Origin of the sequence: Streptomyces sp. NPDC059009 (genome assembly GCF_042740175.1) — a bacterium.
Taxonomy (GTDB): Bacteria; Actinomycetota; Actinomycetes; order Streptomycetales; family Streptomycetaceae; genus Streptomyces.
The window spans coordinates 74,423-130,323 of record NZ_JBHYJB010000008.1; the positions used below are offsets into that span (position 1 = coordinate 74,423).

51 protein-coding genes (1 of these 51 cut by a window edge) are annotated in these 55,901 nt (G+C 70.7%); 27 read left to right on the forward strand and 24 right to left on the reverse strand.

Features of this window, described 5'->3' with window-relative positions:
• The 3 genes from ACFWYM_RS10045 to ACFWYM_RS10055 form a co-directional block, all read right to left on the reverse strand.
• Positions 1–548: the 5' end (the start) of a DUF1266 domain-containing protein gene (locus ACFWYM_RS10045; protein ID WP_384832903.1), read on the reverse strand. 631 nt of this gene lie to the left of the window's left edge; 548 of the gene's 1,179 nt are visible here — the first part of the coding sequence; the start codon lies at positions 546–548; its stop codon lies beyond the left edge, outside the window.
• A gap of 467 nt (positions 549–1,015) precedes the next feature.
• Positions 1,016–3,970, reverse strand: coding sequence for an FAD-binding and (Fe-S)-binding domain-containing protein (locus tag ACFWYM_RS10050; protein ID WP_384832906.1), 2,955 nt, complete (start codon positions 3,968–3,970; stop codon positions 1,016–1,018).
• Positions 3,963–5,135, reverse strand: coding sequence for a pyridoxal-phosphate-dependent aminotransferase family protein (locus ACFWYM_RS10055; protein WP_384832909.1), 1,173 nt, complete (start codon positions 5,133–5,135; stop codon positions 3,963–3,965). The genes ACFWYM_RS10050 and ACFWYM_RS10055 overlap by 8 nt, the downstream gene beginning before the upstream one ends.
• 97 nt (positions 5,136–5,232) lie before the next feature.
• On the opposite strand from ACFWYM_RS10055, the gene ACFWYM_RS10060 reads away from it, so the two are divergent.
• A complete protein-coding gene (locus ACFWYM_RS10060) occupies positions 5,233–6,000 on the forward strand; it encodes an IclR family transcriptional regulator (protein ID WP_384832912.1) in 768 nt (255 codons plus the stop codon).
• Between the two features lie 428 nt (positions 6,001–6,428).
• On the forward strand, positions 6,429–7,883 hold the full coding sequence (locus ACFWYM_RS10065) for an SLC13 family permease (RefSeq protein ID WP_384832916.1): 1,455 nt from the start codon (positions 6,429–6,431) through the stop codon (positions 7,881–7,883).
• 68 nt (positions 7,884–7,951) lie between these two features.
• Here ACFWYM_RS10065 and ACFWYM_RS10070 read toward each other — a convergent pair whose 3' ends face one another.
• Positions 7,952–8,527: a CGNR zinc finger domain-containing protein gene (locus ACFWYM_RS10070; protein WP_384832919.1), complete on the reverse strand. Its 576-nt coding sequence runs from the start codon at positions 8,525–8,527 to the stop codon at positions 7,952–7,954.
• Between the two features lie 103 nt (positions 8,528–8,630).
• On the opposite strand from ACFWYM_RS10070, the gene ACFWYM_RS10075 reads away from it, so the two are divergent.
• Positions 8,631–9,806, forward strand: coding sequence for an epoxide hydrolase (locus ACFWYM_RS10075; RefSeq protein WP_384832922.1), 1,176 nt, complete (start codon positions 8,631–8,633; stop codon positions 9,804–9,806).
• 196 nt (positions 9,807–10,002) lie between these two features.
• Here the strand turns inward: ACFWYM_RS10075 and ACFWYM_RS10080 are convergent, their stop codons facing one another.
• Positions 10,003–10,458 carry a hypothetical protein gene (locus ACFWYM_RS10080; protein WP_384832924.1) on the reverse strand — a complete coding sequence of 152 codons (456 nt, stop codon included), beginning with the start codon at positions 10,456–10,458 and terminating at the stop codon, positions 10,003–10,005.
• 125 nt (positions 10,459–10,583) lie between these two features.
• A complete protein-coding gene (locus ACFWYM_RS10085) occupies positions 10,584–11,006 on the reverse strand; it encodes a VOC family protein (RefSeq protein WP_384832927.1) in 423 nt (140 codons plus the stop codon).
• A gap of 457 nt (positions 11,007–11,463) precedes the next feature.
• Here ACFWYM_RS10085 and ACFWYM_RS10090 point away from each other — a divergent pair, with 457 nt between their 5' ends.
• Positions 11,464–12,411: a trypsin-like serine protease gene (locus tag ACFWYM_RS10090; protein WP_384832930.1), complete on the forward strand. Its 948-nt coding sequence runs from the start codon at positions 11,464–11,466 to the stop codon at positions 12,409–12,411.
• Between the two features lie 125 nt (positions 12,412–12,536).
• Here the strand turns inward: ACFWYM_RS10090 and ACFWYM_RS10095 are convergent, their stop codons facing one another.
• Positions 12,537–15,218 carry a beta-N-acetylglucosaminidase domain-containing protein gene (locus tag ACFWYM_RS10095; protein ID WP_384832933.1) on the reverse strand — a complete coding sequence of 894 codons (2,682 nt, stop codon included), beginning with the start codon at positions 15,216–15,218 and terminating at the stop codon, positions 12,537–12,539.
• A gap of 159 nt (positions 15,219–15,377) precedes the next feature.
• Between ACFWYM_RS10095 and ACFWYM_RS10100 the strand changes: the two genes are divergently transcribed.
• Positions 15,378–15,917 carry a hypothetical protein gene (locus ACFWYM_RS10100; RefSeq protein ID WP_384832936.1) on the forward strand — a complete coding sequence of 180 codons (540 nt, stop codon included), beginning with the start codon at positions 15,378–15,380 and terminating at the stop codon, positions 15,915–15,917.
• A 142-nt stretch (positions 15,918–16,059) separates the two neighbouring features.
• Here ACFWYM_RS10100 and ACFWYM_RS10105 read toward each other — a convergent pair whose 3' ends face one another.
• The gene (locus ACFWYM_RS10105) at positions 16,060–17,430 is read right to left on the reverse strand and encodes a DEAD/DEAH box helicase (protein WP_384833344.1); all 1,371 of its coding nucleotides are present in this window, start codon (positions 17,428–17,430) and stop codon (positions 16,060–16,062) included.
• Between the two features lie 372 nt (positions 17,431–17,802).
• Positions 17,803–18,318, reverse strand: coding sequence for a DUF1877 family protein (locus tag ACFWYM_RS10110; protein ID WP_384832939.1), 516 nt, complete (start codon positions 18,316–18,318; stop codon positions 17,803–17,805).
• A 206-nt stretch (positions 18,319–18,524) separates the two neighbouring features.
• Between ACFWYM_RS10110 and ACFWYM_RS10115 the strand changes: the two genes are divergently transcribed.
• Positions 18,525–18,911: a hypothetical protein gene (locus ACFWYM_RS10115; RefSeq protein ID WP_384832942.1), complete on the forward strand. Its 387-nt coding sequence runs from the start codon at positions 18,525–18,527 to the stop codon at positions 18,909–18,911.
• 333 nt (positions 18,912–19,244) lie between these two features.
• Here ACFWYM_RS10115 and ACFWYM_RS10120 read toward each other — a convergent pair whose 3' ends face one another.
• Both ACFWYM_RS10120 and ACFWYM_RS10125 read right to left on the reverse strand, forming a co-directional pair.
• Positions 19,245–20,339 (reverse strand): hypothetical protein, encoded by a 1,095-nt coding sequence (locus tag ACFWYM_RS10120; protein WP_384833347.1) that lies wholly within the window; start codon positions 20,337–20,339, stop codon positions 19,245–19,247.
• Between the two features lie 324 nt (positions 20,340–20,663).
• A complete protein-coding gene (locus ACFWYM_RS10125) occupies positions 20,664–21,419 on the reverse strand; it encodes a phosphotransferase family protein (protein ID WP_384832945.1) in 756 nt (251 codons plus the stop codon).
• A gap of 324 nt (positions 21,420–21,743) precedes the next feature.
• Between ACFWYM_RS10125 and ACFWYM_RS10130 the strand changes: the two genes are divergently transcribed.
• Positions 21,744–22,706, forward strand: a complete 963-nt coding sequence (locus ACFWYM_RS10130; RefSeq protein ID WP_384832948.1) for a hypothetical protein — start codon at positions 21,744–21,746, stop codon at positions 22,704–22,706.
• 56 nt (positions 22,707–22,762) lie between these two features.
• On the opposite strand, the gene ACFWYM_RS10135 is transcribed toward ACFWYM_RS10130, so the two are convergent.
• Positions 22,763–23,302, reverse strand: coding sequence for a phospholipase A2 (locus ACFWYM_RS10135; protein WP_384832951.1), 540 nt, complete (start codon positions 23,300–23,302; stop codon positions 22,763–22,765).
• Between the two features lie 192 nt (positions 23,303–23,494).
• Between ACFWYM_RS10135 and ACFWYM_RS10140 the strand changes: the two genes are divergently transcribed.
• Entirely contained in the window at positions 23,495–23,860 is a 366-nt protein-coding gene (locus ACFWYM_RS10140) for a hypothetical protein (RefSeq protein ID WP_384832954.1), read from the forward strand.
• 139 nt (positions 23,861–23,999) lie between these two features.
• On the opposite strand, the gene ACFWYM_RS10145 is transcribed toward ACFWYM_RS10140, so the two are convergent.
• Positions 24,000–24,944, reverse strand: a complete 945-nt coding sequence (locus ACFWYM_RS10145) for an SDR family oxidoreductase (RefSeq protein ID WP_384832957.1) — start codon at positions 24,942–24,944, stop codon at positions 24,000–24,002.
• A gap of 296 nt (positions 24,945–25,240) precedes the next feature.
• On the opposite strand from ACFWYM_RS10145, the gene ACFWYM_RS10150 reads away from it, so the two are divergent.
• The 6 genes from ACFWYM_RS10150 (at position 25,241) to ACFWYM_RS10175 (ending at position 29,001) form a co-directional block, all read left to right on the forward strand.
• Complete coding sequence (locus tag ACFWYM_RS10150; protein ID WP_384832960.1) at positions 25,241–26,083, forward strand: helix-turn-helix transcriptional regulator; 843 nt, start codon at positions 25,241–25,243, stop codon at positions 26,081–26,083.
• Between the two features lie 173 nt (positions 26,084–26,256).
• Positions 26,257–26,526 carry a hypothetical protein gene (locus ACFWYM_RS10155; RefSeq protein ID WP_384832963.1) on the forward strand — a complete coding sequence of 90 codons (270 nt, stop codon included), beginning with the start codon at positions 26,257–26,259 and terminating at the stop codon, positions 26,524–26,526.
• Positions 26,527–27,044: 518 nt separating this feature from the next.
• A complete protein-coding gene (locus tag ACFWYM_RS10160) occupies positions 27,045–27,467 on the forward strand; it encodes a hypothetical protein (protein WP_384832966.1) in 423 nt (140 codons plus the stop codon).
• A 36-nt stretch (positions 27,468–27,503) separates the two neighbouring features.
• Complete coding sequence (locus ACFWYM_RS10165; RefSeq protein ID WP_384832969.1) at positions 27,504–28,013, forward strand: hypothetical protein; 510 nt, start codon at positions 27,504–27,506, stop codon at positions 28,011–28,013.
• Positions 28,010–28,258 carry a hypothetical protein gene (locus ACFWYM_RS10170; RefSeq protein ID WP_384832972.1) on the forward strand — a complete coding sequence of 83 codons (249 nt, stop codon included), beginning with the start codon at positions 28,010–28,012 and terminating at the stop codon, positions 28,256–28,258. Before ACFWYM_RS10165 ends, ACFWYM_RS10170 begins: the two co-directional genes overlap by 4 nt.
• Before the next feature lie 41 nt (positions 28,259–28,299).
• The gene (locus tag ACFWYM_RS10175; RefSeq protein WP_384832975.1) at positions 28,300–29,001 is read left to right on the forward strand and encodes a TetR/AcrR family transcriptional regulator; all 702 of its coding nucleotides are present in this window, start codon (positions 28,300–28,302) and stop codon (positions 28,999–29,001) included.
• Between the two features lie 327 nt (positions 29,002–29,328).
• On the opposite strand, the gene ACFWYM_RS10180 is transcribed toward ACFWYM_RS10175, so the two are convergent.
• The 3 genes from ACFWYM_RS10180 to ACFWYM_RS10190 form a co-directional block, all read right to left on the reverse strand.
• The gene (locus ACFWYM_RS10180) at positions 29,329–30,576 is read right to left on the reverse strand and encodes a PQQ-dependent sugar dehydrogenase (protein WP_384832978.1); all 1,248 of its coding nucleotides are present in this window, start codon (positions 30,574–30,576) and stop codon (positions 29,329–29,331) included.
• A gap of 66 nt (positions 30,577–30,642) precedes the next feature.
• Entirely contained in the window at positions 30,643–32,019 is a 1,377-nt protein-coding gene (locus ACFWYM_RS10185; RefSeq protein ID WP_384832981.1) for a PQQ-binding-like beta-propeller repeat protein, read from the reverse strand.
• 723 nt (positions 32,020–32,742) lie between these two features.
• Entirely contained in the window at positions 32,743–33,417 is a 675-nt protein-coding gene (locus ACFWYM_RS10190) for a L,D-transpeptidase family protein (RefSeq protein ID WP_384832984.1), read from the reverse strand.
• Positions 33,418–33,856: 439 nt separating this feature from the next.
• On the opposite strand from ACFWYM_RS10190, the gene ACFWYM_RS10195 reads away from it, so the two are divergent.
• Both ACFWYM_RS10195 and ACFWYM_RS10200 read left to right on the forward strand, forming a co-directional pair.
• Entirely contained in the window at positions 33,857–34,195 is a 339-nt protein-coding gene (locus ACFWYM_RS10195; protein WP_384832987.1) for a hypothetical protein, read from the forward strand.
• Positions 34,196–34,380: 185 nt separating this feature from the next.
• On the forward strand, positions 34,381–35,595 hold the full coding sequence (locus ACFWYM_RS10200; protein ID WP_384832989.1) for a beta-ketoacyl-[acyl-carrier-protein] synthase family protein: 1,215 nt from the start codon (positions 34,381–34,383) through the stop codon (positions 35,593–35,595).
• A 112-nt stretch (positions 35,596–35,707) separates the two neighbouring features.
• Here ACFWYM_RS10200 and ACFWYM_RS10205 read toward each other — a convergent pair whose 3' ends face one another.
• Positions 35,708–36,118 carry a peptidase inhibitor family I36 protein gene (locus ACFWYM_RS10205; protein ID WP_384832992.1) on the reverse strand — a complete coding sequence of 137 codons (411 nt, stop codon included), beginning with the start codon at positions 36,116–36,118 and terminating at the stop codon, positions 35,708–35,710.
• Between the two features lie 177 nt (positions 36,119–36,295).
• On the opposite strand from ACFWYM_RS10205, the gene ACFWYM_RS10210 reads away from it, so the two are divergent.
• Complete coding sequence (locus tag ACFWYM_RS10210) at positions 36,296–37,294, forward strand: NAD(P)H-dependent flavin oxidoreductase (RefSeq protein WP_384832995.1); 999 nt, start codon at positions 36,296–36,298, stop codon at positions 37,292–37,294.
• Between the two features lie 29 nt (positions 37,295–37,323).
• On the opposite strand, the gene ACFWYM_RS10215 is transcribed toward ACFWYM_RS10210, so the two are convergent.
• Positions 37,324–37,962: a DUF2867 domain-containing protein gene (locus tag ACFWYM_RS10215; protein ID WP_384832998.1), complete on the reverse strand. Its 639-nt coding sequence runs from the start codon at positions 37,960–37,962 to the stop codon at positions 37,324–37,326.
• Between the two features lie 56 nt (positions 37,963–38,018).
• Positions 38,019–38,429 carry a DUF6463 family protein gene (locus ACFWYM_RS10220; RefSeq protein ID WP_384833001.1) on the reverse strand — a complete coding sequence of 137 codons (411 nt, stop codon included), beginning with the start codon at positions 38,427–38,429 and terminating at the stop codon, positions 38,019–38,021.
• A 124-nt stretch (positions 38,430–38,553) separates the two neighbouring features.
• Here ACFWYM_RS10220 and ACFWYM_RS10225 point away from each other — a divergent pair, with 124 nt between their 5' ends.
• The 3 genes from ACFWYM_RS10225 to ACFWYM_RS10235 all read left to right on the forward strand — a co-directional run bounded on the left by ACFWYM_RS10225 (position 38,554) and on the right by ACFWYM_RS10235 (position 41,382).
• Positions 38,554–39,129: a TetR/AcrR family transcriptional regulator gene (locus ACFWYM_RS10225; protein WP_384833004.1), complete on the forward strand. Its 576-nt coding sequence runs from the start codon at positions 38,554–38,556 to the stop codon at positions 39,127–39,129.
• 100 nt (positions 39,130–39,229) lie between these two features.
• Positions 39,230–40,615 (forward strand): enterochelin esterase, encoded by a 1,386-nt coding sequence (fes, locus tag ACFWYM_RS10230; RefSeq protein WP_384833007.1) that lies wholly within the window; start codon positions 39,230–39,232, stop codon positions 40,613–40,615.
• 2 nt (positions 40,616–40,617) lie between these two features.
• On the forward strand, positions 40,618–41,382 hold the full coding sequence (locus ACFWYM_RS10235) for an SDR family oxidoreductase (RefSeq protein ID WP_384833010.1): 765 nt from the start codon (positions 40,618–40,620) through the stop codon (positions 41,380–41,382).
• Between the two features lie 4 nt (positions 41,383–41,386).
• On the opposite strand, the gene ACFWYM_RS10240 is transcribed toward ACFWYM_RS10235, so the two are convergent.
• The gene (locus tag ACFWYM_RS10240) at positions 41,387–42,649 is read right to left on the reverse strand and encodes a choice-of-anchor A family protein (protein WP_384833013.1); all 1,263 of its coding nucleotides are present in this window, start codon (positions 42,647–42,649) and stop codon (positions 41,387–41,389) included.
• Between the two features lie 383 nt (positions 42,650–43,032).
• On the opposite strand from ACFWYM_RS10240, the gene ACFWYM_RS10245 reads away from it, so the two are divergent.
• Positions 43,033–43,944 (forward strand): peptidoglycan-binding protein, encoded by a 912-nt coding sequence (locus ACFWYM_RS10245; RefSeq protein ID WP_384833016.1) that lies wholly within the window; start codon positions 43,033–43,035, stop codon positions 43,942–43,944.
• Between the two features lie 41 nt (positions 43,945–43,985).
• Here the strand turns inward: ACFWYM_RS10245 and ACFWYM_RS10250 are convergent, their stop codons facing one another.
• Positions 43,986–45,227, reverse strand: coding sequence for a serine hydrolase domain-containing protein (locus ACFWYM_RS10250; protein WP_384833019.1), 1,242 nt, complete (start codon positions 45,225–45,227; stop codon positions 43,986–43,988).
• Positions 45,224–46,813 (reverse strand): alpha/beta hydrolase, encoded by a 1,590-nt coding sequence (locus tag ACFWYM_RS10255; RefSeq protein ID WP_384833021.1) that lies wholly within the window; start codon positions 46,811–46,813, stop codon positions 45,224–45,226. The genes ACFWYM_RS10250 and ACFWYM_RS10255 overlap by 4 nt, the downstream gene beginning before the upstream one ends.
• Positions 46,814–47,130: 317 nt before the next feature.
• Here ACFWYM_RS10255 and ACFWYM_RS10260 point away from each other — a divergent pair, with 317 nt between their 5' ends.
• Together ACFWYM_RS10260 and ACFWYM_RS10265 are read left to right on the forward strand one after the other, a co-directional pair.
• Complete coding sequence (locus tag ACFWYM_RS10260) at positions 47,131–47,895, forward strand: polysaccharide deacetylase family protein (protein ID WP_384833024.1); 765 nt, start codon at positions 47,131–47,133, stop codon at positions 47,893–47,895.
• 44 nt (positions 47,896–47,939) lie between these two features.
• On the forward strand, positions 47,940–48,374 hold the full coding sequence (locus ACFWYM_RS10265) for a VOC family protein (protein ID WP_384833027.1): 435 nt from the start codon (positions 47,940–47,942) through the stop codon (positions 48,372–48,374).
• Between the two features lie 106 nt (positions 48,375–48,480).
• On the opposite strand, the gene ACFWYM_RS10270 is transcribed toward ACFWYM_RS10265, so the two are convergent.
• Entirely contained in the window at positions 48,481–49,713 is a 1,233-nt protein-coding gene (locus tag ACFWYM_RS10270) for an FAD-dependent monooxygenase (protein WP_384833031.1), read from the reverse strand.
• Positions 49,710–51,107, reverse strand: a complete 1,398-nt coding sequence (locus ACFWYM_RS10275; RefSeq protein ID WP_384833034.1) for an MFS transporter — start codon at positions 51,105–51,107, stop codon at positions 49,710–49,712. The genes ACFWYM_RS10270 and ACFWYM_RS10275 overlap by 4 nt, the downstream gene beginning before the upstream one ends.
• 142 nt (positions 51,108–51,249) lie before the next feature.
• Here ACFWYM_RS10275 and ACFWYM_RS10280 point away from each other — a divergent pair, with 142 nt between their 5' ends.
• The 4 genes from ACFWYM_RS10280 to secD all read left to right on the forward strand — a co-directional run bounded on the left by ACFWYM_RS10280 (position 51,250) and on the right by secD (position 55,823).
• A complete protein-coding gene (locus tag ACFWYM_RS10280; RefSeq protein ID WP_384833037.1) occupies positions 51,250–51,882 on the forward strand; it encodes a TetR/AcrR family transcriptional regulator in 633 nt (210 codons plus the stop codon).
• A 156-nt stretch (positions 51,883–52,038) separates the two neighbouring features.
• A complete protein-coding gene (locus tag ACFWYM_RS10285; protein WP_384833040.1) occupies positions 52,039–52,809 on the forward strand; it encodes a class I SAM-dependent methyltransferase in 771 nt (256 codons plus the stop codon).
• A 166-nt stretch (positions 52,810–52,975) separates the two neighbouring features.
• Positions 52,976–53,386, forward strand: coding sequence for a hypothetical protein (locus ACFWYM_RS10290; RefSeq protein WP_384833043.1), 411 nt, complete (start codon positions 52,976–52,978; stop codon positions 53,384–53,386).
• A 67-nt stretch (positions 53,387–53,453) separates the two neighbouring features.
• Positions 53,454–55,823, forward strand: a complete 2,370-nt coding sequence (gene secD / locus ACFWYM_RS10295; RefSeq protein WP_384833046.1) for a protein translocase subunit SecD — start codon at positions 53,454–53,456, stop codon at positions 55,821–55,823.
• Positions 55,824–55,901: the final 78 nt, after the last annotated feature.

Here is a 55,901-nt window from a genome sequence, read left to right on the forward strand (position 1 = left end):
TCGCCGATGTCGTTCCACAGGACCTGCCGGTGTACGGCCAGGTGCGTGCCGCAGGCCAGGCCGTGGGCGAGCGGGCCGTGCAGCGGGCCCGTGTACTTGGTGATCAGCGCATCGTCGTCGTGCCCGCGCTGCGGAACGTCCTTCTTCAGCGCCTTCCACTGGCGGCGCTTCTTGCGGGCGTCGGGAAAGCGGCCCTCGGTGGGCGTGCCCGGGTTGACGATGATGCCCTTCAACTCGTCCGTCTCGCCGCCCCACCACTCCATGGCGGGCAGCGGCACGGACACCGCGACGGCCACGATCTGGGGGCGGCGGGGCAGCAGTTCGCCGCGCGTGTAGACGGCGAAGTACGTCTGCCCGTCGTCGGCCCGGTGCGTCAGCCAGCCGCCGTCCGCCTTGTTGCGGTCGGCCTTCTCCCGCACGGCATACGCCAGGGTGTCGGCGCCGAGCAGGACGCGCAGATAACCGTCCCAGTCCCCGCGCGACTTGGCGTCGAACAAAGCCCGCTCGACGTCGGTCGGCGGGACCCACGCGGGCTGCCCCTGTCCCATCGAACCCATGATCGGTGTCCCCATGAGACGCAGAGCTTAACGATCGTGAATCCCGCCGTGACGGCGGGGGTCCGGCGCGGGCCCCCGCCGGCACGGTTGCGGGGTGCCCTCCCGGTAGGGCGTGCTCAGGAGCTTTCCGTCGTCGTGCGACATCCAGAGCAGGTCCCCGGCGTCGTTTCCGTTGAAGTGCCAGAACTGATTGACGTCGTTCGCGTCGCAGGTGCCGAGTCAGGCCAGGTCCCAACCGGCCACGTCCGCACCGCACTTGCCGGTGCGCACCCGGATACGATCTGCCAGGCAGGCTGGTTCGCCAGGTTCAGCCGCCGCCGCTGCCGGACGCGCTCCGAGCGCTGCTGCTGCAACACCGGCAACACGGCAGCACCGGCAGCACCGGCAGCTCCAAAGGTTCACCAGTAGTGCCGCGGCAACGAAAGTGCAGCTCCTCGACGTCGGCAGCGCGTCGTCGGTCAGACCCGCGGTCTCTGTTCCGCCCAGACCGCCTCGCGCAGCAGCTGGACCGGATGCCAGGCGTCGCGTGCGGTGCCGTGGAAGATCTGCTGGCGGCAGGAGACGCCCGTGGCGACCACGACCGTGTCGGTGGGCTCTGCCTTGATCGCGGGGAACAGGCGGTCCTCGCCGACCGTCATCGACATCTCGTAGTGCTCGGACTCGAAGCCGAAGGATCCCGCCATGCCGCAGCAGCCGGCGTCCAGTTCGACGACCGTGGCGCCCGGGATGCGGTTGAGCAGGGCGACGGTCGCGGCCGTGCCCACCTCCGCCTTCTGGTGGCAGTGGCCGTGGTAGAGGAGTCTGCGGCCGGTGAGCCAGGAGGTCTCGCGCAGTCGCAGGCGTCCGGCGTCGATGGCTTCCAGGAGCAGCTCCTCGACCTGGCGTACGCGGCGCGCGACGTCCGCGACCGCGGCGTCGTCGGGCAGCAGGGCCCGGTGCTCGTCGCGCAGGGTCATCAGGCAGGACGGTTCGCAGCCCACGATCGGTGAGTCGGGTGCGGTCGAGTGGTGCAGTCGGTGGGCGAGCCCTTGTGCCTTGTGCTTCGCGTCGTCGATCAGGCCCTTGGACAGGCTCGATCTGCCGCAGCAGCCCCCGCTCTCCAACTGCACGCGCCACCCGGCGCGTTCGAGGAGGTCGATGGCCGCCCGGCCGATGTCGGGCTCGGTGTAGGTGGTGAAGGAGTCGGCGAGGTAGGTGAGCGTCCCGAGAGTGGCCGGGTGCGGGGCGGGTGTGCGGTGGCGGGCCCAGCGCAGCAGGTTGCGGTGGACGAAGGCCGGCAGTGGGCGCTGGGGGGCGATGCCGAGCAGGCGGTCCATGAGGCGGCGCAGGAGGGTGAGGCGGCCGGGCAGGTTGGACAGGGGGGCGGTCGCGGAGCCGAGGCGGTTGAGGGTGCGGATCGCGCCGAAGAGGCGGCTGCGCAGCGGTATTCCGTGCAGGTCGTGGTGGTGCGAGAGGGTCTCGCTCTTGAGGGCGGCCATGTCGACGCCGAGCGGGCATTCGCTCTTGCACGCCTTGCACATCAGGCACAGGTCGAGGATCTCGTGCAGGCGCTCGTCGCCCAGTGCCGCGTGCGGGTCGGGTTCGGACAGGGCCTTGACGAGGGCGCCCGCTCGGCCGCGGGTGGAGTCCTCCTCCTTGCGGGTGGCCATGTACGAGGGGCACATGGCGCCGCTGCCGGTCTTGCGGCACAGGCCGATGTTCATGCACCGGTCGGCTGCCGCGCGCATGCCGCCGTCGCCGCCCACGACTTCGAAGGAGAGGCGGGTGCGCAGGGGTGGGGAGGGCGGCAGGGCCGCGTCGCGCAGGTTGTCCGTCATGGACTGTGCGTCCACGATCTTGCCGGGGTTGAGTACGCCGTGGGGGTCGAAGAGGTGCTTGACCTGGCGCATCGCCTCGTACAGCTGCTCTCCGAAGATCTCGCGGTTGAACTCGCTGCGGGCCAGGCCGTCGCCGTGCTCGCTTGAGTTCACGCCGCCGTACTCGGCGACCAGGTCCTTGATCTCTTCCGCGACGGCCCGCATGCGGTTGACGTCCGCCGGGTCGGCGAGGTCGAGGTAGGGGCGGATGTGCAGGCAGCCGACCGAGCAGTGGCCGTAGAAGCCCGCCGTCATGCCTTGCCGGTCCAGGACGCCCTTGAACCGGCGGGTGTAGTCGGCGAGTCGGGCCGGGTCGACCGCGGTGTCCTCGACGAAGGCGAGCGGGCGTCGGGTGCCCTCGCTCGCGGCCATGAGCAGGCCGAGGCCCGCCTTGCGGACCTTCAGCAGCGATGCCTGCTGGGCGGGGGTGACGGCCTGCAGGGTGTGGTAGCCGTGGCCGTGCCGGGACCAGAGGGCGGTCAGGCGCCGCATGCGGTCGAGGAGTTCGGCTTCCTCCTCACCGGTGAAGGAGACGAAGAGCAGGGCCTCGGGGTCGCCCTTCAGGAGGTCGCCGAGCGCCGCGTACTCGATCTTGCGGCGGGACAGGTCGAGGATCGTCTTGTCCATGAGCTCCACTGCGGCCGGGTCGCAGGCGAGGGCGTCTTCGGTCGCCGCGATGGCGTGTGCCACGGAGGTGAAGTGGCCGACGGCGATCGTGGTGCGGCTCGGCTTGCGCACCAGGTCGAGCACGGCCGTGGTCGCCACGGCCAGCGTGCCTTCCGAGCCGACGATGAACTTGGCCAGGTCGAAGGGGATGCCCTCGCGTGCGAGCCGGTCCAGGCGGTAGCCGCAGGCGCGCCGCCAGTGGGCGGGGAATCCCTCGGCGATCGCCGCCGCGTTGGCCCTGACGAGAGCGGGGAGTTCGCGGTGGAGGGCGCCTTCCAGGGTGGTCAGGCGTGCCTTGCGCGTTCGTTCGGTCTCGTCGATCGGGGCGAGGTGGGCGCGGGTCGCGTCCGAGAGCACCACGTCGAGTGCGCGGACGTGGTCGATGGTCATGCCGTAGCGCACCGAGCCGCTGCCGGCGGAGTTGTTGCCGATCATCCCGCCGATGGTGGCGCGGTTGCTGGTCGAGGTGTCCGGGCCGAACATCAGGCCCCACGGGCCCGCGGCGCGATTGAGCTGGTCCTGCACGACACCGGTCTCCACCACGGCGGTGCCGCTGCTCGGGTCGAGCTCCACGATGCGGTTCATGTGCCGCGACAGGTCGAGGACCAGACCGGGTCCGACGGTCTGGCCCGCCAGGCTCGTGCCGGCTCCGCGCGGGACCACGGGCACCTGGTGGGCGGCGGCCGCGGCGACGGCGGCGGCGACATCGCCTTCGTGCCGGGGGAAGGCCACCCCCAGGGGTGTGATCGCGTACATGCTGGCGTCGCGTGCGAACAAGTGCCGGGTGTAGTCGTCGAATTGGACCTCGCCCTCGAGGTCCTGGGCGAGTCGGTGCTGAAGGCTGCGGGACACCTCGTCCCGGCGGCCTGCGCCCGTGGCCTGTTCATCCATGGGGCTCTCGCAGGATGTCCAGCGCGGCGGCGAGCCCGCTCGGATCGATGCGTACGCCCGCCAGCTGCAGGCCCATCTGCACGCCGGCGAGCGTGCCCGCGAGCGCGAGGTCGTTGAAGTGGCCGAGGTGACCGATGCGGAAGATCCGCCCGGCGAGCTTGCCGAGACCTGCCCCGAGCGACATGTCGAAGCGTTCCAGGATGATCTCCCGCACCTTGTCGGCGTCCTGGTCGTCGGGCAGGAGGACGGCGGTGAGCGAGGACGAGTACTCGCGCTCATCGGCGCACAGCACCTCGAGTCCCCATGCCTGTACGGCGGTTCGGGTGGCCGCCGCGTGCCGGTCGTGGCGGGCGAAGACCGCGGGAAGCCCTTCCGCCTCGAGCATCCGCAGCGCCTCGGCGAGCCCGTAGAGGAGGTTGGTGGCGGGAGTGTACGGAAAGAGGCCGCGCCGGTTCGCCTCGATGATCGGCCGCCAGTCCCAGTAGGACCTGCGCAGGCGCGCGGTGCGGGAGGCGGCGAGGGCCTTGTCGCTGACCGCGTTGAAGCCGAGGCCGGGCGGGAGCATCAGCCCCTTCTGGGATCCGGCGACCGTGACGTCGACGCCCCACTCGTCGTGGCGGTAGTCGATGGAGCCGAGCGAGGAGATGGTGTCGACCAGGAGGAGCGCCGGGTGTCCCGTGGCGTCGATGGCCCGCCGGATGTCGGCGACCCTGCTGGTGACTCCGGTCGACGTCTCGTTGTGCACCACGCAGACGGCCTTGATCGTACGGACGGTGTCGGCGGCCAGCCGTTCGGCGATGTCCTCGGGGGCGGCTCCGTGGCGCCAGTCACCCGGGACGAAGTCGACGTAGAGGCCGAGGTCCTGGGCCATCCGCTGCCAGAGCGTGGCGAAGTGGCCGGTCTCCACGCAGAGCACCCGGTCGCCCGTGCTGAGCGTATTGACGAGGGCTGCTTCCCAGGCGCCCGTACCGGAGCCGGGGAGGATCACGACGGGACCGGAGGTGCCGAAGACGGGCCCCAGGGACGCGAGCAATTCGGTGGTGAGCGCGGCGAATTCGGGTCCGCGGTGGTCGGTCGTGGGCGCCGAGATGGCGCGGAGTACCTGGTCGGGAATGTTGGTGGGGCCCGGGATCTGTAAGAAGTGCCGCCCGGTGCGTGAGGTCACTGTGGCCAACTCCCTTGAGAAGCGTGCCGCATTGTGGCACGGTGTGTCATCAAGTGGCACGCGGAGCATAGGAGTCGAGCGCAGGAGGAGTCAACGGATGCAGAGCGTTCTCAACGCCCTTCGCGTACTGGAAGAGGTCTCCGCGCGGCAGCCGATCGGCGTCGCCGATCTGGCCCGCACGCTGGATCTGCCCAAGAGTTCCGCCCAGCGCGCACTGCGCACCCTGCACACCGCGGGCTGGATCCGCCCGGCCGGCGGCGAAGTCACCCGCTGGGTCCTCACCACCAAGGCGCTACAGGTCGGACGGCGCGCCACCGGAGAGCTGGGCCTGCGCGACGTGGCCGTGCCACTCATGGAGGAGCTGCGTCGGCGCACCGACGAGACGGTCCACCTGACCGTCCCGAACGGCGACAAGGTGGTGCTCATCGAGCGCCTGGAGACGTCCAAGCCGGTGCGGATCATCCTGGCGCTGGGCACACACCTGCCCCTGCACGCCTCGGCGAACGGCAAGGCCGTGCTGGCCGCGAGCCCGCCGGAGGTGATGGAGCGTCACCTGGCGTACGGGCTCAAGGAGTTCACCGACACCACGGTCACGGACCGGAAGCGCCTCCTCGACGAACTGGCACTGATCCGGGAGCGCGGCTACGCCACCAACAGCGGCGAGTGGCGCACCGATGTGTCCGCGGTGGCGGCCCCGGTCCTCGACGAGTCGGGGCTGCCGATCGCCAGCATCAGCGTCAACATGCCCACGAGCCGGATGACCGCGGAGGCGAGCGCCACCCACGGCGCACTGGTGAGCGAGACGGCACGGCAGGTCGGCGCCGCGTTGGGGGACTCACGGCAGGGCGGGACGGGGCGGATCTAGCGACGGTGCGGCCCCGCTGTGCCCCGGCGGTCGCCCCGCGGCCTTTCGCCGGTCGGCCCGCACTCTTTCGCCGGTCGGGCCGCGCCCTGACAGCGGTCGGGCCAGACTCACCCAGCGGCTTCGCCGCACTCCTCGGCGACGAGCGAACGACCGGCGAGCGATGGGCAGTTCACCCCGACGGAATCCGACGGAGCCCTTGACGCCTCCCGAGAGACGCCCCAATACTCCCCTTTGCGAAAGCAGTATTCCGCCTTACGGAATAGCTCCGTGACCCTGAGGCACGCCTGCCACAGGGGCGGACACCCGTGCGCCGCCTCGCACCTCGCACCCCCGATGCCGCGCGCACCTCCTCGTCAGCGTCACACGTCACGCGTCACACGTCTCGGCGCACCGCGGCTTGGCCACCGGCCCACCGCAAGGGAGCCTCCATGTCAGATCAAGTCATCTCCCTCATCGTCCTGTTACTGATCTTCGCCCTCGCCACCTTCACCTCCGTCCACCTGGGCGCGCTGGCCATCGTGGCCGCGTTCATCGTCGGCTCCACGGTGGTGGACGAATCCGCGGACGACGTCTTCTCCGGATTCCCCGGCGACCTCTTCGTCGTACTGGTCGGAGTGACCCTCCTGTTCGCCATAGCGAACAACAACGGAACCGTGGACTGGCTCGTGCAGGCGGCGATGAAGGCCGTACGCGGCCGGATCGCCCTCATCCCCTGGGTGATGTTCCTCGTCACCGCCCTCCTCACCGCGGTCGGCGCGGTCACCCCCGCGGCGGTCGGGATCATCGCCCCCATCGGGCTCGGATTCGCCGTGGCCCACGGCATCAACCCCGTACTCATGGGCCTGTTCATCGCCAACGGCGCCAGTGCGGGCGGCTTCTCGCCGATCGGCGTCTTCGGCAGCATCACCAACGGCGTCGTCGAGCGCAACCACCTCCCGGGCAACCCCGCCCTGCTGTTCACCGCCTCGTTCCTCTTCAACGCCGCCCTGTGCGCCATCGCCTTCTTCGCCTTCGGTGGACGGCAGTTGCTGGGGCAACGCGCATCTTCGTACGTGGCCGAACGGGAGGACGGCGGCGGCGCTGACGACAGTGGCGGAGACGGAGTCGGAAGCGGAGGCAGAGGCGGAAGCGAAATCGGAAGCAGCGTCCGGCGCGGGGACGATGTCCGGCACGGGAACGGTGGCCCGCGTCCCGGGAGCCGGGCGGTCGAGTCGGCGGACGGGCGCAGGCCGACGCTCACCGTCACGCCGACGGGCACGGCCACCGCACCGACGGAGCCCCTGCGCCTGGACGGACCCCGCACGCTGACCCTCCTCGGACTGCTCGGCCTGGTCGTCGGGGCCCTCTTCTTCGACCTCGACGTCGGGCTGATGGCGCTCACCATCACCGTCGCGCTCTCCCTGGTCTCGCCGCAGTCGGCCAAGGGCGCGGTCGACCGGTGTGCGTGGTCCACCGTGCTGCTGGTGTGCGGCATCGTCACGTACGTGAGCCAGCTGGAACGCATCGGCACCATCGACTACCTGGGCAAGCAGGTCGCGTCCATCCAGGAGCCCCTCCTCGGCGCGCTGCTGATCTGCCTCATCGGCGCGATCGCGTCCGCCTTCGCCTCCACCACGGGCATGCTCGGCGCCCTGATCCCCCTGGCGGTGCCCTTTCTGCTCGGCGGCCAGGTGGGAGCCGTGGGCCTCATCACCGCGCTGGCCATCTCCTCGTCGGTGGTGGACGCCTCGCCCTTCTCCACCAGCGGAGCTCTGGTGACCGCCAACACCCCTGAGGAACAGCGGGAGTTCGTGTTCCGCCGCCTCATGGCCTGGGGTCTGGGGATCAGCGTCGCGGGACCGCTCGTCACCTGGGGGCTGTTCGTCGTGCCCAGCTCACTCTGAGAGGGGGCCGTCAGAGCCGCCGGCCCGTACCGCGCGTGAGCGTCCTCTTGGACGTACCGAGGTGACGATCAATCCGCTGGTCCGGCGTTCTTGCGCTGGTTGGCATGGAAGCGCGCCTTCTTCTGACGGTTCCCGCACGTGTTCATGTCGCACCATCTGCGGGTGCGACTTCGGCTGGTGTCGAAGAAGGCGGCTTGGCAGGTCGGTGAGGCGCACAAGGCCAATTTTCCGTCTCGTTCGCCCGCGATGATGCTGATCGCGTCGGCGGCGATCACGCCGAGGGCATCCTCCACACAGGAGGCCGAGTCGAGCCTCCATTGCCGCCGGCCCTCGGGCGTCAGGATCGCCGCGGCCCGCCCCTGAGCGCTGCGGTCATTGATGACCTGGACGGCAGATACAGGGAGAGCGTCCTGGACCGCGGCCGCAGTCGCGGCGGCGTGAATCGACTCCCTCAGTTCCCGGGCGAGTTCGAGCTGCGCAGCGGTGCAGGAGTCCACCGCGAGGCCGCTCACCGCCAGCCAGTCGACGAGCCGCTGCGGCGTGGGAATGCGCTCCACGGCGTCGCCATGACGCTCCGACAGCGTCCCCGTGAAGCTCGTCGCGAGCACAGCACCGAGGCGGAAGTCAGGGAACGCAGCAGACATGGAACCACCTTAGCCGGTTGCAGCGCGGCTCGGAGAACTGCTAGAACCGTCTTAGCCAGTTCTCGACAGGTCGTAGCCGGTTCCACGACGGCCAGGAGGTCCCATGCCCCGCCCGACCAGCGACGACGTGCATGCCTTTGAAGCCCACGCAACTGACGCCGACCTCGACGATCTCCGCGCGCGACTGGCCGCGGCACGCCTGCCGGAGGCCGAGACGATCCCTCGCGCCGAGCCCGGCCCTCACCGATGGGAGCAGGGAGTTCCGCTCGCCGACCTCGTCGATGTCGTGAACTACTGGCGCACCGAGTACAACTGGCGGCCGTTCGAAGAGCGCCTCAACCAGACCGGCCAGTTCCGCACGACCATTGACGGCCTGGGGATCCACTTCCTGCACCGCCGATCCACGCGCGCCGATGCCACTCCCCTGATCCTGACGCACGGCTGGCCGGACAGCATGGCCCGGTTCATCGACGTAGTGGACGAACTCGCGGATCCGAAAGACGCGGACGCGCCGGCGTTCCACGTCGTGGTCCCGTCGCTACCGGGCTTTGGTCACAGCGACAAGCCGGCCACCACCGGATGGGGAACCGAAAAGATCGCAGCCGCATGGGTGGAACTGATGGGAAGGCTCGGCTACGGCACCTTCGCGGCCCACGGCGGCGACTGGGGCGGCAATATCACCACGGTCCTCGCCGGCAGGTTCCCGGCGCACGTTCTCGGCATCCACACCACGTTCGCGGAGGGACCGCCCGGATTGACCATGGACGGGCTGACGGCGGTCGAACGCAAATGGGCCGAGGAAACCCGTGACTTCTGGCGCCACCGCGCGGCGTACGCGAAGCAGCAGGCGACCCGGCCGCAGACCATCGGCTATTCGCTCGTCGACTCACCGGTCGGGCTTCTCGCCTGGGTCCTCGACAAGTTCGCCGAGTGGTCGGACACCGAGGACAGCCCGTTCGAGAAGATTTCCCGAGACAGAATTCTCGACAACGTCACCCTGTACTGGCTGACGCGCACCGGCGCATCGGCGGCCCGCATCTACTACGAAAGCCACAACTCGCTGGACCCGGAACTTCGGGTCGACGTCCCCTCGGCCATCACCGCGTACCCCCGCGACGTCGAGAAGTGTCCGCGGCCCTGGGCACAGGAGCGCTACCGGCAGATCGTCCGATGGCGGGAGGCCGAAGCCGGGGGGCATTTCCCGTCGCTGGAGGTTCCCGAGCATTTCGTCAAGGACCTGCGGGAGGGCCTCACGGCAGTGCTGGCCACTCATCGGTGAACGCCGCTGGGGACCCCGAACGTGGTGGGGCGCGCTCACTTCGATGTGGCACCGGCAGGTTTCGCACGGAGGACGCAGGACGTCGGGCCGACGGCGAGGTCGACCCGACGTGCCACGTGCACCTCAAGCCGCCGGCCTGCAGGGATATGGAGCCTGTGGAGCCGGCAGAGCATGGTCGCCGTGTGGCATCACGCTTCTAGGGGACGATGATCGGGTTCGCTTGCAGGTGGCAATCCGATCCGACCACCGTGCGCATCTTCGTGCTCGGCACAACGAGACTGATCGAGTTGAGGCAGTACTGCTGGGTCGAGGAGCGGTCGCCTTTGCGGAGGATGACGGGGCCGGAGCCGGGGTAATCGTGGGTGCCGTCGACCAGGTTGGTGGCCTGGGGTGTGTCGCAGCCCGTGCCGGCGACGGTGGGGACATCGGGCAGCCCCAGCTGCTTCGCGAAGTCCCTGACCTGCTCGACGGGGTAGCCGAGCGGGGGGTTGGTGAGATCGACCAAGCTCAGTGCCGGACTCTGGGGCACGAGGCAGCCCAGCGCCGGGGTGGTTCCGGGTGGAGCTGCGTCCCCGGGGTCTGCCGCGGCAGGTGCGGCTAAGGAGAGGACAGTGGCCAGAGCGAGTGAGGCGACAGCGAGTGTCTTCTTCATGTATGCGATGCTTACATGCTCATGACAGGCGCACCTGGCACTTCCATGCTCGGGCACGAAATCTCCGCACTTCAGCTCTTCGTGCGGCACCGGTGGTGGAGTACCGGTCCCGGCGGACGCCCAGATCAGCGATCCCGGGCGGTGATGTTGAACATCCAGCTGATCCCGAACTGGTCAACCAGCGAGCCCGCCTCGTCGCCCCACACCTGCTTTTCCAGGGGCAACGTGACGGTGCCACCGACGGACAGCTTCTCGAAGTAGTCGCACAGCTCCCGATCGTCGCCGTCGAGGAAGACAGCGACATTGTTGCCGGGTCGATAGGGCGGGTGGCCCGGCCTGTCATCGGGATAGTCCCATGCCATCAGCGTGTAGCCGGCGGGAGTGTCCAAGCGAGAGTGCATGACCTTGTGGGCGTTGGGCGAGTCCGGTGAGCCGAAGTCCGCCACAGTTCCCCACTCCAACTCGCCGCCGAAGACCTCCCGGTAGAACTCCATCGCCTGCCGCGCGTTCCCATTGAACACGATGCACGGATTGATCTGAGACCCCACTTGCCCCTCCTTCATGACACGGCCGATCGGGCTGTCCAGTCGCCGCGAGACCAAAGTACTGACGAAACATGACACCCTCCGTCGCCTTTCCTGTGCGCCGGGCCTGTCCACTGAACGGTGTGACCGCGGTTGTTGGCCGGCCCGAAGGCGCTCAGTCCGTTGTTGGCTGCGGTCTCGTCCGAGTCGTGTGAGCAAGCCTTGGCGGGTGGGGGCGCCCTGGAATTGCCGGTCCAGGCGGCCCGCAAGCCGGTCGAACCGAGCCCGTACGGCAGCGTGGCCGTAGGCGCGGGGGAAGCACTTGCGGTCGGGTTCATCGCCTCTGCTCCAAGAGATCGAGTATCCCAACACCCCAGCACCCCGCGCCACTTGCCCCTTTGGTCACTATCGCCGCCCGGCCCCCGCCCCTTACGGTCAACGCCGCACCACAAGATCAAAGACCGACCAGGAGAACCACACCATGCACGCCAAACGGGGTATACCGCTCGTCGTCACCGCAGTGCTTTCGACCACTCTGCTCACCACCACCCTCACCCACGCCGCCGAACCCGAACCCGCACCCCGCAATGACACCGCCTCCTCCGCGCCCTCCGCGCCCTCCGTCACCAAGGTCGACGTCGGACAGGGGTGGACCGCCAAGGCCGCGGCCGACTACTGGACGCCCCAGCGGATGGCCGCAGCCACATCCGAAACCTCCAAGGGCGAAGCACCCTCAACTGCCGCCGAGCTGAAGGGGAAGAAGGCCGCCTACTTCCGGGGCACCAGCACCGTCGGCACGTTCTTCTACGTGAAGAAGGGCAAGAAGCGGTTCTGTTCGGGAAGCGTCATCAACAGCCCTCGTAAGGACGTCGTCCTGACCGCGGCGCACTGCACCTTCGGCAGCAGGCAGAGCGTCTTCGTCCCGAAGTACAACGGAGCCGCCAAGAACAGGGCGCCTTACGGGACCTTCCCCGTCAACAGCTGGTTCCGCGACAAGTACGACCCCAAGAACAACATGACCTCCAGCTACGACTACGCGTTCGCCCGCCTGGCCAGGAACAAGAAGGGCAAGCTGGTGCAGCAGGCCACCAAGGCCGGCCTCACCCTGACCGCGGCCAAGGGCTTCAAGCACAAGGTCACCGTCATGGGCTACCCCAACGCCAAGCACAACAAAAAGGGACGCCCCATCTTCTGCCGCGTCTCCACGCAGAGGCTCAAGACGTACAAGCAGATGCGCATGAGCTGCGCCGGCTTCTACGGCGGGACCTCCGGCAGCCCCTGGGTCGTCGGCTACAACAAGAGGACCGGCACCGGACGCGTCATCGGCAGCCTCGGCGGATGGGACAAGGGCGGACCCAACGACCGCATCTCCTACGCCCCCGCCTTCGGCAAGTTCGCCTTCAAGCTCTTCCGCGCCGCCAAGAAGTAGCCGGACTCCCCAGGCTCCGCACGCCCCTGCGGCAAGGGCTGGTTCTCCGTGGTCCACGCCCTGCCCGCCGTGGCAGCCCCCCGCCCCGCCCGGACAAGTTCCGGGCGGGGCCCACGGCTTGGAGGTCAGTCCACGACCACCTCGGCGATCCGCGGCGCGACGTTCCCCTCGCCCCACACCAGACGCACCGCGTCCCCGCTCATCGCAGCGGGCAACCTGGTGTAGGCGCCGGTCAGTTCGCCCACGGTCCGCCAGGTGCCGCCGCTGCGCACCTCGACCCGGGCCCGCACCGGATCGCCCGCCTGCAGCACGGTCACCGCGGTCAGCGCCTTCGCCGAGCCCGAGCCCGAGTCCGACCCCGAGCCCAGCTCCACCATCAGGCTCTCCCCGGTCTGCGGCGCCCGCGCGGCCCGGAACACCGTCGCGGGGTCGCCGTCCGCCGCGGCGGCTTGCGTGCTGCCGGTTTCCGCCGGTGGGCCTCCGCTCACCTGGACGCCCGCCCCGGCCACACCGAACTCCCGTACCACCAGCCACTGTTCCTGCCCGGCGGTCGCCCGTGCCCGGACGTAGCGGGCCTTCGTCCCTGCCGGTGGGGTGAAGGTGATCTCCGTCTTCCCGGAGAAGGTGGTGAGCTCCTTCCAGTCCTTGCCGTCCTCGGAGTACTCCAGGACGCCGGTGTGCAGATAGTCGTCGGGGCTCCCCGCCTTGCCCATCGCGAGGCGCACCTCGCCGAGCGTGCGGGACCGGCGCAGGTCGAGGGCGAGTGAAGTGCCCGCCTTCGGGGCGCCGTTGCTCCAGTAGTACGTGGTGTCGTCGCCGTCCGTCATGCGGACGGGCGGGTTGTCCTGGTAGGTGCCGAGCGTGCTGGTGGCCTTGGGGCGGCCCGCCACGCCGAGGAGGCGGTCGTGCTCGGCGATCGCATCGTCGACGAAGGCGTCGAGCACGCCGTCGCCGAGGAGGACCGGAACGGTTCCGCCACCGGGCTTGGTCGTCGTGAACGACCGGGCCTTCGCGACCAGTTCGGGCAGTTCGCGGCGGAGCCTCCAGGCCGCCGCTCCGTCCCCGTCGCGAGCCGCGCCGACCATCCGCAGCGCGGCGGACGCGGCCTTGCCCCATGCCTCGGCGGAATCCAGCCAGGGGTCGGCGTCGGCGAGGAAGCCGGGTTCGGGCAGCCGGTCGCGCAGTACACCGGGAGCCGCCTCGAACTCCGTGAGGACCCGCTCCAGGCGCGCCTCGTCGCCGTCGTCCCAGAACTTCGCGAAGGCGGCCGCCAGTTGCGGTGCCTGTTGCTCGTTGAGGAGGGAGCCGTAGCTCGCGTCGGAGAACACCCGCAGCGCCCGCTCGGCCCGCGCGTCGCCGTCCGCCATCTCCTTCAGGGCCGCACTCCACGACGTACGGGGGTCGTAGTCGCGGTCGTTCCAGGTGTAGTCGGCGACCGTGAAGAGCGCGATCTTCGAGGCGTACGGCTGGATCATCGGGTTCGCCGTGATGCCCGCCAGCTCCTCGGCCAGTCCCTTCTCCCGGCCGTTGAAGGGGCCGAGCAGCAGGCGGTTGGGGACGTAGTCGTTCACGGGGTAGTTGTCCCAGGTGAGGATGGAGTGCCCGAACACCTCGCGGGCCTTCTTGGCCTGGGCGACCGTCATGGTCGGGGCGATCACGCCGATGCCCGTCCACTCGACGAGGACGTCCTTGTCGAGCTGCTCGGCCAGGGCCTTCTTGTACGGGGACGGCGTGACGTCGTAGTACTCCGTGGGCACCATCTGGAGGGGCTGCGCGCCGGGGTGCCCGGCGATGAACTCGCGGTTCACGCGGTTGAGCAGATGGGCCTGGGCCGCGCCCGCCGCGCCTCCGCCCGTCCCCCATTTCGCCTCGTCGGCGGGGCAGTTCCAGTCGGTGTAGCTGATGTCGTCCAGGGGCACGGCGAAGGTGCGCACGCCGATGTCCCAGAGGGTCTGGAACTTGTCGACGAGGGCCTTGACCTCGGCGTCCGAGCTGTAGCAGACGGAGAGGCCGGGCGAGAGGGCGTAGGTGAAGTCGACGTGCCGCTCGTGGGCCCGGTCCACCAACTCCTTGATCTTGGAGAGCTGTTCGGCGGGGTAGGGCTCGCGCCACTTCTCACGGAGGTAGGGGTCGTCCTTGGGCGAGTACACGTAGAGGTTCATCTTGTGCTCGCCGTAGAAGTCGAGCTGGTCGAGGCGCGCCTCGTGCGACCAGGGGGTGCCGTAGAAGCCCTCGATGACGCCGCGCAGTTCGGTGGCGGGCCAGTCGCGTACGGCGATGCCGCGCACCCGGGTGCCGGGCCGGTCACGGTGCGGCAGGAGCTGGCGCAGGGACTGGGCCGCGTAGTACGTGCCCGTCGCGTCGACGCCGGACAGGACCATGCGCCCCTTGCCGATGCCGAGGACATGCCCGCCCGGGGGCAGCCCGGCCGCACTCTTGAGGCCGAGTGCCTCGAGGGCGTCGCCGGAGGCCGGGTTCTCGGCGGGGCCGCCGACGTAGACGTTCAGTCCGGCGGCGGCAGCGCTCCGGCTCCGTACGACATGCTGCGCCCCGGCGCCGCGCAGGGCGCTCCGGGTGACCTCGAGCGCGGCGGCGTCGGTCTTCTCTCCGGCCACCAGCGTGACGGTGCCGGTGATCGCGACCCTGTCGGAGCGGTCCTGCACGGACTGCGGTGTCGGCGAGATCGCCCCGGAAGGCGAGTCCTGGCCCGGCGGGCCGGCGGCGGCCGGGCCGGGGACGCCCAGGCCGACCGTCAGGGCGGCGGCTATCGCGCCGAAGAGGGCGGTGCGGGGCAGGCGGAACGTCACGTGTCCTCCAGGGAATCCAGGCGAGCGGAATCACATTGGGCATTCGCACCTCACAACTGACAGGATTCACCGGTCACTTGATGGCATGTCAATGTCACTTCCGCGTGCGGTCATGGACCTTTGTGCAGCTGCACGCATCGGTGTGAGGGGGAGAACGTGGTGGGTGGCAAGGACTTCGTGCGACTGGTGGGGCGCCGGGCCGCTCTGCGCTATGCCCTCGCGGGGATGGCGGCCGCGACCGTGGCGGCCTGCTCGGGCAACGGTTCCACCAGCGTTCGCTCCCAGACGCTGAGCGCATTCCTGCAGGGCACCTGGCACTTCAAGAACGAGGAGGGGGAAGGCGCCCGAGTCGACGTGCTCAAGGACGGGAGATTTCGGATCGCCGGAGGTGAACCCGGTACGGAGTGGTCGGGGCAGGGCACATGGCAGTTCCAGGGCGGGCTCCTCTCCTACAAGAGTGAGGAGGATCAAGCCCCGTACGTCGTCCACGAGATGCCCGAGCAGGCCGACAAGGCCCTCCACGGCACCTACACCGTGTCAGGTGGCTTGATCGACAACGGCGGGCAGGAAAAGGGCTATTCGAAGATGCGGGTCACCGGCAGCAAGGACAAGGTGGTGCTCACCTTTCCCCGGCAGGCGGACGGGGAGCCCCGAGTCATCACCTGCACCCGGGCGACGAGCAGCAAGGACGCCCCCTGAGGCCCCTGAGGCCCCGAAGCCCCGAAGCCCTGAGGCACAAGCCCGGACGCAGTTCTCTCGACCGGCCACCAGCCCCGTGGAAGCGGCCGCTCCCCCGGCACGGCCGCTCCTCCGGCAGGTCGTCGGGAGCTACCGCCCCCGCTCAGCCACCACGCCGCACGCGGGCGGCCCTGCGCGCTTCCGCGAGCTTGCGTGCCTCGCTGCCCTTGCGGGACTTGCCGCCGGAGCCGCGAGCCTCGTCCTTGCTGGTCCCCAGACCGCGGAACGGGGCGTTGTGGTTCTTGGGCCGCGCCGCGGCGGGTCCGCCGTCGAGGGGCTCCCCGGACGGTCTCCTGGCGCCGGTGATCCGGCTCAGTTCCGCCTCGCCGGAGCGCACCTTGGTGGTCGTGGGCGCGATACCGGCGTCCTTCATGACCTGGCTCGTCTCGCGGCGCTGGCCCGAGAGCACCAGCGTCACGACCGTGCCCGACCGGCCGGCCCGGGCCGTGCGGCCCGCGCGGTGCAGATAGTCCTTCGGGTCGGTGGCCGGGTCGACGTTGACCACGAGGTCCAGGTCGTCGACGTGCAGGCCCCGCGCCGCGACGTTCGTCGCCACCAGCGCGGTCACCTGCCCGTCCTTGAACTGCGCCAGGGTCCGGGTGCGCTGCGGCTGCGACTTGCCGCTGTGCAGGGCCCCGGCGGCCACCCCGCTGGCCCGCAGATGCCTGGTGAGCTGGTCGACCCCGTGCTTCGTGTCCAGGAACAACAGGACGCGGCCGTCACGGGCGGCGATCTCCGTGGCGACGGCGTACCGGTCCGGGCCGTGTACGAGCAGCACGTGGTGCTTGATCGCGGTGGGCGCCCCGGCCGACGGGTCCACCGAGTGGACGGCCGGGTCGTGCAGGTAGCTGCTGACCAGCTGATCGACGTCACGGTCGAGGGTGGCCGAGAACAGCATCCGCTGCCCGTCGGGACGCACCTGGTCCAGGATCTCGGTGACCTGCGGCATGAACCCCATGTCGCACATCTGGTCCGCCTCGTCCAGCACAGTGATCCGCACCCGTCCCAGGCGGCAGTCCTTGCGCTCGATGAGGTCGTGCAGGCGGCCGGGCGTGGCGACCACGATCTCGGCGCCCTCTCGCAGCGCGGCGGACTGCCGCCCGATGGACACCCCGCCGACCACGGTCGCAATCCGCAGTCGCAGGGCCAGCGCGTACGGGGTGAGCGCCTCGCCGACCTGCTGCGCCAGCTCCCTCGTGGGCACCAGGACCAGCGCGAGCGGCTCCTTGGGCTGAGCCCGCCGCCCGGCTGTCCGGGCCAGCAGCCCCAGTCCGAAGGCGAGCGTCTTGCCCGATCCGGTGCGCCCCCGGCCGAGGACGTCCCGCCCCGCGAGAGCGTTCGGCAGCGCGGCCGCCTGGATGGGGAAGGGCTTGGTCACGCCGAGTTCGTCGAGCGTGCGCAGCACCTCGGCGGGCAGCTCCAGCTCCGCGAAAGACGTCACCGGAGGCAGGGGCGGGGTGAGGGGCGAGACCATGGACTTGCCGGACTCGTCGCCTGGCGGGACGTCGGCGCGTGCTGAATCGCTCACAGAGAGCCTTCCTCCGAAGGGACCGTACCGAGGAAGGCGCGGTGGGGACGCGGCCACCGATCCGAAGAGATCGAGCACCGGGCATCGGGCTTCCGGCACCGGAGGGCCCGCCGACGACCGGCACGGTGGCCATGCAAACGCGTCACGCTAGCACGAGGCCGTGGCTTCGCTTGCGTCCTCGCGAGGTTGTCGGCGTCTCAGCGGCACGGGTTGGTGTGTCAGTGGCGACCGCTACCTTCCGGGCCATGGGTAATTCAGGCGGGTCATTGGCGACCCGGTCCACGGGGGAACTGCGAGGAACTGCCCCAGCTCATCCGGTCAGTCGACCCACATCACGACGGCCAGGCCGCGGTCCGCCGCCGCGAGGTAGAAGTCCCGGAGCGTGGTGAAGTGGTCGGCGAGGCAGTCCCGCAGATCGCCGTCGAAGCTGCCGAATCCGGCGACCTGCGCCGCTTCGGCCGCGTCGGCCGGGAGCAGGGCAAGGAACTGGTTCATGTCGAGGGCGGCGAGCCCGCGGGCGACCTCGGCGACCGCGGTCGGGCCCAGCAGGGCGGGTGGTCCGTCGAATCCGTCGTAGAACGTCTCATGGTCGAGGAACGCGACACCGTCCAGCTCGTCCCCCGACACACTCCGGTTCAGCGCGTCGGTGTGAACGGCGTCGACGGGCACCGACCGCAGGAACCTGATGAGTGCCCACATCGACCGGTCGAGGTCGACGGTGTCGGCGGTCGGCGGGTCCCAGCAGGGGTCGTTGTCGGGTGAATCCGCAGCGGCCCGCCGGCACTCGGCGAGGTACTGCGGACTCACGCGGGCGAGCTGTTGCGTGAGGGCCATGGCCGGATTGTCTCCGCGGGAGTTGATCTCGTCACCCGGGTATGAACCGTCACCGTTGCGGCGTAACTCATGATCTTGCCCGGCGTTGATTCGCTCGGGGCCTCACGCATCGACGACCACGGTCTGCTGCCTGGCCCTGAGGGACACGTACCGACGGAATCCCGTGCCTCAGCGCCGGGCCGGAAGAATGCTTGAGGTCGCCTGCCATGTACGACATCGCCAAGAAGATCGCCTCGGGAGTCGCAGTGGTCGCGGCAGCACTCTGCTCCGCCGTCGGCGCGGCCCCGCCCGCGGCGGCCGACGGCAAGTGGTGCAACAACTCCGTGTGCATCGAGACCTACGACAGCGGCACCTACCTGGGCAGGGTGGAGGTCTCGGTGACCAACACCAACCAGCCGCACACCATCAGCGCGCGCGTGTGGACCACCAACGGGTGGAGTGCCAACACCAAGGTCGAGGACGTCGCCGCGTTCAGGACCTACCGGGACCAGGCTTATCCGCAACGGCACTTCCCTGCCGGCACCAGGCTCTGCGCGGAGGGCTTCCGCGGAGGCGACAGTGTGGGCCTTCCCTGCGTCACGATCACCGACTGACAGCTCCGGTCATCGTGCGGCGTGGCGCACGGTCCAGCCGTCCGGGAGTTCGTCCGCCGCGATGGTGAAGGTGGCCAGGAAGTGCTCCGCCTGGGCGCAGTTCACGTTCTCGGCTCCTGTGAGTGACGCCGAGACGATCGTGCAGGCAGGGGAACGGTTCCCCGGTGTCAGCGGCGACGGCGTCGCGTACGCCCTCTGCTCGGGCGCCGTTTCTGCTCCACACGACCACGGATCGCACGACCACGGATCGGGAGACCAGGGATCGGGAGAACCAGACCAGGGCGCGGTTGTCCCTCCCTCCCCCACCGTCTCCCGCCCGGCGGCCCTGTCCGCTCAGGACCGTGTGGCGGTGCCGCACTCCCCTTCCTTGGCCTCCCGCATGCGCGCGTCCATCGACGTGCTCCGGTCGTACGGGTCGACCTCGCGGCCGTCGCCCCGGCCGGTGGCCGCGCGCTCCGCTCTGAACTCGGGGGTGAAGTAGCCGGTATGGGTGTTGCAGCCGCCGTTGGTCGTGTCCGCCCGGTAGGAGATGAGCGAGAACGTTCCCGGATCGATGGCCACCTTCGCCGGGTCGTCCCAGCTCAGCACCGTCTCGCGGCGCACAATGACGCGCGCGACGTCGTCGCTTCCCGCGGCAGCGCGTACGACCGGATAGACGTACGTGACATCGGCCGTCACCTCGAGCGCGCCACGCTTCCCTTCCCGGAAAGTGATCCGGCCCCGCGTCTTCACCACATCCCCGGCAGGTCGCACCTTCGACTTCTCGAAACGGCTGAACAGCATCAGGGGATCGTTCGCGCGACTGGGCCTGTCAAACGCGGTCTTCAGGTAGTCCTGGACGTCAGGCTGCTGCGGATTGATCAACTCGACCGCCTTCCGGGGGTACTCCCCGCGCAGCACACCGCGATCCAGACTGGCGGCGGACAGGAACTCCTGGGTGCGCTCAAGGGCTTTCGAGACCTGCTTCTTGCTCATCCAGCCGGTCGCTCTCGCCGCAGGCAGATGAATCCCTGCCGCCCCGTCGCCCCACCGCGCCGCAGGGGAGCCCCTGAACGGCTCCTTGATGGTCGGCCGTTGGGCCGCGACCTCGGCCGGCGGCCCGCTCGGACGGTTCGACTCCGCGGCGAGCGGCTCGCTCCCTCCGTCCCCACCGCCGAACCAGCCGGCCACCCTGCCCGGGTCCAGCGCCACGACCAACAGCCCGGCCGCGACCAGCAGACCGACCGCGTACCAGCCCTTGCCCCGTCGCCGTCGCGCCGGTGGGTGACTGCGCCATCCCTCCGGCCGACTGCCGTCCTTGGGCAACCGCCCCGCCACCATCCGGGCCCGCGCCGACGGCTCCTTGGGCGCCCCCGCGTCCCCCGCCTCGGCCTCCCGAAGGAAACGATCCCACTCCTCGTCCGGTATGGACGCCCCGCCCTTGCCCACGAGCTCTACCCCCACGCTCTCCTCCGCACCCGGCTCCTGGCCAGGAACGGCTATGACACGAGCGCCCGTACAGTTCAGACGCACGATCAGAGACCCTAACCCTGCGTGCTCATCCCTAGGTCGCGTCGCCTCGGACGATGCGCAGTCGGCTCGCTCCGTACGTGGTGGGGGGTGTTCACACACGTCAGCGACGGACTCTCACGAGCGCGTCGTGGGTCGCGGCGCAGCGCCGCCTTCTCCTCGACGACCTGCAGCAGCTTGCCATCGACGCCGTACGAGGCGGTCTTCCGCACGGGAGCGCGGCGCATCACCCCCGCCCCTGGATCACGTGCACCGGGACTTCAGCACGTCGACCTCACAGCCCGGCGCGGACGGGTCGAAGCCGTGCTCGACCAGCCAGCGAACCCCCAGCAGGCTGCGCAACGACCACCACCCCCGGATCACGTCGAGATCGAGGTCGACGTCGGTGCCGTAGCCGGCGATGACGTCGCCCAGGTGCTCCTCGTGTCCGAGCGTGAAGGTGGCGAGGTCGTACAGGGCATCGCCCTGGCCCGCCTCCGACCAGTCGATGACGCCCGTGACGTGGTCACCGTCGAGGAAGACGTGGGCGATCTGCAGGTCGCCGTGTGTGAACACCGGTGTCCACGGCCGGAGTGCGGCCTCGGCGACCTGGCGGTTGCGTGTGACCAGGTCGGCGGGCAGGACGCCGTTCGCCACGAGCAACTCGCACTCCACGTCGAGCTCCGCCGCCAGCTCGTCGAGCTCTCGGCCGGCCCGGCCGTGGTGGGGCGGCAGTGGCGCGTCGTGCAACTTCCGGATGGCGGCGCCTGCCGCGGCCCACGCCGACGGCGGTGCGGTCGACGGCTCGCCGAGGCGGCCGAGCGTCGTCCCCGGGACCGCGGCGATCGCCAGCACGGGCGGCTTGCGCCACAGGACCTCCGGGGTCGGGACCGGCGCCCGGGCCATCACCTCGACCTCGGCGTCGATGCGCGCCTGATCGGCGTCCACCTTCAGGAACACGTCGCCGACGCGCAGGGTCGCGCGCTCGGAGTGGGCGACGACGACCTTGACCTCATCCATGGCGACCAATATCCCGGATGACCGTCGACGTCGCCGGGATTATTGCGTGCGGCTGCACGGCTGACCGTGCCCCCCGCTGTCCGGCGGCTCGTTCACGGGGCCGACGGGCGATGGCTGCGAGTCCGGGATCCAAGTGCCGGGAGGCCATGCGGAGTTGTTGTTGTGGGTGCACGACAGGTAGGCGAGGCGCGTGCGTCGCAATACCTTGCTTGATGAGCGACGGGTGGCACCGCTTCCGTCGCCTGTAGCCCGTCGCCTGCCGCCCGTCACCCGTCACCCGTCACCTGCCGTGCCTCCACGCGATCGCTTCGAGAAGAGGTTCTCGTGCGCCATAGACTCTCCGCCCGCCTGCTGCCCGCATGCCTTGTCCTGGCTCTGGGGTCGGGCACCGTGCTCGCTTCCGGTCCCGCGTCGGCCAGCCCCTCCGGGGGCACCGGGCCGACCCGCGCCCCCGATGTCTACTGCTACGACGAGCCGTCGCGGCCGGACGCCGATCTGAGCGACCTCGAGGCGTCCTTCAACTCCTCGAACTGGATGCGGACCCTGCAGGCCATGTACAAGCGGCGCTGGCCCAGCGGGGAGGCGCTGGCGATCGCCCAGGCCAACGACCCGTACTGGGACCAGTTCGTGGACAAGCAGAGCTTCGACGGATTCGCCGAGTCGATGATGGTGGCGATCCACGAGGAGACCCACATGTGGGACCTCGACTCGTCCCGGACGGAGTGGGACGTCCACACCGCGGCCTGGATCAACGCCGGTCAGCAGGCACTGACGGTGCCTCTGCACGGCGGCTTCCCCCGCAGGGAGATCCTGCCGCTGATCAAGGACACTCTCAGCAAGGACATGGACGACATCTACCTGCGGGACAGTCAGCAGGGGTCGTACAACCTCCAGGGAGTCCTGGCGGAGCAGAACGCCGGGCTGACCGGACTGCCCGCGGTGACGGTGCTCCAGGAGTACATCAAGGGGGTCGGCGCCAGTAACGCCCGGGACATCGCCGCCACCAACCTGCGCTATCTGCTGCTGTACCTGCGCGTCGCCAAGGACAAGCACCCCGGCTACTGGACCGAGATCAAGAACGAGCCCAAGCTGCGCGAGCTGGTCCTGATCCAGTTCCTGCGTACGGCCTACTGGCTGGAGAAGTCCGCGCCCTACACCGGCAAGCTGGGCAGCAAGGACGCCGACAGGATCACCGCGGCCAACTACGCCCCGGAGAACATCGCCATCCTGGAGGAATTCACCGGCCGCAAGGTGCGCATCGACGCGCACAAGAACTGCACCGGCTGAGAGGGCCATCCCTCCCCCGGAGGGATGGCCCGGCTCGCGCGGCGCGCACGTGAATCTCAGTTGAAGGAACGGACCGTGTGGTAGTACTTCTTCGCGCCCTTGTAGCACGCCTTCCGCAACTTCTTGCGCTGGGCCTTCGTGTACGGATCGGCCCAGATGTGCTTGCCGCACACAGTATTCATGTCGCGCAGGAACGCCTTGTCGACACGGAGTTTGTGATCCCGCCGGAACGTGGCCTTGCCCACGGTCTTCTTGTAGTTGCGGTAGCCGAAGTCGTGCCGCCAGCAGGGAAACTTCAGGTCGTATCCGCCCGGGAACTTGTCAGGGCCCCATGAGCAGCCGTCCGTCTCCCAGGTGAAGCGATACTTCTTGACGGATGCCTTGTTCTTCTTGCCCAGCGTGGCGAACCAACGGTCTTGTGACGCACTGGAGTTGCCGGTGATGGACCGCATCTTCTTGAGCTTTGCCGCCTTGCTGACCTGCACGGAGACCGAGCCGTCGAGATCAGCGGAATCCGCGAGGGACGGCGCGGCCACTGCGATGACCAAGACACCGGACAGGGCCGTGCCGACGAGGGAGTTACGGAGTGCATTCACTGCTGTGCTCCATTTCTCTCTTCAATTCTCTGCCAGATGGCAGGAGCACGGTGACAGATGGACAAGATCCCTTCTACTGCACCGAAAGGCACTGCCCAAAGGTGCAATTTCCTGGAGCGCGAGTCGGGTCTAGTGTCCTTGGCGGAAACCGAACTGACAGGTAGTCATCTGAAGGGGACGTTGTCTATGCGCATGCGTACAATTGCGGCCGCTACGGGGGCTCTTGCCGCCCTCACGTTGGGCGCCGCCGCGCCCGGCGCGACAGCCGCCGTTCAAGGTCAGCCGGATGTACCGGGTGCGTCGGCTCAGTCGGTGCACGTGAAGGGGTTCCCGTGGGACAAGAAGGGCCGCGACAAGGTGCCGAAGTGCGCCCGCCACGGCTCGTTCAACAGCGACGGCTACACCGACCACCTGAAGTTGAAGAACAAGTGCGACCACGCCGTCACGTACCACATCATCCTCAAGCGCGGCGACGACCGCTGGCACAAGGTCCGCGCCCATAAGTCCTGGCGCACGACCTGGAAGTGGCCCACGAGCCTGCAGAAGGTCGGAACCTGATCCGACCGAACGAAGTGCCCCGCACACGGCGAAGGTGTGCGGGGCACTTCGCCGTTGAGCCTACGGGCCCACGAGCTTCATGGGCGAAAGCACCGGCCCTTGCCCACCGGGCGACGGGCGGCCGGATCCGCCGTCCCCGTCAGCTGCTCGGGAAGGGCACCTTCGTGAGCTCTTCGGAGACGCGCCAGATGCGCCGGGCGTCCTCCGCGCTGCCCAGGCGGGAGTAGAGCTTCTGCTCGGCGGGAGGTCCGCCGAGATGGCCGGGGCCGCTCGGCCCGTACAGGAGGGCGCCCTGGGCGTCGGCCGCCGTCGCCGCGTACAGGGCGGGGAGCTTCGCGGTCTCGACGGTGCCGAGCAGGATGCCGCGGGCGGACAGGGCGCGGATGAGCCGCACGCCCAGGGTGTCCCGGTCGCGGCCGAGCTCGGGGCGCGCGGCGAGCAGGCTCGTGGGAGCGACCCCGGGGTGGGAGAGGTTGCTGGTGATGCCCCACCCGTGGGCCCGGCTGCGCCGGTCGAGTTCGAGGCCGAACAGCCCGAACGCGATCTTCGACTGACTGTAGGCGCGACGGCCGTCGTACGAGCGTTCCCAGTTCAGGTCCTCCCAATGGATGCTGTTCTGGTTGGCCGCGACGCTGATCTGCGAGGTCACGCGGGCGCGCCCGGCCCACAGCAGGGGCAGCAGATGGGCCACCAGGGCGAAGTGGCCGAGGTGGTTGGTGCCGAACTGAAGCTCGAAGCCGTCGGCGGTCGTCTGCCGGTCGGGCGGGGTCATCACGCCGGCGTTGTTGACGAGGATGTGGATCGGGCGCCCCTCCTCCCGCAGGGCCTCGCCCAGGGCCGCGACCGAGTCGAGGGACGACAGGTCGAGCTCGCCCAGCGACACGTCCGCGTGGGGAGCGGTCTCCCTGATCCTGGCGATCGCCGCCTCGCCCTTGCGCGGATTGCGCACCGGCAGGAGCACTTCGGCCCCGGCCGCGGCGAGCCTCGTGGCGAGGCCGAGCCCGATGCCGTCGCTGGCTCCGGTGACGACGGCGCGCTTGCCGGACAGGTCGGGCACGGTGATGTCGATGGGTCGGCGTGGCATGGGTGCACTCCTCGAAGCTGTGTCGTTGCTTCCACCGTCGGGGCCGGCGGTGGCGCTATCCAGGGCGCCTCGATCCCCCGATGCGGAGGTCCACGGTCCGTGGTGCGGTTCGGAAGCCGCGCCGTCCGTTCGGGGCCGTACCGGGGGATGCGAGAGCCCAGCAGAGATCTCCTGAAGATCACCGGATGTCCGTCGTCCGCCTCCGCAGCGACACGCTCGGGAAGGGGGGATCGACAGGGCGTGGATACGCGGATCAGCGAGCGGTAGGAATGGGTCAGCGCCGACAGGAGGCACGCATGGTGATCGACCGGACCGGTCTGGCGGAGTTTCTGCGGCGCCACCGGGAAGCGCTGCAACCAGAGGACGTCGGTCTCCCCCGCGGCCGGCGCCGCCGGACCAGCGGGCTGCGCAGGGAGGAAGTGGCCTCGCTCTGCCACATGTCGACCGACTACTACGCCCGGCTGGAGCGGGAGCGCGGTCCCCAGCCGTCCGAGCAGATGATCGCCTCCATCGCGCAGGGACTCCATCTCTCCCTCGACGAGCGCGACCACCTGTTCCGGCTCTGCGGGCACAACCCGCCCGCGCGAGGCGCGGTCAGCGAGCACATCAGCCCCGGCCTGCTGCGCATCTTCGACCGCCTGCAGGACACCCCCGCGGAGATCGTCACCGAGCTCGGCGAGACGCTGCGGCAGACCGAGCTCGGCGTCGCACTCACCGGCGACCTGACCGTCCACACCGGACCGGCCCGCAGCATCGGCTACCGCTGGTTCACCGACCCCACCACGCGGCAGCTCTACGCCCCCGACGACCACCCGTTCCTGACCCGCATGTTCGCCTCGGGCCTGCGCGGGGTGGTCACGCTGCGAGGCCCCGGTTCCAGGGCGGCGCACCTCGCCGACCTGCTGCTCGCTCAGAGCGAGGAGTTCCGGGAGGTGTGGAACAGGCATGAGGTCGGCGTTCGCCCCGACGAGGTGAAGCACTTCGTCCACCCCGAACTCGGTGCGCTGGAGCTGACCTGCCAGATCCTGTTCGAGCCGAGCCAGTCGCACTGTCTCCTCGTGTACACCGCGATTCCCGGCAGTGAGAGCTACGAGAAGCTGCAACTGTTGTCCGTCATAGGGACGCAGGCGTTTCGCTGAGCGATGGGTCCTGGGCACACGACGGGACAGTGTGGTGTGCCCGTTCGGTTCTGCGGGGCTGCCCTTGTGGCTCTGGAGCGGCGTGGGCCCTGCGCATCAGGGTGGAACGGTCGGTTCGTCCGATCTCTGAGCATGACCATCTCAGAGCGTGCAAGACAAGCAAGGAGATACCTATGAAGTCGTGGCGTACTCGAGTCGGTGTCGGTCTCGCTGTCGGGGTGGCGGCGGTCGCCATTCCGCTGACCAGCACCACCGCCTTCGCCGCCGGCCCTCCTCCGGGTGACGGCTGGCAGCCGGTCGGTGGCGAGTCGTTCGACTCCTGGCAAGCCTGCTACGACCAGATGCAGAGCGACCTGAAGCTCAACCCCCAGTACCACGAGGCCACTTGCGTCAGCGACCCTCAGCCCGGCCTCCCCAACTTCTACTCGGAGTGGATGCGCTGACCTCTTTCTCCACCGTCCGACCGTGAGCGTCCTTCCCGGGCTTGATCGCCTGCAGGGAGCCTCCGGGGACGTGAAGCACGGCCTTCGTCCGGTCCTGTACTCCCGTCAAAGGGACACTGCCCGGCACGAAGGCCGTGCCTGTCTGGTCAACGCCCTCGGCCAGGATCCGCTCCGCCCGAAAATGCATCGCGTGCCGTTGTGGGCGTCGGGATACCGCGCCGGTGCCCCCTGCTGAACTGCCGCGACCGCTTCGGCCCCGCGCCCCTACGGGCCTGGTCGGATTCCACGCCGACTTGGCCACGCCCGGACTCGGCAGTGAGCCGACCGTCTCCCCTCGGCGCCCCGGGCAGGATCCGTTCGTTCGCGTGTACGCGGCGCACGACGCGGAGCGAATGCTTCCAGTGACCCCCTGTGCGCCGAGCCAGAGTAGTCACTCTCTGCAATAGATTCGCTACTCAACGTCGCCTCGCTCGGTGCTCTGCATGCCTCAAGCCCGAGGATCCGGAAGGGACCACACCATGTCGCACGCGTCCGCGACGCCGCCCACCCGTAAGCGCCGCGCCCTGCGGCTGGCCGCCGCGCTCTCCGTGCTCGCCGCCGGAACGTTCTGCGTCACCGGCGCCGCCCCCGTGGAATCGGCGAAGGCCGACCTCACCTGCACCTCGATCGGGAACACTTTCCAGGACGGCAACACCATCTCCGGCTCGGGCGCCATCATCGCGCCGTGCAGCGGCGGCGCCACGCTCGTGATCCAGCGCTCGCGCTGGTACGGCTGGGAGGACATGGCCACCCTGAACTTCTCCGGGCAGCACGCGCAGACCATCACGTACGACTGTGCGGGCACCGGCATCCACGACTTCCGCACCTACATCAACTCACAGCGTGCCAACGGCAGTTACGAGTTCCACGAGTCCAACCACATCAACGCGAACTGCGGCTGACCCCTGCTCACACGCCTTCCCTCCCGTGGAGATCCCGTGCCCGCTGCCTCTGGCGTCCTCCGGCGCCGCGTCACCCTCACCGCCGCCGCGCTTCTCACCCTCTCCGCCGCCTCCACCGCCGCGACCCCGCCACGGGCGCACCGCCCCGCCTCGGTCCAGGACGTCGCCGTGTGCACCCCGCAGATCGACAACCCCCACTTCTCGAACGGCGCGGGGAGCGTCATCTTCAAGGCCCGGATGAGCTGCACGACCGACGGCGCCATTCCCACCGTCAACCTCCGGGTCCAGGGCACCCTCGGCTACGTCCCCGGCGGCGCTCCCGGACAGCCCGCGCAGGGCCCGCCGTCCTCCGCCGCGACGTCCGACCAGACGCAGACGGTGCCGACGAACGGGCAGCAGGTGACGTTCTACACGCCGGTGCCGGACGATCCCAAGAAGATCACCGCGGGCGGCACCTACGTCGGTTCGGTCACCTTCCAGATCGTGGCCCCCGCCCCCGGAACCGTCGGCCACGCCCAGGGCAACTACGTCTACGTACAGCGGTGACCGAATCCGGCCGCTGGGTCCCGGACGCCCGCACACTCATGTGGTGCTTCGGCCGGGCCGACGAGCACCGGGTGATGCCGGCGATCCGGGACGATGTGCGCGACCGGGCGCCGGACCTCGAGCCCGGTTCCGACGCCTACTGGCTGGTGGTCTCCGAGGCCGCGGTCGAGGCGGTCCTCTACGACCTCCTCGACCGCGCCAAGAGGGAGGGCACCTCCTTCGAGGACCCCCCTCCAGCCACATGACGGCCCTCTGGTATTTGCATCCGGAGTGCTACTATCCGCGGATGCCACAGGCCAGGAGACCGAGCGCCAAGTCCGCGGCCGTCAAGGCCGGTTCGCCGATACGGGGTGGTCGGGAGTGCGAGCCGGCCGATGGGCGTGCCGCGCGTTCGCACCGCACCCGACTGACGATCGTCGACGCGATGCGGGCCCTCCACGCCGAGGGTGATCTGAGGCCGACCGCCCGCGCCATCGCACAGCGCGCCGAGGTGTCCCTGCGCACGGTCTGGCAGCACTTCGCCGACCTCGAGACGCTGCTCGCCCACGCCGGTGAGCGCGACCTTCAGGTGCTGCTTTCGCTGGTGAAGCCGATTCCCGCGACCCAGCCGCTGGATGCACGCATCACGGCGTTCACCCGCCAACGGGCCCGCCTGCTGGAGCAGATGACGCCCAGCTGGCGGGCGGCGCGGCTGGAGGAGCCGTTCTCCGAGGAGCTGCGGCGCCTGAAGGCCAGTACGTTCGCGATGGCCCGCGACGAGGTGGCGTCGGTGTTCGGGCCGGAGCTGGAGCAGCTCGGTGGGAAGGAGCGGCGTACGGTCCTCAACTGCCTGGTGGCGGTGGGCTCCTGGGAGCACTGGGACGCGCTGCGCAGTGGGCTCAAGCTGTCCCAGCGGGCCGCTCGCGATGTCATGATCACCTCGGTGACCGCGCTGCTCGGCCCGTCGGCAGCCGATGCGGCGGGCGCTGCGGGCGTGGATGTCGCGTAGCGGGGCTGCTTGTCGGCGTGGTGCCGGTCCAGTGTGCGATGTCGGCTGTGGCCGCCGGTCCCGGCCCGCCCGTCGCGGTCGGAGAGCGTGCCAGGTCGATGTGGTGGTGGGCGGCGTACGGCTGGGGGCGGGCAGGTCCGGACGAGCGGCGAGCAGACCGCTGTCGAACACGGCGAGCACGCCGGATCCGTCCGGGTGGGCGGTGGCCTCCGCGAGCAGCGGATCGTCGGGGCACAGCGCGTGCTCGGTGAAGTGCACCGGATAGGAGAACGCCACGGTGAAGCGGACGGCGAGCGAGCTGCTGGTGCCGGTCGGCGCGCGGCGGGCTCACCACGGGGTCCGCCAGACGCCGCCGCTGCCCGGGGTGGCGTCCAGTCGACCGCCCGCGCCGGGTTCGAAGTGGCCGAAGTCCAGGACGTAGAGCTGTCCGTCCGGGCCGGACGCGACGTCGATGGGGCGGGCGAGCCCGGGGGTGGACCGTACGGTGTGGCTCCAGTCCCGTGGGTCGACGACCGCGAGGGCCCGTCCGGAGCGCGGGCCGGAGGGGGCGGTCAGAGGGATCTCGTCGCCGAACAGCGCGACCACGAGAAGGCCGTCGGGAGCGAGTGTCATCTTGACCGCCGCGGAGTGTGGCGCGAAGGCCAGCAACGGCTGCTCGGGGCGCGGGAGTTCGTGGTGGTTGGCGAGGACGAACTCCGGTGGGGTGCCGGTACCGGGCGCGTGGCGGGGATCGTCGACCGGGATGCCGCCGATGAAGTCCGGCCAGCCGTACCAGGCGCCGTGACGTACCTCGTAGAGCAGTTCCGGTGCCTGTCCGACGGGGCGGCTGCCCCGGTCGTCGGCGCCCTGGTCGGTGGCCAGGAGGCGGCCGTCGGGCAGGAACAGCAGCCCGTAGGCGTTGCGCAACCCCCAGGCCACCAGCCGCAGATCGCTGCCGTCGGGCCGGCAGCTCATCACCGCCGAGGTGCAGGGCAGCGCGGCCGGGAGCCGGGTGCCCGCCGGGTGGACGGTGCCGAACGGGGCGAACGGCCCCGTGACCGCCCGCTGTCCGTCCTGGCGTGGGTCTTCGGTCTCCGCGGCGACCTCGCGCAGTTCGATGGCGTGGCCGGGGATGTCCAGCGGGTGCGGGAGTTGCCTGAGCCAGCTGATGTCGAGCGCGTCGAGCCCGATGATGCCGGTGTTGGTGGCGGCGCCCTGGCTGAAGTACAGCCGTCCGTCGGGGCCGAAGGCGCACATGTTGGTCTGGTAGTTGCCGCCGCCGGGCAGGTCGTCGAGTACGGTCCGCGGGCTGCCGCCGTCCAGCGGGAGGCGGGAGATGCGGCCGAAACGGCCGCCCTCGGAGAGGTAGAGGGCGTTGTCGTGGACGGCGAGGCCGTTGACCGGGGCGCGCAGATTCTTGGCGAGCAGTTCGCGGCGGCCGCCCTGGACGCGCCAGACGCGACCGCCCGGTGCCGCGCCGCCGAACGGCAGCCCGGACTCGGCCAGATACAGGCGTCCCGCGTCGTCGAAGGCCAGGCTGGTGGGGAAGTCGAAACCCGTCCCGTACGGCTCGAGGGCCGGCGAAGTGGTGGACATGACGCCTCCGGTGAGGAGAGGAGGGGGCAGGGTGCCCGCCGCCGACGGGCACCCCGGAGCGGGTGGTCAGTACAGGCCGAGCGAGCGCAGACCCCCGGGTGCGGTGGCGCCCCAGGTCCAGCCGTAGCCCACGTACACGCGGGCGTCGGCCACCGTCACCCCGCCCGCGGCACCCTTCTCGATCACGGTCGCCCCGTCGGGGTCGCCGATGTAGCGGGTCATCAGAGTGCGTCCCGTCGCCGCACTGTGGGCACGCAGCGTGCCGTCCCACGTGGTGAAATACAGCACCCCATGGGCCACGGTGACGCCGCCGAAACCGCCCTCGGGCAGGCTGGTGCGCCACTTGATCCGCCCGTCCGCCGCGTTCAGCGCGAACAGGGTCGCGGCGGTGGGCCGGGCGTCCGCGCGGCTGGTCGCCGTCAACTCCGTATTGCCGACGGCGTAGACGGTGCCGTCGGCGTAGGCGGTGGTGTGCTCGATGCCGCCGAGCGTCGTGCCCTTCACGAGTTCCCTGGACCAGACCGGCGCACCCGTCCTCGCATCGAAGACCCGGTAGCTGCCGCCCTTGTCCCCGCACCCGACCACCCGCCTGCCGTCGACGGTGAACAGGTTGGGGGAGGCGCCGAGATCGGCGTCCTTCCCGTTCGGGTGGGTGTCGTTGAAGACGTCGCCCGCGGTGTACTGCTGGTGCCAGGCGATCTTCCCGGTCCTGTAGTCGAGCGCGACCAGCGTGTCCGACATCGGTCCGGCGGGCTCCGAGTACGACTGGCCGGTGCCGATGTACGCCAGGCCCAGGTCGGTGTCGACCGCCGCCGTGGACCACACCGACACTCCGGTGCAGTCTCCGGTGCACACGGGCGTGCGCCACTTCGTCTTCCCCGTGGCGGCGTCGAGTCCGACGACGCTGCCCTGGAACGGCGGTGAGGCCGGGGTGAACACCTGGAAGGAGCCGCTGCCGACGATCAGGGTGTCGCCTGCCACGACGGGCGAGGACCAGATCAGGTCGTTGGCCGTGGGCTCGATGTCGGTGCCCCACTTCTTCGCGCCCGTGGCGCGGTCGACGGCGAAGACATTGCCGCCGTAGCCCGCGGTGTAGACGGTGTCCCCCGCCACGGTCGGGGAGCCCGGCAGCTGCGCGGGCAGCAGCTTCGTCTGCCATGCCCGGGCGCCGCTCCTGGCGTTGCGGGCGGTCAGGTTCCCGGCGAAGTCCGAGGCGTAGACGACGCCGTCGACCACGGCCGGGGTGGAGGTGACGGCCGCGCCCCGCGCGTTCCACTGCTCCCGGATGCCGCCCACGTTGGCCGGCCCCAGGACGGACTCCGAGGCGTGCCGGGTGTTGGCCAGGTCGTGCCCGAACGACGCCCAGTCAGTGGCTGCGCGGGCGGCGCCTGCGTGTGCGGCTTGGGCATCGTGGCGCGTGGCGGCATCGGAGCTCCCCAGCATCGCCGAGACGAGCGCAAGTCCGCCGACGACGGCCGGCAGAGCTCCTCTTCGGTTCCGCCGGCTCTTCCTGTGGCCTTTCCTCTTGCCTTCTCTCATGCGCAGGCCCATGGGATCTTCCCTGCCTTCCTTGGGAGGGGACGGCTCAGGCCGTGCAAGTTCCCGCACTTGGAGTGCAGATAGGTCAAGTGGAGGAGAAGCTTGCTCTTATCGCACTCAAGATGCAATATCTTGGAACGGATCCGAGCCGACGGAACCAAGACAGCGGCAACCGGCTGCAACTCGCCCTGGCCTCACGCAACTTGACGACGTGACAGGTGAGCGAGCCCCTCCCCTCGTATCGCCCAGCTCACCGGCCTGGACCCCCAAGAGGTCGCCCGCATCTCCGGCACCTGACGGCGCAGCCCCTTCTGGCACCATGCAGCCGTGACAGCCATACACGATCAACGTCCGACCGAGGCCACCCTCGACTTCAGCCGCTCGGCTGGCTGCCCGACGCCTGGCCCGAGCTGGGCCGACGGCAGCCGGCGCCCGGTGACCAGGCTTGGGGCTTCGAGGAATGGGTGCGGCACTGGCACGCGGGCAACGGCTGGTGGGAGTGAATCCTCAGCACTCCACCCGGTGCGGGTGGGCTCCGGACGCGAAGGCGAGAGCCGGGCGGGGTGCACCTCTCAGCCCCGCCCGGCTCATCGTTTCATCCAGGCCACTCAGTCCACGTGCAGCTTGTCAGTCCACGTACAGCTTGCCCGGGTGCGGGTAGTTGGAGCGGTAGCCCGCCAACTCCCGGATGTCGTGCGGGCTCAGCTTGATGCAGCCGTTGGAGGCGTAGCTGCCGGTCCAGCGGTACGGGCCGCTGCCCTGCCGGCCGTTGGGCTTCATCTTGCTGTGGATGAACAGCTCGGTACGCCACTTGCCGCTGTGGCACTTGTGGTTGCCGATGTCCCACGCGATGCCGTTCACGCCGCGGGCACCGCCGTTGTGGTGCCAGTAGAACTTCTTGATCTTGTACGTGCCGTTGGGCAGCCAGCCGCGATTCGTCGCGCACGAGTCCTTGCTGCCGTTGCCGGAACCGGCCCGCCAGCTGTCGATCGTCCAGGCGCGCACATGGTCGGGGTTGGTCGCCTGTACGTAGATGAACTTCAGCCGCGAGTTGAGGGCGCTGGAGCCCTTCTTGAACTCGACGTACGTGTAGTTGCCCCCGCTGGCCACGGCGGCGGACTTCACGGCCGCCGGGACCTGCACCTCGGGCGCGTTCGCCGGAACGACGGCCGGACGCGCCTGAGACGTGGACGGCGCCGGCGCCGCGTTCGCCGTCAGCGGTGTGAACGCCGCGGCCGCCGCGGCGATGGCCGCGACCGCGCCCACGGCGGCCGTTCGCTTGCGCTTGGCTTGGGTGTGCATCGTCTTGTCCCCCGATTCTCCGTCCGCCACTTCGTGCGGTGCAGTGGCGCTGTGAGGAGGAACGTACGAGGTCAGGGGCGGGGGTGGCGTCCAGCGCTGGGTTGAGGCTCTGCTCAACCTGTGAGGTAGCTGAGCGGTTCCTACAACTTTCGTGGTACGGCGCCCCCGGCCGCCCCCTGTGCTCGCAGGCGTACGAGTCCCGGGTGGTGCTGCAGATCAGCAGGTTCATCGGACCGGTCATCAACCCGATCGACCGCTTCAAGGCGGACTGGCGTGGCGAGTGCGAGTCCTCATTTCACGCCGCCCCTGCGGAGACAGGAGCGCCGGAGACGCGGGCGCAGACGCGGGGCGCGCGGCCCGCTCGCCCGCTCCGGGTTCCCGGCCGCCTGGGAGCCTGCACCCTGGGTGCCGCGACTCCTCGTGCGGCACCGTGGCCGGCATGACCGACACACACATTGCGCCGGCCCGTCTCGGCCGCGCCGCGCTCGCGGCGGCTGCCGCCCTCGCCGCCTTCATCGCCCTGCCCGCCGGTACCGCCCATGCCGCCACCGGCACGCTCTTCTACCACTCGAGCCAGTCGGGAGACCTGGAGCTCAACGACCCGGACAACGGGGAGTGCTACCTCCTCCTCCAAGGCGCGACATCCGCCCACAACGACACGGACACCGTCGCCACGGTCTACTCCGACCAGGGCTGCGAACAGATCCTGGACACCCTCGTCCCCGGCAACGGCCGTGACTTCACCGACCCCCTCGCCCACAGCGTGAAGTTCGGCTGAGCCCTTCCTGTGACGGCGGGGGGAGCGGTCAGGGACCGCTCCCCCCCGTCAATTGTCCGAGATGAACAATTCCGCGCCTTCGAATCAGTACCCCTCGTCCCTGAGTTCACCGCCGCACGCTGGCATGATCCTCGTGAGGATGCGTCAGACGCTGTGTAGTAACTCAACAAATCAGGGAGGCTCGTGTGACCCGTAACGGGCGAGTGCTGGTGACGGGCGTCGGTGCGATGACGCCGCTGGGGGCCGATGCGCCGTCGACGTGGTCGGGGATGCTGGGCGGGAAGTCTGGGGTGCGTTTTCTGGAGGAGGAGTGGGCCGTGGATCTGCCCGTGCACGTCGCGGCCGGGCTCACGGTGGATCCCGCCTCCCTGCTGCCGAGAGCCGAGGCCAGGAAGCTGGATCGCGGTGAGCAGGTCGCCCTTCTCAGTGCGCGTGAGGCGTGGCGGGATGCCGGTGCCCCACAGGTCGAGCCGGAGCGATTCGCCGTCGTCATCGGTACGGGGACCGGTGGTGTCCTCGCCACGCTGGGGCAGGACGACGTGTTCGAACGTGCCGGGATGCGCAAGGTGTCCCCGTACGCGGTCCCCATGCTGATGCCGAACGGCCCGGCTGCCTGGGTGAGCATGGACCTGGGCGCGAAGGGAGGCGCCAGGACTCCGGTGAGCGCCTGTGCGTCCGGGGCGGAGGCCCTTGCCCTGGGGCAGGATCTGATCCGCAGCGGGCGGGCGGACGTGGTCGTCGCAGGTGGGGTGGAGGCGTGTCTGCACCCCTTCACCATCGCGGCGTTCGCCCAGATGAAGGCCCTGTCGACGCGGTCCGCGGACCCGGAGGCGGTGTCCCGTCCGTTCGACGTCGAGCGGTCCGGGTTCGTGATGGGTGAGGGCGCGGGGATGATGGTGCTGGAGCGCACCGAGTTCGCCCGGGCCCGTGGGGCGCGCGCCTACGGCACGCTGGCCGGCAGCGCCGTGAGTTCCAGCGCGAACCACATCACGGCCTCCGACGCGGAAGGCCAGGTGTTCGCCATGGAGCTGGCGCTGCGGGACGCCGGTCTGGCCCCGGCGGACATCGGGGTCGTGCACGCCCACGCCACCTCGACCGACTCCGGTGACCTGGCGGAGGCGGAGGCGATCAGCCGGGTGATCGGCGGCCGCACCGCGGTGACGGCGACGAAGTCGATGACAGGTCACATGATGGGTGCGTCCGGAACGGTCGGCGCGATGGCCGCTCTCTTCGCGCTCAGCGACGGCATGGTGCCCGCCACGCGCAATCTCGACGAACTCGATCCGCGGGTGGAGCTGGACGTGGTCCGCGGTGAGCGGCGTACCGGTGAATGGTCTGCCGCGCTGGCCAACTCGTTCGGGTTCGGCGGGCACAACGTCAGTCTCGTCTTCACCGCATGACGACGAGATCTTGACCGTGGCGCTGGGCGGCAGGGTCCCTCAGGGCCGGTTGCCGCCCCCGCATGGTGTCGCGTCGTCGTTCAGCCCGGCCTGACCGGCAGGCCGGTCGCTGTCACTTGTGGCACCAGTAGATCGTGTGCTTGTACTTGGGGTTCGCGAAGACCTTGAAACCGGGCTTCACCCGCAGCTTGACGCCCCACTTCTTGCTGTGGCCGTACCAGGTCTTGCCGGTCCTGTTCCAGATGGAGTGCGTGGGCTTCCATATCCACGGCCGTACGCTCGGGCGCCCCGACCTGCACTTGGTCTTGCTGTGCGACCAATCGCTGATGTGCCTCTCGGACGACCCTTCTGAGCGGTCACCGCCCTTCTTCGAGTACAGGCACATGTAGTTCTTGTCGCACGCGAACCGGCCCGCGGCGGCTTTCGACTCGGCCGCGCTCGCCCCGCCCGCTCCCCCGCCCGCGAACAGCATCGCTCCGGCGAGCAGGGTGACCGCGAGGGCCCTGCTCCCTTTCCCACCCATGGTCATATGCGTGTCCCCGTTCCAACTCTGCCCGGACCGGCGCCGGTTGAGGCAGACCGATCCACAGGCTCCGATATGACCGGTGAACGATAGCCCACGATCACCAGCCTCCGGCCGATCACGTCACACCCCGACAGACCGTGCCCCGTCCGTCGGCGCCGGAGCCATGATGTGGCCATGGCGTTGTCGACGGAACTGACGGAATTACTGGGTGTGCGGCACCCGATCGTACAGGCGCCGATGGGCGGGTCGGCCGGGGGTGCGCTGGCCGCGGCCGTCTCCCGGGCGGGCGGTCTGGGGCTGCTGGGCGGTGGGTACGGGGATCGGGCCTGGCTGGAGCGCGAGCTGCCGATCGTCGCGGCGGGCACCGGCCAGCCGTGGGGTGTCGGCTTTCTGACCTGGGCGATCGATGCCGGTGCGGTGGAACGGGCGCTGGCGTTCGGGCCCGCGGCGGTGATGTTGTCCTTCGGCGACCCGGGCCCGTTCGCCGACCGGATCCGCCGGTCGGGCGCGGTTCTGATGGTCCAGGTCACCGATGCGGACGAGGCCGGGCGAGCCGTGGAGGTGGGCGCCGACGTCATCGTGGCGCAGGGAACCGAGAGCGGTGGCCACGGTGCGCGGCACGGTCGGTCCACCCTGCCGTTCGTGCCGCTCGTGGTGGACCTCGTGGCACCGGTACCGGTACTGGCGGCCGGCGGGATCGCCGACGGGCGCGGGGTGGCCGCGGCCCTGGCGCTGGGCGCGGCCGGAGCGCTGATCGGCACCCGCTTCCAGGCCACGGCCGAAGCCCTGGTCGACCCTTCCGTCAGCAAGGCCATCGTCGAGGGACGCGGTCAGGACACCGAACGCAGCGGCGTGCTGGACATCGTCCGCGGCTCGGGCTGGCCGACGGAGAAGTACACCGCCCGCGCCCTCGGCCACCCGAGTCTCGACCGGTGGCGCGGGCGGGAGGCCGAACTGGCCGACGACGACCGGGCCCGTCAGGACTACCGGGAGGACGTGGCCCGAGGGGCGATTCCGTCCCTGCCGGTCTGGGCGGGCGAGGCCGTCGACCTCATCACCGACCTGCCCTCCGCCGCCGACCTCGTCACGGCCCTGGCCGCGCAGGCCGAGGATGCGCTGGACCGGGCCGGACGGCGGCAGCGGCCGGACAGCCGCCCACCGGCTCACGGCTGACGCCCTCGGGTCCCTGTCGATGCCCTGGGTCACCGCTCGGCGGTGGCGTCCGCGTCCGGCTCGGTGGCGGGGCCGGGCGGGGTGTTCTGCCATCTGCGGGCGACCTGCTTCATGAGCTGCGGATAGACGATCAGATAGCGGAGTGGCCGGACCCCGGCCAGGTAGACCCGCCCCAGCGGGCCGTTGGGTTTGACCAGTGCGGCCATCTGGGCGTGGTGGCCGCCCGCGCCGTCGGGGACCCAGCCGTAGTGGGACAGGCAGTGCACGGTCTTGTTGGACAGCTCCCAGCACATCTCGTTGTCGGTGAGGTAGACCGGGCGGAACGGCGTCCCGTGGGGCACCGGCGGGAGCGGGCCGTCGCGCAGGTCGGCCGGCAGCCGGTCGCGCAGGGACGGCACCCGGGCGCCGAGGTCGTGCTGGGGTGTGTCCCAGCCCAGCAGTCGCCCGAGCCGCCAGCGCAGGTGCCACAGAGCGCGCGCCGGCCAGGCCCAGCCGTCCGTCGGGTCGTGGTCGTCGCCGGCGATCCGGTCGCCCATCCGCACGAAGCGCTCGAAGTCGTCCGGGCCACCGGGGGTCGGCAGGGCCCACACGTCCTCGAGGCGGAAGTCGGCAGCGATCTCGTGGATGCGCCACGGCTGGCCGGTGTGGGCGCTGCTGGGGATTCTCATGGCTCCGTACCGCCTGTCACGGGGAGGTATAGGGGTCGCTCCGGCGTGGCCGGGGATCATCGCGGCAGTCCGTCGTGCGGCGCGGGGGCGGTACGACGGGGGGCGCGGCGGGATCCGAGCAGCAGCAGGACGACCGCGAGCACGCCGAGCGGCCAGGGCTGGAAGGGCTGGACCACGGCGTCGACCACGGTCCAGATCCCCAGGGTCCAGGCGATGAACGCCGGGGGCGTGATGCCGCGGCGGTCCAGCCACAGCACGATCAGGCCGACCACGATCAGCGGCGGGCCGAAGCTCTCCACACTGAGCCAGTACGCGCTGCCCGCCGGGCTCATCTCCGCCAGGTCCTCGTGCCACAGTCCCCCGCTGAACCACGTCCCGGCATGGCGCGCGGCCCGCTCCGCCGTGAGGGCGCCGATCGTGTGCGCGGCTCCGCAGAGCGTAATGATCCAACCAGCCCACTTGACCATCTGAGTTCTCCGTTCGTGTGCCGAAGCCACTCGATTACGGAACTACCGTTTCGATACTGGTGTTCCGTATCATGCGGGCATGACAGCGGGAAAGCAACGGGGTGGACGCCCTCGGGACAGTCGCGTGGACCACAAAATCCTGGCAACCACACGGGAGTTGATCGACGAGGTGGGCTACCCGGCCCTCACCGTCGACCAGGTCGCGGTCCGCGCCGGGGTGGGCAAGGCGGCGATCTACCGCCGCTACGCCTCCAAGGCCGAGATGGCGTTCGCCGCCACCGCGCACGGGCAGTGGCCGCCCGCGCTCGCCGACACCGGCTCCCTGCACGGGGACCTGCTGGCCCTGGTCCGCACGTTCCACGCGCCCATGGCCGCCCCGGCCGCCAGGCATCTGATACCGGCCCTCATCAGCGAGATCGCCGTCAATCCCGAGCTGGACGCCCGGTTCAAGGACACCTTCCTGGCCGCCGAACGGGCCGAGTTCGCGGACATCGTCGAACGGGCCGTGGCTCGTGGCGAGTTGACCGGGCCGGTCGACCCCGAGACCGCCCACCTGCTGCTGCTCGGCCCCCTCACGGCCGCCCTGTACATCATCAACGTGCCCGTCGACGACGCGATGATCGCCGACCTCGCCGCCGCCGCCACGGCAGGCATCACCGCCCTCGCCGACCAGCGCCACCGAGGACAAGACCATTTGTAGTTAGCTTAGGCTAACCTAAGTTCATACGTTCGCCACGCTCTCGACGGACGGCCTGTCCAGAAATCACTGCTCCTCAACTCGGCAGTGAGAAAGAGGAGTTATGCGCGCCCCCTACGCGGAACCCGCCACCGCCCTGCCGGACCACCGGCCCGCCCGGGTCACCGGGCCGCGCGTCGCCCGGCTCGCGGAGCAGCTGGACGGCGCCGCAGCGGCCGAACGCGGCCTGCTGGTCGACGCGTTCTGGCGGGAGGTGGCGGCGCGGGACACCCCGCTCGTCGAGGAGATACCCGGCGCACCCGGGCACCGGGTTGTGACCTTCCTGCGACGCGGGCACCGCGCCATGCGGCAGGTGCTGTTCATGTCCAACGGGCTCGTCGACCGGGACCGCCTGGCCGACTCCCGCCTGGAACACCTCCCCGGCACCGACATCTGGCACCTGAGCCTGCGGCTGCGCGCCGACCATCGCGGCTCCTACCGCCTGGCGGCCGACGTCTCCCCCGGCGAGCCGCCCACCGACCCCGACGCCCTCCAGGCTCGGCTGCGTGCGCTGCTCGCGCACGCCGGGCCGGATCCGCTCAACTCCCGCTCCCTGCCCGTGCGGTGGAGCACCGCGGACGCGTCCTTGTTCGCCCTGCCGCAGGCGCCCGCCGAGGCGTGGCGAGGGCGACGGACCCCCACGCGGGCGGGTCGCGTCGAGCGCCATCGCATCCCCACCGTGGCGCTCGGCGGTGAGCGCGACGTCTGGGTCTACCTGCCGCCGGAGAAGTCGCGGGAGAAGGGGCAGGAGGAGTCGCCGGGGCGCGGCGGCGACGGTCCGCTGCCGGTCCTCGTGCTGTGCGACGGCGACATGTGGTTCGGCCGGATCGGGCTGCAGCACTCCCTCGACACGCTGATCGCCGCCGGGACGCTGCCGCCGCTCGCCGTGCTCGCGCCCGACGCCGTGGACCGCCGCACCCGCGGGCGCGAACTCGGCGCGCGGGACCCCTTCGTCCAGTTCCTCGCCGACGAACTGCTGCCGTGGGCGGGGCGGCACGGGCCGCTCACCGGAGACCCGGCGCGCACCGTCGTCGCCGGACAGAGCCTCGGCGGCATGGCCGCGCTGTACGCGGGCCTCCAGCGGCCCGACCGGTTCGGCCACGTGGTCGCCCAGTCACCGTCGTTGTGGTGGTCGCCGGAGCTGGCGCCGGGTGTCGTGCAGAAGCAGATCGACGGCGTGCCCTGGCTGGTGCGCCGGTTCGCCGACACCGGCCCGCGCCCGGTCACCGTCCATCTCGACGTCGGGCTGCACGAGGGGCCGATGGCCGAGTACAGCCGCGCCCTGCACAAGACCCTGCGCTCCGCCCACTACCGGGTCACCCGCAACGAGTTCAACGGCGGCCACGACTACGCCTGTTGGCACCCGGCCCTGCTGGACGCCGTCGCCCGCCTGCTGGGACCCGCGGCACCCGCCGGGCCCGCCCAGAAACCCGTACAAAAGAAGGAGTGACCATGGGAAAACTCAGCGGAAAGGTCGCGCTGGTGACCGGCGGCAGCCGGGGCATCGGGCGCGGCATCGCCGAACGCCTCGGCCGGGACGGCGCCTTGGTGGCCGTGCACTACGGCCGCAACGAGGCGGCCGCCACGGAGACCGCCGCGGCCATCGGCGAGGCCGGTGGCCGGGCGTTCGTCGTGGGCGCCGAACTGGGTGTTCCCGGAGATGTGGACACGCTCATGGCCGGGCTGGAGGCCGGGTTACGCACACACGGGGAATCGATGATCGACATTCTCGTGCACAACGCGGGGCTGAACCTCATGGGGCGGCCGATCGAGGTGCTCACCCCGGAGGAGTTCGACCAGATGGTCGCGGTCAACGTCAAAGCGCCGTTCTTCCTCACCCAGCGGCTGCTGCCCCAACTGCGGGACGGCGGGCGGATCATCAGCATCTCGTCCGTCTCCACCCGCATCGCTTCCGCTCACGGCATCGCCTATCCGCTCACCAAAGGCGCACTCGAAGTGTTCAGCCAGACCCTGGCCAAGCACCTCGGCCCCCGCGGCATCACCGTGAATTCCGTGGCCGTCGGATTCACGAGCACCGACATGACCGCCGAGGTGCTGGCCGACCCGGCGAACCGGGAGCGCAACATCAGCCTGACCGCGCTCGGCCGGATCGGCCGGGTCCCGGACATCGCCGACGCGGTCGCGTTCCTGGCCTCCGACGACGCCCGCTGGATCACCGGCACCAAGGTCGACGTCACCGGCGGCGTCAGCCTGTAGCGGCTCAGCGCGAGGCGCGCCGACGGGCCACGTACGCCAGGGCGAATCCGCCCACCAGGACGGCGCCGCCGATCGCGGCGAGCGGGACGACGGTGGCGCCGGTCAGCGCGAGCGCGCCCGACGGCTCCTCCGCGCCCGGCTTGTGGTCGCCCGAGCCGCCCGAGCCCCCGGCCGGTGCCGGTGCGCTCGGCGTCGAGGTGCCGTCGCCGCCCGCCGGGGGCTTCGCGCCGCCCGCCGGGGTGGCGGAGTCGGTGGCGGGAGCCGAGGGCGACGAGGTCGACTCGGGCTTGTCGTCGGCCGGTTCGGACGGCTTGGCCGACCCGGGGCCCGACGGCTCGGCCGGGCAGCCGGTGAACGGGTGGTGGTGGGTCTCGGCGCTGCCGGTGCCGCGCAGGGACTTGGCGATGACGGAGCCGTTGACGGGGCCGCCGTCGCCGAGGTCCACGGCGGCGTCGGGGGCGAGCACCGTGCCGGGCCAGGCGTTGTGGCTGTGCTTGGTGACCTTGGTGGCGGTGGGGAAGTTCCACAGGAGCTTGGCGGCCGGGCCGTCGACGCGGTACGTGGCCGCGGCGGCCTGGTCGTACGTGGAACCGGTGACGTTGACCACGACGGTGGAGCCGGCCGGGGCGTCGATCACGATGTGCTTGGCCTGTTGGAGCTCGGCGGCCTCGACGGTGAAGACGTTGTTCTTGTCGTCCGTGCCGGAGAGGGTCAGTCGGGCGGCCGCGCCCTCGCCGGTCAGGCGGGCGGTGCCGTTGGCGTTCAGGCGCGCGTAGTCGGCGGAGTCGGCGCGCAGCTGCCGGAACTCCTTGGCGAAGTCGATGGGGCTCTTGCCCTGGCCGGCCTTGGCGCCCTTGTCCTTGACCTCGACGGGCTTGCCGTCGAGCGACCCGTACACACCGCCGCCGTGTTCGAGCACGGTGTGCGCCGTGTCGCCGGTCCTGAGGGTGCCGCCGACCACCAGGGACGCGCCGCCGCGCAGCGAGGACGTGGAGCCCAGGTGGCTGCCCACGCTGAAGCCGCCGGTGAAGTCGGCGTCACCGCCGACCGCTACGGCGCCCTCGCTGTCCGGGCTGCGGACCGCGTCGCCCTCGACGAACTCGTTGTAGCTCGTCGCCAGGCCGAGTGCGCTGTCCGGTGCGGGGCAGCCCTGGGCCGACGCACCGGGTGCGGCCACGGCGCTCGTGGCACCGCCGAGGACGAGGGAAGCGGGCAGGACGAGCGTGCCGGACAGGGCGAGGGTGGCCGCGGAGGCGGATATGCGCATGGAGGGTCGGTCTTTCCTCGGGGTGGTGAATGGGGTTCATCACACAGCACGTTGGATGTGCGATCGCGAACGAACAGCTACATGATCACGATCTTCCGCGATGTCCGTCAAGGCGCTTAAGGGTCACTTAAGCCCCATGAGTCCGTCTTTATCGAATAGTGATCTCACGCCCTCGAAGTGGGACTCTTCACGCACCCTGGCCGCCCGAACTGGGCGGGCATACCTGCATAATCGGGCCAGTCATGTAGGAACTGCAGGAGGCCCGAGCCGATATGGCCATCACGTCCCACCGCTGCTGCCCCGGGTGCGGGTCCGACCTGAGCGCCGTGCCACACGGTGTTTGCGGTTGCTCCGGGCCATTTACTGCCGAGCACACCGACCCGATGCACATACGTCCGTACGCTCCGCTGGAGCGGACCGACGCGACGGCGCCCTTGCCGCGGATCCCGCACCAGGGACTCCCGTTGGGGCCGGGCTTGGGGCCGGACCTGGAGCAGGAGGTCCCGCGGCGACTCCCCCGGCACGGATCCGAGCGCGACGGGACGGCGAGCGACGGGAAGGACGGCGACGTCCCACCCCGCCCGGGCCCCGGGCATCGCCGTCCCGACAGGCGGCGCAAGGCGTCGCGGCGCGTCGGCACTTGGCCGCTGGTGGCGGGTGGTGCCGCCGCTCTGGCCGCTGCCGTGTTCCTCGTGACGCAGTTCGCCACCGACGGCGACGGCGGGGCCCGGGCCGGTGGCCCGGCCGAGAAGGTGCGCTCGGACGACCTCACGCCCTCTGACGAGGCGAACGACACACCATCTGGAGGCGCAACCAACTCGGGGGCGGCGCGCGACAGTTCGCACGAGGCATCGGCCGAGCCCTCCACCGCCCCCGCACAGACGCCCGGCGGCGGCTCGTCCGCGCGCGGCCCGGCGCAGGAAAGCCCGCAGCGGCAACCCTCTACCGGGGCCACGGGCGCTACGCCTGGTGGCGAGCGTCTGAGTGCCATGTCGACGCCGGGCAAGGCGCACGACGATCCCGGCGGCCGCTCGACCGGTCCGACGAGCGGCACGGCCGGTGCCTCGGGACCCGTCCTGCGCCCCGGCGACTCCGGGCCCGAGGTGGCGGAGCTCCAGCGCCGTCTCAAGCAGACCGGAATCCTGGCCCGGAGCTCCCCCACCGACGGCCACTTCACGCCGGCCGTCCACGAAGCGGTCTTCCGCTTCCAGGTCGCCGAGGGCGTGCGGGGAGACGTGGACGGCGAGTACGGCACGTACACCCGCCGGGCCCTGGAGTCCCGGACCCGGGGCTGAGCCGAGAGGATGAGCGGCGTGACCGAGGCGAGTGCAGCGGATCACTGCGCCCGCAGCGCCCCCTCGATCATCCGCAGCGTCGCCTTCGCCTGTGCCTCCTGGCCCGGGCCGTCCAGGCGGAGCGTGAACGTCGCGCTCGTCGCGGCCGTCGCGCCGTCCGGGGTCACTCCGCACTCGGAGACGCAGCCGAGGCTCGTACCGCCGTGGAACCAGATGCCCCCGTCGGTCCCGGGCACCGGACGCCAGGCGATGCCCAGGCCGTAGCGAACGCCGGGGGCCGGGATCCAGTCGTCCGCGGGGACCGTCCGCTGCATCGCGGCCAGCTCGGCCGGGCGCAGCAGACGGCCGCTCAACAGGGCGCGCAGGAAGACGCCGTGGTCATGGGGTGTGGTGATGACGCAGCCGTCGGCGCCGCCGCCGTAGCTGAGGGTGGTGTCGGTGGGCCGGGTGTGGCCGGGGAAGTACGTGTACGCCGTGGCGGTCGGCTCGGGGACGTACGGCGAGGTTCCCGGGGTGAGCGTGTGGCGCAGGCCCAGTGGTTCGATGATGCGCTCGTGGATCTCCTGCGCCCACGGGTGGCCCGTGACGCGCTCGATGAGCAGGCCCGCGACCACGTAGTTGGTGTTGGAGTAGGCCCAACGGCGTTCCTGGGAGGGGTTGTCGGCGTTCGGGAGCCAGAGCGGGGGCTTGCTCAGAGCCGCCTTCAGTTGCTCCTCGGGCGGCTGGGAGCGGAAGCGGTTGCGGCGGTAGCCCTCGGGCGTGAAGTCCCCTTCGTCCGCGCCTGCCGCCAGGTAGTCGTTGAGGCCGCTGGTCTGGCGCAGGAGGTTGGCGACGGTGATGCGGCGGCCGTCGTTGCCGTGTCCGCGGACGGCTCCGGGCAGCCAGCGGTCGACGGTGTCCGTGAGCGCCAGCCGTCCCTCGCCCACGAGTTGCAGGGCGACGGTGGCGGTGAAGGTCTTGGTGTCGCTGCCGATGCGGTAGTACGGGTTCCAGGGCACCGGGTCCTTGGTCGCGAGGTCGGCGGCTCCGGCCCGTGCCGTGGTGCGGCCGTGCGCGGTCTGGACCTCGGCGAGGACGCCGGTCGCGCCGGTGGCGAGGACGGCGTCCACGTCGCGTTGGAGGCGGCGGTCCGCGTCGCGCCCGAGGCGGTGGTGCGCAGCCCCGCCGCGAACGCGGTCGGCGGCTCTCGCGGTCGCCCCGGGGGCCGCGGCCCCGGTGAGGAGGGCCGCCGCCGTGGCCGCAAGTCCCGTACGCCTGCTGATGAGGGGGCCCTGGGTGCTCATCGCGTCGCCTCGTTCTTCTCGTCGGTCCTCGTGTCGTTCTTCTCGTTGCGGGGGCAGGTGAGATCGGCGGCGGGCAGCTTGCCGCCGCCCAGGTAGGAGTTGACGGCGCGGTCGGCGCAGGGCACGGGTGTGCGGCCCTCGACGCCCCGGCCGTACACGCCATGGGAGCGGATGTCCGCCGTCACCAGGCGAGAGCCGGTGAGCTTGCGGTGCAGGGCGAGCGCACCCTCGTAAGGGACGTTGTTGTCGCGCTCGGCCTGCAGCATCAGGACCGGGACGTCATTGGCTACCGGCGTGCCGCCCGGCTCGGCCGGCTCGGCTCCCCAGAAGGCGCACGGGGCGATCATTCCGTTCACGTAGGGGCCGAAGACGGGCTGGGTCGCCCGGCTGCGCACGCTGTTCTTCCAGTACGTCTCCGGGTTCTTCGGCCAGCCGCCCGCGGGCCAGCCGCCGTCGCCGCACATGAACAGGGCGCCACCGACCATGCTGCTCTCCAGCTCGGGCGACTCCAACAGCTGGAGCATGGAGGCGAGTTCGGGGCCGGGTGTGCCGAGCCTGCCCTCCGATGCGGCGACCAGGTCACGGACGAGAGCGGCCATCATCGGGTCGTTCTCCTCGTGCTGGACGGGCTGCTTGAGCAGCATCCGCAGGAGGGGGGCGCCGAGGCGGTATGTGCCGACGGCCACCGGGTGCTTCTCGGCTTTGGCCAGCATCTTCTGGACTGCGCCGCGGACTTGGGCGGCGCTGGTACCGAGGCCGTAGGTCGCGTCGCGGCGGGCGGTCCAGGCGGCCCACGCGTCGAGGGCCTGCTCCGCGGGAGCGCCCGAGCGCTGGAACAGCTCGTACTGCGTGGCCGACGGGTCGGTGCTGGAGTCGATCACGATGCGGTCGGCGCGGCGCGGGAACAGCTGGGTGTAGACGGCGCCCAGGTCGGCGCCGTAGGAAATGCCGTAGTAGGAGAGCTTGGGTGCGCCGAGGGCGGCGCGGACGGCGTCCATGTCGCGGGCGACGTTCCGCGAGGAGGCGTGCGGGAGCAAGTCGGCGTTGTCGCCGTGGTCCTTGCAGCGCCGTGCCGTGTCGCGGGCGCTGCGGACCGCGTCCTCGAAGTCGAGGCGGGGGCTGGTGGTCGTGCGCGGCACGGGCCGTTCGGGCGCCGGGCCGCAGCTGATCGGGGTGCTCTCGCCGAGGAAGCGTGGGTCGAAGCCGATCAGGTCGTAGCGGTCGGCGACGTCCTTCAAGGCGGGGCGCAGAGCGAGGGTGTTGGCGAGGCCCGTGCCGCCGGGGCCGCCGGGGTTGGAGAGCAGGATGCCGCGCCGCTCGGCGGGGTTCTTCGCCTTGATCCGGGAGACGGCGATCTGGATCGTGCGGCCGCCGGGATCCGCGTAGTCGAGCGGGACGGTCACCTTGGTGCAGAGCGCGCCCGCCGCGTTCAGCTCCTTCTGATCCGGGGCGCAGCGCCCCCATGTCAGGTGCTGTCGCGGGCTCTTGGCCGACGTCGGGCTCGCCGTGGCCATGGTGGTGACCGCGCCGCTCGCGAGCAGTGCGCTCAGGCTCAGGCAGGTGGTGACTCTTGACGTGACGCGCATCGCTCTCCTCGGCCGGGGCGGATCGGTCGGTCACGGTGGACCGGTTGATCACGACGCTAGAAGCGGCCGCGGCGCCGGGACATCCGGCTGCCCGGCCGAAGCGGCGTGGGGAAAACCCCCGCGTTCCCCGGAACTTCGAGGCGAGATCGCGCCAACTTTGGCTGTTCCGGCCACTGCTCGCGCGGAGTTGTCCGCGATCTCTCCCGGAATTGTCCTTGATCGGTAACAGAGGCATCCCTTTGCGCGCGCGCCTCGTCCTGCCAGGTGGTCGCACGGCGACCGGAGATCGTCGAGGGACTGCGCGAAAAGAGGCGGACATGGCACGGCACGGCGGCGGGCGGGGCTGGTACGGCAAGCTGGTCGGGGCGGCGCTCGGGGTGACGGTGCTGGCCACCGGTGCCTCGGTGTGGACCGCGCAGGCCGGTGACGCGAGCGAGGCGCCGCCCAAGGCGACCGCACCGGGCAGCGAGGCCAAGCCGGTCGACGCGACCATCGCGCACGCCTCGGAGAAGGGGAAGCGCGGCGTGAACATCACCATCGACGACGGCCCCGACCCCCGCTGGACCCCGGAAGTCCTCGCCGTGCTGCGGGAGTACGGAGTCAAGGCCACGTTCTGCATGGTGGGCACGCAGGCGCAGGCGCACCCGGACCTCGTGAAGGAGGTCGTCGCGGCCGGGCACCGGCTGTGCGACCACTCGGTGTCGCACAACACCGGCATGGACAAGCAGTCCCAGAGCTACCAGTCGCAGCAGATACTCGACGCCGAGCGCGCGATCACCAAGGCGTCCGGGGGTGTACGGCCGATGTACTACCGGGCGCCGGGCGGGGCCTTCACCCCGTACAGCCGCAAGCTCGCCGCGTCCCGGGGCATGCGCCCGCTGGGCTGGAACGTGGACAGCAAGGACTTCGAGCGGCCCGGTACGGACGCCATCGTCGCCACGGTCGAGCGGGAGCTGCCGAACGGGCCGACCCTGCTCTTCCACGACGCGGGCGGCGACCGCACCCAGACCGTCCAGGCCCTGCGCCGGCTCCTGCCCGAACTCAAGGAGAAGGGCTACTCCTTCGGCTTTCCGGTGCACTGAAAAACCGGCCCTGCGCGGAGCCGACCCCCTGCTAGGGTGCGCCGATGTCAACGATCAAGCAGGTCCAGGTCACCTTTGACTGTGCGGAGCCGGAGCGCGTCGCCCGCTTCTGGTGCGAGGTGCTGGGGTACGTCGTCCCGTCGCCGCCGGAAGGTTTCGCCTCGTGGGACGAGTTCAACCGCTCCCAGTCCCCTGAGGAGCGGGGCTCGTGGTTCGCCTGCAGTGACCCCTCAGGTGTGGGCCCGCGGCTGTTCTTCCAGCGCGTTCCCGAGGGCAAGGTCGTCAAGAACCGGGTGCATCTTGATGTGCGGGCCGGCACCGGGCTCGTGGGGGACGAGCGGCTCGCCACGCTGGAGGCGGAGAGCGCACGGCTGGTGGCGCTCGGCGCGGTCCAGGTGCGCGTGCTCCTGGCCGATGAGGAGAACGAGTCGTGCATCGTGATGCAGGACGTCGAGGGCAACGAGTTCTGCCTCGACTGAGCGTCCTCCCGGACGCGCCGGACGGGCACGTGCGCCGACGGCGGGCGTGCCGACGGCGGGCGTGCCCTCCCCTATGTCAGGGCGTGAACTCGTGCCCTCCCTCATGTCAGGGTGTGAACTCCGGCAGCGTCAGCGCCGAATGGGCCGGTCGCCCCTCCGCGGAGGGCAAGGTGCTGAGACGGCGCAGCATGTCGTTGCGCTCTGCCAGCGCCCGGGCGGTGGTCGGGAAGAGTGCCGCATCGCCCGCGCCGACCTGGTCCTGGTTCATGGTCACGAACTCGCGGGTGCCCTGCTCGTAGGCGGCGAAGCCCACGGCGTGGTCTCCTGCCCGCTCGGCCAGGGAACCGGCCAGCATGTACGCGCCGACGAGGGCGAGGCTGGAGCCCTGTCCGGTCAGGAACGAGGGGGCGTACGCGGCGTCGCCCACCAGCGCGACCCTGCCACCGGACCAGCGGGGCATGCGGATCTGGCTGACCGCGTCGAAGAACAGGTCGTCCGCGGTGCGCAGTGCGGCGAGCATGCCGGGTACTTCCCAGCCCGCGTCGGCGAAGACCTCGGCCACCAGATCCTGTTGGGCCTCGGGGTCGCGGAACGCGTCGAACGGCGGTTCCGGGCGGGCGAAGTTGAGGAAGGCATGCACCTCGTCCCTGTCCCCCACGGCGTCCCCCACCGCGTAGAGCGCCGCGGCCCTGCCGGGGCTGTTCCACATCATGAGTTCGTGGGAGAGACCGAAGGTGTTGCGCATGGTGAACCCGGCGAAGCAGTAGCCGAGGTAGCGGTGGAACTGTGCTTCGGGGCCGAAGAGCAACTCGCGGGTGTGCGAGTGCAGGCCGTCCGCGCCGACCACCATGTCGAACGTACGCCTGCCGCCCCCGCGGAAGGTGACGTCGACCCCGTGGCCGGACTGGTCGAGGGTGTCGATGGAGTCGCCGAAGAGGAACTCCACGTCGTCACGGACCGCCGCGTACAGGGCGTCGGCCAGGTCCCCGCGCCGCACCTCCAGGTCCTGCCCGGCGACACCGCCGGTGACGCTGTGGGGGCCCAGCGAGGCCACCATGCCGCCGTCCCCTTCGAGAAAGGTCAGCCGACGCACCTCGATGTGCGCGTCCCGCAGCCGCGGCAGGATGCCCATTTTTCGGACGACCTCGAGTGCGGTGCCGCGCACGTCGATGGGATAGCCGCCGGCACGCAGTGCGCCTGCCCTCTCGACCACCGTGACCGCGTACCCGTAACGGTTGAGCCAGTACGCGAGGGCGGGCCCCGCGATGCTCGCCCCGGATATCAGCACCGTCCGCCTCGGCGTGGTGCGGACGGCCCTCAACTGATCAGTGCGGCTCATTGCTTGACTCCTTTGCTCAGGGTGCGGGTGACGAGCAGGGACAGCGCCGTGACGGCGCCGGCTATGAGGAAGCCGGTGACGAAGGCCGATTCGGCCGGGACCTTCGAGCCGGCCGGGGTCCCGGCGGTGAGGATCGCGGCACTGATCTGCGCGCCCACGGCGTAGCCGAGCACGCGGGTCACCAGGACCAGGCTGGTGGCGATGCCGGTGTCGCCCTGGTCGACGGAGGTGGCGGTGCCGGTCACCATCGCCGTGACGCACAGGCCGTTGGCGAGCGCGACCATCGCCTTGCCGACGACGAGGTGCCAGATCTCGCTGTGCACACCGGCCAGGGCGATCAGGGAGACGACCATGAGGACGATCCCGGCGGTCACCACGGCACGCGAACCGAGACGCCGCACCCCGATCCCGCTGATCGGCCCGGCCAGCGACGCGGCCACGGCGCCGGGCAGCAGGAAGAAGCCGATCGCGGTGGCGCCGGCCCCGAATCCGTACGCCTCGGTGGGCACCGCGAACAGCTGCGGCACGAGATAGAGCGGCACCGAGGTGCCAAGGCAGATCACGAAGGTCAGCACGCACGCCTTCCACATCACCGGCCGGGCCAGCAGGCGCAGATCGATCATCGGTGAGGCCGCACGCCGCTCGACGACCGCCCACCCGGTCGCGCAGGCGACCAGGGCCACGAGGAGGGCGCCGAGCACGACCGGCCGCCTGCCGATCTCGGGCGCCCGCGCGAGCAGGACCATGAGCGTGATCAGCGTCCCGCTCAGGAGCACCAGGCCGGGCCAGTCGATCCCGGCGTCGTCCGACCGGCCCGGCGGGTCGTGCGGCATCAGCCGGTGCACCAGCACGGTGGACCCGAGGACCGCGATCGTCGGCAGCGCGAACATCCAGTGCCGGGACAGCCCTTCGGCCACGGGACCGGCCGACAGCGTCCCCGCCATCCCGCCGCCCACGAACAGCCCGCTGACCACCCCGATGGCCACCTTCGACTCCCCCTCGGGGAGGTGTTTGCGCACCACGATGAACGACAGGGGCAGCGCGCCCACCATCGCGCCCTGCAGCACCTGGCCGAGCAGCAGCACCGGCAGGTTCGGTGCCACGGCGGACACCAGGCCACCGACCGAGACCACCGCCATCAGCCGGACCAGGACCCGCTTGCCGCCATAGCGGTCGCCTAACTTGCCCGCCACCGGCGTGACGAGCGCGCCGGTGATGAGGAGCACGATGCTGAGCAACGCCCCCTCGGACGGACTCATGTCCAGCTCGCTCTGCAGGAGCGGGAGGGTCGGCACCACCACCGACTCCAAGGCGCCGGTGGCGACCGCCAGCATGCCGAGGGCCCCGACGGCGGCTCTTTTGATGCGGACCGTGGGGGCCAGAGTTGCGGCCATGGACGTCCCTTCCTTCCGTCAATGCCGGGTGCGGCATTCCGTAACTGCCGTTCGAGCAGGGTGGGTTGGGGAAGCGGCGCGCTGGAGCAAGTATTACACTACACCGTGCAGTGTAGGAGAGTCCGAGCGTTAGGATGTGGCCATGCCGACCACGAAGACACTGCGCGAGGGGTCCACGCTGAAGCGGGCCGCCATCCTCGCGGCGGCCCGCGAACTGTTCCTCGCCGACGGCTTCGACCGGACCAGCGTCGACGCGGTCGCCGCCCGGGCCGAGGTGTCCAAGCGGACGGTCTACGACTACTTCGGCGACAAGCGGACGCTGCTGCAGGCCGTCGTCGACACCATCGGCCAGTCACTGATCACCACGATCCGGCGCACCCTCGACGAGACCCTCACCGACCGCACCGACACCGACGGCCTGGAGGACGCCCTCGTCGCGTTCTCGATGCGCATCGCGACCGACATGCTCGGCTCGGCGGAGTACGCGACTCTGCAACGCCTGGTCCGGGCCGAGTCGGGCCATCTGCCGCACCGGGGCTACAACTCCATGGCCGACACCCCGGACGAGGCCATCGCCGAGCGGTTGGCCGCCTTCGCCGAGGCCGGGCTGCTCGACGTCCCCGACCCCCGGCTCGCGGCCGACCAGTTCATCGCGCTGGCCTTCGGCGTCGCACTCGACAGACTGGGTTCCGCGAACGCCGCGGAGGACGACCGCGTCCGGCCACTCGTCGTCGAGGGAGTGCGGACCTTCCTGCGGGCCTACCGCAGCGCGTAGCGGAACAGCGGCACGAACGGGAAGCAGGCGAGCCGCGAGGGCGGTGCGCTGTCAGGGGCTCTTGTACAGCCGTGTGACGCCCCATTACCGTCCCGATGTATCAACTTGATATATCGGGACGGCAGTTGTGGTCCCCCGACCGGTGCGGGAGAAGCGATGAGGGCGGTCGACTACGACACGGAGCAGCACCAGGACTATGCGCGCGGCCGTGCGCTCGGCGAGCGGCAACTGCGGGTGTGGATCGACGCGTTCGACGCCGCGCTGCCCGGACGGCGCCCGCTGGCGGGCCTGGACGTCGGCTCGGGGACCGGCAGGTTCACCCCGGCGCTCGCGGAGGCGTTCGGGCCGGTCGTCGGCGTCGAGCCGTCGGTCCGCATGCGCGAGGTGGCGCAGGCCCAGAGCCGGCATCCCGGTGTGCGGTATGTCCCGGGTGCCGCCGAGGAGATACCGGTGCCGTCCGACAGCACGGACTACGCGCTCCTGGGCTGGTCGTGGCATCACGTCCGGGACAAGCCGGGCGCGGTACGGGAGTTGGCGCGGGTGCTCAGGCCGGGCGGGCGGCTGCTCCTGCGGACGAACTTCAGCGACCACCATCCGCGGCCGTGGTGGCTGGAGCACTTCCCCGGCGGCTACGAGGCGGACGCCTCGATCTTTCAGCCGCTGCACGAAGTCATCGCCCTGTTCACCTCGGCGGGCTGGCGCGTCGTCGGCTTCGGCACCGTCACCGAACCGTCCACGGGCACCCGCGCCGCCGTGCTCGAACGGCTGCGCCTGCGCACGCTCTCGTTCTTCTCCCAACTCGGCCCCGACGCGCTGGAGACGGGCTTTCGCCGACTGGAGGAGGCCGTCGCCGCGGACCCCGACAGCCCGGCGCCCGTCTTCGACGAGCCGCTGCTCACGCTCCAGTGGAAGCCGTCGGGTCCATAGTCGGGTCCGTGGCACTCGGGGCGCCGTGGCCGCCGGGGCGCGGCGCCGGGCGGGACCGATGTGCATGCGCACACAGGTGGGGCGTCCTGGCGGATGACGGGAACCAACACCTGGGGTGGCAGCGTTGGTGAAAGGGACCCATAGCGCTCAAGGGGGGTGGGGCGACGTGCGTCGACACGCGCAGGCAACGCGGCGCCCGGCCGCAGCGGTGTTCGCCGCTCTGCTCGCCGCCCTCGCCTTCCTGCTGCCGTCCTCGTCGACGGCGCACGGGGAGCAGCCCGGGTCCGGCCGTCAGACGGTCGCGGCGCCGTCCCTCACGCGCGGCGAGAGCGCCGCGCATCTCGCGCCCGCCGTGGCGCGCCTCGCGTTCCAGGCGGCCGGTGCCCGCCCCGACAGCGCCCCGCCTCCCCCGTTCCTCGCCCTGGGCGCCAGTGGTTCGGCGCCGCACCGTGCGCTCGGCGGACCGTCCGTCCCCGTGCGTACGACGGGGCAGGCGACGCGCGTAGACGTCGCGGTGCCAAGGCCGCGCGGTCCGCCGGTCTCTCGATGGAGCACCCAAGTCCCGGTCGACGTCTGACCGTTCGCGCCCGATGTGCGGGGGTGCGGCAGACGTCGATCCCGTCTGCCTGCCCATCGGGAGAATCATGTCTCGCGCGCCCTTGTGGCGGGCGATCATCGCCCTCGGCGTGATCGCCGTCTCGCTCTACTTCGCCCTCACCCAACCCGCCCGCCTCGGACTCGACCTGCGCGGCGGCACTCAGATCGTTCTGGAGACCAAGGACTCGAAGAACTCAGGAAAGCTGGTCAAGGCTGATGCCGACTCCACGCAGCGCGCCCTGGAGGTGCTGCGCCACCGCGTCGACGCCCTCGGTGTCGCCGAGCCGAGCCTGACCCGCTCCGGCGACAAGCGCATCATCGTCGAGCTGCCCGGCGTACAGGACCCGCGCGAAGCGGCCAAGGTGATCGGCCGCACCGCGCAACTGACCGTGCACCCGGTCACCGGCGTCACGGACAAGAAGCCCGGCAAGAACCCCGACAAGACCCCTGGCAGGAAGACGGACGAGAAGGCTGACGGGGCGGATGCGTCCCGTGTCCTTCCCGACCCGAACCGCCCGGGCGCCTATCTCACGCTCGGGCCGGCCGTGTTGACCGGCGACGGCGTACGCGAAGCCCGCGCCGTGCTCGAACAGCAGAACCTCGCCGGCTGGACCGTCCACCTCGGCTTCCGCGACTCGGCCTCCACGGCATGGGCCCAGGTCACGGGGAAGGCGGCCTGCGCCGCACAGGGCGCGCCCGAACGGCGCGTCGCGATCGTCCTCGACGGCCGCGTCATCTCCGCCCCCGACGTCGACGCCGGCGTGCACTGCGGCACCGGCATCACCGGGGGCAGCACCCAGATCACCGGAGGCTTCGACCAGGAGGAGGCCAAGAACCTGGCCGCCCTCGTCAAGGGCGGGGCGCTGCCGGTGCCCGTCCACGTCGTCGAACAGCGCACCGTGGGTCCCACCCTGGGCTCCGAAGCCATCGACGCGAGCGCTCGGGCCGCGGTCATCGGCCTAGCCCTGACCACCCTGTTCATCATCGTGGTCTACCGGCTGCTCGGCGCCCTGGCCGCGCTCGCCCTCGCGCTGTACGGACTCATCTCCTACGCGGCGCTTGTCGCCCTCGGCGCCACGTTCACCCTGCCCGGGCTCGCCGGGTTCGTACTCGCCGTCGGCATGGCCGTCGACGCGAACGTCCTCGTCTTCGAACGGGCCCGCGAGGAGTATCTGGGGTCCCGCTCCACCCACCTCGACCGGCCGGTGCGCACCGGGTTCGCCAACGCGTGGAGCGCGGTCATCGACTCCAACGTGACGACGCTGCTGTCGGCCGGGCTGTTGTTCTTCTTCGCCATCGGCCCGGTCAAGGGCTTCGGCGTCACGCTGTCCGTCGGCGTGCTCGCCTCGATGGTCTCGGCGTTGATCATCACCCGCGTCCTCGCGGACTTCGCGGTCCGGCGGCGCTTCGTGCGCAAGCGGCCCGCCCTGACCGGCCTCACCGCCACCGGCCGGGTGCGGAGCTGGCTCGCGCGGCGCAACCCGCGCCTGGTGCACCACCGGCGGCGCTGGTTCGGCGCGTCCGCGCTCCTCATCGTCGTGGCGGTCGCCGGAATCGCCCTGCGCGGCCTGGACTTCGGCGTGGAGTTCACGGGTGGGCGCCTGGTCGAGTACAGCACCAGCAGGCCCGTCCAGGTCGACACCGCACGCGAGGCGGTGGCGGACGCCGGGTTCCCCCGCGCCGTCGTCCAGGAATCGGGTGACGGCGACATCTCCGTACGGACGGAGCGGCTCAGCGACGACGAGCAGCAGACCATCAGGGCGGCCCTCGCGGAACCCGGCGGCGAGGTGACCGTGGAGCGCGACGAGTCGATCGGCCCGAGCCTCGGGGACGAGATGCGGCACAAGGCGCTCATCGCCCTCGGGGTGGCCGTCGCCGCTCAACTGATCTATCTCAGCGTGCGGTTCCGCTGGACGTTCGCCACCGGCGCCGTCACCGCGATGGTGCACGACGTCGTGCTGGTGGTGGGCCTGTTCGCCTGGCTCGGCAGGCCCGTCGACAGCGTGTTCCTGGCCGCCCTGCTCACGGTGATCGGGTACTCGGTCAACGACACCGTGGTGGTCTTCGACCGGGTCCGGGAGAGCCGCCGCCGCGACCCGCGCTCCCCCTTGTTCGCCACCGCCAACAAGGCCGTGATCCAGACCCTGCCGCGGACCGTGAACACGGGCATGGGCGCCCTGTTCGTCCTGGCCGCCCTGGCGGTGCTCGGCGGCGACTCGCTCGCGGACTTCTCCGTCGCCCTGATCGCCGGCGTCCTGGTCGGCATGGCCTCGACGGTGAGCGTGGCGGTGCCGCTCGCGACGACCCTGGAAGAGCGGTGGCCCGCGCCGCCCCGGCGGCCCCGCGGCGACGTGCGGCCCGACGGGGCCGGTCCGCTGGACCGCAAGAGGCAGCGGGACACGGGCGCCGTCGTGTGAGACCGGCACGCCCTGCAGGCAGGATGACCTGCCTGCAGGGCGGCGTCAGGTGGGGAAGCCCGGCACCGCGTCGGTCCG

Coding starts and splice junctions, on each gene's coding strand:
- ACFWYM_RS10050 (WP_384832906.1), bottom strand. CDS start 3,970: ATGGATGAACAGGCCACGGGCGCAGGCCGCCGGGACGAGGTGTCCCGC.
- ACFWYM_RS10060 (WP_384832912.1), top strand. CDS start 5,233: ATGCAGAGCGTTCTCAACGCCCTTCGCGTACTGGAAGAGGTCTCCGCG.
- ACFWYM_RS10065 (WP_384832916.1), top strand. CDS start 6,429: ATGTCAGATCAAGTCATCTCCCTCATCGTCCTGTTACTGATCTTCGCC.
- ACFWYM_RS10070 (WP_384832919.1), bottom strand. CDS start 8,527: ATGTCTGCTGCGTTCCCTGACTTCCGCCTCGGTGCTGTGCTCGCGACG.
- ACFWYM_RS10075 (WP_384832922.1), top strand. CDS start 8,631: ATGCCCCGCCCGACCAGCGACGACGTGCATGCCTTTGAAGCCCACGCA.
- ACFWYM_RS10080 (WP_384832924.1), bottom strand. CDS start 10,458: ATGAAGAAGACACTCGCTGTCGCCTCACTCGCTCTGGCCACTGTCCTC.
- ACFWYM_RS10090 (WP_384832930.1), top strand. CDS start 11,464: ATGCACGCCAAACGGGGTATACCGCTCGTCGTCACCGCAGTGCTTTCG.
- ACFWYM_RS10105 (WP_384833344.1), bottom strand. CDS start 17,430: ATGGTCTCGCCCCTCACCCCGCCCCTGCCTCCGGTGACGTCTTTCGCG.
- ACFWYM_RS10110 (WP_384832939.1), bottom strand. CDS start 18,318: ATGGCCCTCACGCAACAGCTCGCCCGCGTGAGTCCGCAGTACCTCGCC.
- ACFWYM_RS10115 (WP_384832942.1), top strand. CDS start 18,525: ATGTACGACATCGCCAAGAAGATCGCCTCGGGAGTCGCAGTGGTCGCG.
- ACFWYM_RS10125 (WP_384832945.1), bottom strand. CDS start 21,419: ATGGATGAGGTCAAGGTCGTCGTCGCCCACTCCGAGCGCGCGACCCTG.
- ACFWYM_RS10140 (WP_384832954.1), top strand. CDS start 23,495: ATGCGTACAATTGCGGCCGCTACGGGGGCTCTTGCCGCCCTCACGTTG.
- ACFWYM_RS10145 (WP_384832957.1), bottom strand. CDS start 24,944: ATGCCACGCCGACCCATCGACATCACCGTGCCCGACCTGTCCGGCAAG.
- ACFWYM_RS10150 (WP_384832960.1), top strand. CDS start 25,241: ATGGTGATCGACCGGACCGGTCTGGCGGAGTTTCTGCGGCGCCACCGG.
- ACFWYM_RS10155 (WP_384832963.1), top strand. CDS start 26,257: ATGAAGTCGTGGCGTACTCGAGTCGGTGTCGGTCTCGCTGTCGGGGTG.
- ACFWYM_RS10160 (WP_384832966.1), top strand. CDS start 27,045: ATGTCGCACGCGTCCGCGACGCCGCCCACCCGTAAGCGCCGCGCCCTG.
- ACFWYM_RS10175 (WP_384832975.1), top strand. CDS start 28,300: ATGCCACAGGCCAGGAGACCGAGCGCCAAGTCCGCGGCCGTCAAGGCC.
- ACFWYM_RS10180 (WP_384832978.1), bottom strand. CDS start 30,576: ATGTCCACCACTTCGCCGGCCCTCGAGCCGTACGGGACGGGTTTCGAC.
- ACFWYM_RS10185 (WP_384832981.1), bottom strand. CDS start 32,019: ATGCTGGGGAGCTCCGATGCCGCCACGCGCCACGATGCCCAAGCCGCA.
- ACFWYM_RS10190 (WP_384832984.1), bottom strand. CDS start 33,417: ATGCACACCCAAGCCAAGCGCAAGCGAACGGCCGCCGTGGGCGCGGTC.
- ACFWYM_RS10195 (WP_384832987.1), top strand. CDS start 33,857: ATGACCGACACACACATTGCGCCGGCCCGTCTCGGCCGCGCCGCGCTC.
- ACFWYM_RS10205 (WP_384832992.1), bottom strand. CDS start 36,118: ATGGGTGGGAAAGGGAGCAGGGCCCTCGCGGTCACCCTGCTCGCCGGA.
- ACFWYM_RS10210 (WP_384832995.1), top strand. CDS start 36,296: ATGGCGTTGTCGACGGAACTGACGGAATTACTGGGTGTGCGGCACCCG.
- ACFWYM_RS10215 (WP_384832998.1), bottom strand. CDS start 37,962: ATGAGAATCCCCAGCAGCGCCCACACCGGCCAGCCGTGGCGCATCCAC.
- ACFWYM_RS10220 (WP_384833001.1), bottom strand. CDS start 38,429: ATGGTCAAGTGGGCTGGTTGGATCATTACGCTCTGCGGAGCCGCGCAC.
- fes (WP_384833007.1), top strand. CDS start 39,230: ATGCGCGCCCCCTACGCGGAACCCGCCACCGCCCTGCCGGACCACCGG.
- ACFWYM_RS10235 (WP_384833010.1), top strand. CDS start 40,618: ATGGGAAAACTCAGCGGAAAGGTCGCGCTGGTGACCGGCGGCAGCCGG.
- ACFWYM_RS10240 (WP_384833013.1), bottom strand. CDS start 42,649: ATGCGCATATCCGCCTCCGCGGCCACCCTCGCCCTGTCCGGCACGCTC.
- ACFWYM_RS10245 (WP_384833016.1), top strand. CDS start 43,033: ATGCACATACGTCCGTACGCTCCGCTGGAGCGGACCGACGCGACGGCG.
- ACFWYM_RS10250 (WP_384833019.1), bottom strand. CDS start 45,227: ATGAGCACCCAGGGCCCCCTCATCAGCAGGCGTACGGGACTTGCGGCC.
- ACFWYM_RS10255 (WP_384833021.1), bottom strand. CDS start 46,813: ATGCGCGTCACGTCAAGAGTCACCACCTGCCTGAGCCTGAGCGCACTG.
- ACFWYM_RS10260 (WP_384833024.1), top strand. CDS start 47,131: ATGGCACGGCACGGCGGCGGGCGGGGCTGGTACGGCAAGCTGGTCGGG.
- ACFWYM_RS10265 (WP_384833027.1), top strand. CDS start 47,940: ATGTCAACGATCAAGCAGGTCCAGGTCACCTTTGACTGTGCGGAGCCG.
- ACFWYM_RS10270 (WP_384833031.1), bottom strand. CDS start 49,713: ATGAGCCGCACTGATCAGTTGAGGGCCGTCCGCACCACGCCGAGGCGG.
- ACFWYM_RS10275 (WP_384833034.1), bottom strand. CDS start 51,107: ATGGCCGCAACTCTGGCCCCCACGGTCCGCATCAAAAGAGCCGCCGTC.
- ACFWYM_RS10280 (WP_384833037.1), top strand. CDS start 51,250: ATGCCGACCACGAAGACACTGCGCGAGGGGTCCACGCTGAAGCGGGCC.
- ACFWYM_RS10285 (WP_384833040.1), top strand. CDS start 52,039: ATGAGGGCGGTCGACTACGACACGGAGCAGCACCAGGACTATGCGCGC.
- secD (WP_384833046.1), top strand. CDS start 53,454: ATGTCTCGCGCGCCCTTGTGGCGGGCGATCATCGCCCTCGGCGTGATC.